The organism is Natronosalvus amylolyticus (assembly GCF_024298845.1).
In the GTDB taxonomy this organism is placed as follows: Archaea; Halobacteriota; Halobacteria; order Halobacteriales; family Natrialbaceae; genus Natronosalvus; species Natronosalvus amylolyticus.
The window spans coordinates 2,165,648-2,223,318 of record NZ_CP101156.1 but is presented as its reverse complement, the minus strand read 5'-3'; the positions used below and the strand labels follow the sequence as shown (position 1 = coordinate 2,223,318).

Annotated in this window: 49 protein-coding genes and 1 tRNA gene (1 of these 50 cut by a window edge); 24 read left to right on the top strand and 26 right to left on the bottom strand. The window is 61.5% G+C overall.

Going from position 1 to position 57,671, the window contains the following annotated elements; translation table 11 throughout:
• Positions 1-160: the beginning of a CBS domain-containing protein gene (locus NLK60_RS10545; protein ID WP_254807753.1), read on the bottom strand. Its footprint begins 692 nt before the window's first position; 160 of the gene's 852 nt are visible here — the first part of the coding sequence; it begins with the start codon at positions 158-160; the stop codon falls past the left edge of the window.
• 185 nt (positions 161-345) lie between these two features.
• On the opposite strand from NLK60_RS10545, the gene NLK60_RS10540 reads away from it, so the two are divergent.
• The 5 genes from NLK60_RS10540 (at position 346) to NLK60_RS10520 (ending at position 7,769) form a co-directional block, all read left to right on the top strand.
• The gene (locus tag NLK60_RS10540; protein WP_254807752.1) at positions 346-513 is read left to right on the top strand and encodes a DUF7556 family protein; all 168 of its coding nucleotides are present in this window, start codon (positions 346-348) and stop codon (positions 511-513) included.
• Between the two features lie 90 nt (positions 514-603).
• Positions 604-1,023 (top strand): PPC domain-containing DNA-binding protein, encoded by a 420-nt coding sequence (locus tag NLK60_RS10535; RefSeq protein ID WP_254807751.1) that lies wholly within the window; start codon positions 604-606, stop codon positions 1,021-1,023.
• Between the two features lies 1 nt (position 1,024).
• Positions 1,025-6,121, top strand: coding sequence for a DNA polymerase II large subunit (locus NLK60_RS10530; RefSeq protein ID WP_254807750.1), 5,097 nt, complete (start codon positions 1,025-1,027; stop codon positions 6,119-6,121).
• A 278-nt stretch (positions 6,122-6,399) separates the two neighbouring features.
• Positions 6,400-6,729: a DUF7130 family rubredoxin-like protein gene (locus NLK60_RS10525; RefSeq protein WP_254807749.1), complete on the top strand. Its 330-nt coding sequence runs from the start codon at positions 6,400-6,402 to the stop codon at positions 6,727-6,729.
• A 140-nt stretch (positions 6,730-6,869) separates the two neighbouring features.
• Complete coding sequence (locus NLK60_RS10520; RefSeq protein WP_254807748.1) at positions 6,870-7,769, top strand: ketopantoate reductase family protein; 900 nt, start codon at positions 6,870-6,872, stop codon at positions 7,767-7,769.
• A gap of 37 nt (positions 7,770-7,806) precedes the next feature.
• Here NLK60_RS10520 and NLK60_RS10515 read toward each other — a convergent pair whose 3' ends face one another.
• Together NLK60_RS10515 and NLK60_RS10510 are read right to left on the bottom strand one after the other, a co-directional pair.
• Positions 7,807-8,157, bottom strand: a complete 351-nt coding sequence (locus NLK60_RS10515; protein ID WP_254807747.1) for a NifU family protein — start codon at positions 8,155-8,157, stop codon at positions 7,807-7,809.
• 77 nt (positions 8,158-8,234) lie between these two features.
• Positions 8,235-8,546 carry a DUF5783 family protein gene (locus tag NLK60_RS10510; RefSeq protein ID WP_254807746.1) on the bottom strand — a complete coding sequence of 104 codons (312 nt, stop codon included), beginning with the start codon at positions 8,544-8,546 and terminating at the stop codon, positions 8,235-8,237.
• A 134-nt stretch (positions 8,547-8,680) separates the two neighbouring features.
• Between NLK60_RS10510 and NLK60_RS10505 the strand changes: the two genes are divergently transcribed.
• Positions 8,681-9,064, top strand: a complete 384-nt coding sequence (locus tag NLK60_RS10505; RefSeq protein WP_254807745.1) for a hypothetical protein — start codon at positions 8,681-8,683, stop codon at positions 9,062-9,064.
• A 1,330-nt stretch (positions 9,065-10,394) separates the two neighbouring features.
• Here the strand turns inward: NLK60_RS10505 and NLK60_RS10500 are convergent.
• The 3 genes from NLK60_RS10500 to recJ all read right to left on the bottom strand — a co-directional run bounded on the left by NLK60_RS10500 (position 10,395) and on the right by recJ (position 13,180).
• On the bottom strand, positions 10,395-11,009 hold the full coding sequence (locus NLK60_RS10500) for a hypothetical protein (RefSeq protein WP_484555219.1): 615 nt from the start codon (positions 11,007-11,009) through the stop codon (positions 10,395-10,397).
• Entirely contained in the window at positions 10,999-11,325 is a 327-nt protein-coding gene (locus tag NLK60_RS10495) for a DUF8065 family protein (RefSeq protein ID WP_254807743.1), read from the bottom strand. Before NLK60_RS10495 ends, NLK60_RS10500 begins: the two co-directional genes overlap by 11 nt.
• A gap of 358 nt (positions 11,326-11,683) precedes the next feature.
• The gene (gene recJ / locus NLK60_RS10490) at positions 11,684-13,180 is read right to left on the bottom strand and encodes a RecJ family nuclease (RefSeq protein WP_254807742.1); all 1,497 of its coding nucleotides are present in this window, start codon (positions 13,178-13,180) and stop codon (positions 11,684-11,686) included.
• A gap of 470 nt (positions 13,181-13,650) precedes the next feature.
• Between recJ and NLK60_RS10485 the strand changes: the two genes are divergently transcribed.
• Positions 13,651-14,100: a DUF7979 domain-containing protein gene (locus NLK60_RS10485; RefSeq protein WP_254807741.1), complete on the top strand. Its 450-nt coding sequence runs from the start codon at positions 13,651-13,653 to the stop codon at positions 14,098-14,100.
• Positions 14,101-14,307: 207 nt separating this feature from the next.
• Here NLK60_RS10485 and NLK60_RS10480 read toward each other — a convergent pair whose 3' ends face one another.
• From NLK60_RS10480 to NLK60_RS10460, 5 genes are all read right to left on the bottom strand, one after another.
• Positions 14,308-15,084, bottom strand: coding sequence for a uroporphyrinogen-III synthase (locus NLK60_RS10480; RefSeq protein ID WP_254807740.1), 777 nt, complete (start codon positions 15,082-15,084; stop codon positions 14,308-14,310).
• A gap of 3 nt (positions 15,085-15,087) precedes the next feature.
• Positions 15,088-15,912: a uroporphyrinogen-III C-methyltransferase gene (gene cobA, locus NLK60_RS10475; protein WP_254807739.1), complete on the bottom strand. Its 825-nt coding sequence runs from the start codon at positions 15,910-15,912 to the stop codon at positions 15,088-15,090.
• A complete protein-coding gene (gene hemC, locus NLK60_RS10470) occupies positions 15,909-17,027 on the bottom strand; it encodes a hydroxymethylbilane synthase (RefSeq protein ID WP_254807738.1) in 1,119 nt (372 codons plus the stop codon). Before hemC ends, cobA begins: the two co-directional genes overlap by 4 nt.
• Positions 17,028-17,237: 210 nt before the next feature.
• Positions 17,238-18,179, bottom strand: a complete 942-nt coding sequence (locus NLK60_RS10465) for a metallophosphoesterase family protein (RefSeq protein ID WP_254807737.1) — start codon at positions 18,177-18,179, stop codon at positions 17,238-17,240.
• Positions 18,180-18,303: 124 nt separating this feature from the next.
• Positions 18,304-19,089 (bottom strand): ABC transporter permease, encoded by a 786-nt coding sequence (locus NLK60_RS10460; RefSeq protein WP_254807736.1) that lies wholly within the window; start codon positions 19,087-19,089, stop codon positions 18,304-18,306.
• A gap of 181 nt (positions 19,090-19,270) precedes the next feature.
• Between NLK60_RS10460 and larE the strand changes: the two genes are divergently transcribed.
• Positions 19,271-20,161 carry an ATP-dependent sacrificial sulfur transferase LarE gene (gene larE, locus NLK60_RS10455; RefSeq protein ID WP_254807735.1) on the top strand — a complete coding sequence of 297 codons (891 nt, stop codon included), beginning with the start codon at positions 19,271-19,273 and terminating at the stop codon, positions 20,159-20,161.
• A 45-nt stretch (positions 20,162-20,206) separates the two neighbouring features.
• Here larE and NLK60_RS10450 read toward each other — a convergent pair whose 3' ends face one another.
• On the bottom strand, positions 20,207-21,553 hold the full coding sequence (locus NLK60_RS10450) for a carboxylate--amine ligase (RefSeq protein ID WP_254807734.1): 1,347 nt from the start codon (positions 21,551-21,553) through the stop codon (positions 20,207-20,209).
• 197 nt (positions 21,554-21,750) lie between these two features.
• Here NLK60_RS10450 and NLK60_RS10445 point away from each other — a divergent pair, with 197 nt between their 5' ends.
• From NLK60_RS10445 to NLK60_RS10425, 5 genes are all read left to right on the top strand, one after another.
• Entirely contained in the window at positions 21,751-22,215 is a 465-nt protein-coding gene (locus NLK60_RS10445; RefSeq protein ID WP_254807733.1) for a nuclear transport factor 2 family protein, read from the top strand.
• A gap of 96 nt (positions 22,216-22,311) precedes the next feature.
• Positions 22,312-22,977, top strand: a complete 666-nt coding sequence (locus tag NLK60_RS10440) for a hypothetical protein (RefSeq protein WP_254807732.1) — start codon at positions 22,312-22,314, stop codon at positions 22,975-22,977.
• A 128-nt stretch (positions 22,978-23,105) separates the two neighbouring features.
• Entirely contained in the window at positions 23,106-25,163 is a 2,058-nt protein-coding gene (gene uvrB / locus NLK60_RS10435) for an excinuclease ABC subunit UvrB (RefSeq protein WP_254807731.1), read from the top strand.
• Between the two features lie 176 nt (positions 25,164-25,339).
• Positions 25,340-26,086, top strand: coding sequence for a class I SAM-dependent methyltransferase (locus NLK60_RS10430; protein WP_254807730.1), 747 nt, complete (start codon positions 25,340-25,342; stop codon positions 26,084-26,086).
• 143 nt (positions 26,087-26,229) lie between these two features.
• Entirely contained in the window at positions 26,230-27,750 is a 1,521-nt protein-coding gene (locus tag NLK60_RS10425) for an ABC transporter permease subunit (RefSeq protein WP_254807729.1), read from the top strand.
• 75 nt (positions 27,751-27,825) lie between these two features.
• Here the strand turns inward: NLK60_RS10425 and pspAB are convergent, their stop codons facing one another.
• Together pspAB and htpX are read right to left on the bottom strand one after the other, a co-directional pair.
• Positions 27,826-28,431, bottom strand: coding sequence for a PspA-associated protein PspAB (gene pspAB / locus NLK60_RS10420; protein ID WP_254807728.1), 606 nt, complete (start codon positions 28,429-28,431; stop codon positions 27,826-27,828).
• A gap of 91 nt (positions 28,432-28,522) precedes the next feature.
• Complete coding sequence (htpX, locus tag NLK60_RS10415) at positions 28,523-29,401, bottom strand: zinc metalloprotease HtpX (protein ID WP_254807727.1); 879 nt, start codon at positions 29,399-29,401, stop codon at positions 28,523-28,525.
• A gap of 580 nt (positions 29,402-29,981) precedes the next feature.
• Between htpX and NLK60_RS10410 the strand changes: the two genes are divergently transcribed.
• Both NLK60_RS10410 and NLK60_RS10405 read left to right on the top strand, forming a co-directional pair.
• Positions 29,982-31,103 carry a 60S ribosomal export protein NMD3 gene (locus NLK60_RS10410; RefSeq protein WP_254807726.1) on the top strand — a complete coding sequence of 374 codons (1,122 nt, stop codon included), beginning with the start codon at positions 29,982-29,984 and terminating at the stop codon, positions 31,101-31,103.
• The gene (locus NLK60_RS10405; RefSeq protein WP_254807725.1) at positions 31,096-32,352 is read left to right on the top strand and encodes a class I SAM-dependent methyltransferase; all 1,257 of its coding nucleotides are present in this window, start codon (positions 31,096-31,098) and stop codon (positions 32,350-32,352) included. The genes NLK60_RS10410 and NLK60_RS10405 overlap by 8 nt, the downstream gene beginning before the upstream one ends.
• 105 nt (positions 32,353-32,457) lie before the next feature.
• On the opposite strand, the gene NLK60_RS10400 is transcribed toward NLK60_RS10405, so the two are convergent.
• The 4 genes from NLK60_RS10400 to NLK60_RS10385 form a co-directional block, all read right to left on the bottom strand.
• Positions 32,458-33,855, bottom strand: a complete 1,398-nt coding sequence (locus NLK60_RS10400) for an FAD-dependent oxidoreductase (protein ID WP_254807724.1) — start codon at positions 33,853-33,855, stop codon at positions 32,458-32,460.
• Between the two features lie 278 nt (positions 33,856-34,133).
• A complete protein-coding gene (locus NLK60_RS10395) occupies positions 34,134-34,529 on the bottom strand; it encodes a DUF7473 family protein (protein ID WP_254807723.1) in 396 nt (131 codons plus the stop codon).
• A gap of 174 nt (positions 34,530-34,703) precedes the next feature.
• Positions 34,704-35,264, bottom strand: a complete 561-nt coding sequence (locus NLK60_RS10390) for a TATA-box-binding protein (protein WP_254807722.1) — start codon at positions 35,262-35,264, stop codon at positions 34,704-34,706.
• Between the two features lie 300 nt (positions 35,265-35,564).
• Positions 35,565-36,743 carry an MFS transporter gene (locus tag NLK60_RS10385; RefSeq protein ID WP_254807721.1) on the bottom strand — a complete coding sequence of 393 codons (1,179 nt, stop codon included), beginning with the start codon at positions 36,741-36,743 and terminating at the stop codon, positions 35,565-35,567.
• A 135-nt stretch (positions 36,744-36,878) separates the two neighbouring features.
• Here NLK60_RS10385 and NLK60_RS10380 point away from each other — a divergent pair, with 135 nt between their 5' ends.
• The 3 genes from NLK60_RS10380 (at position 36,879) to NLK60_RS10370 (ending at position 38,998) form a co-directional block, all read left to right on the top strand.
• Entirely contained in the window at positions 36,879-37,490 is a 612-nt protein-coding gene (locus NLK60_RS10380; RefSeq protein WP_254807720.1) for a class I SAM-dependent methyltransferase, read from the top strand.
• 110 nt (positions 37,491-37,600) lie between these two features.
• Complete coding sequence (locus NLK60_RS10375) at positions 37,601-38,686, top strand: methyltransferase domain-containing protein (protein WP_254807719.1); 1,086 nt, start codon at positions 37,601-37,603, stop codon at positions 38,684-38,686.
• 90 nt (positions 38,687-38,776) lie between these two features.
• Positions 38,777-38,998 (top strand): hypothetical protein, encoded by a 222-nt coding sequence (locus tag NLK60_RS10370; protein ID WP_254807718.1) that lies wholly within the window; start codon positions 38,777-38,779, stop codon positions 38,996-38,998.
• 102 nt (positions 38,999-39,100) lie between these two features.
• Here NLK60_RS10370 and NLK60_RS10365 read toward each other — a convergent pair whose 3' ends face one another.
• From NLK60_RS10365 to NLK60_RS10340, 6 genes are all read right to left on the bottom strand, one after another.
• Positions 39,101-39,472: a hypothetical protein gene (locus tag NLK60_RS10365; protein WP_254807717.1), complete on the bottom strand. Its 372-nt coding sequence runs from the start codon at positions 39,470-39,472 to the stop codon at positions 39,101-39,103.
• An 88-nt stretch (positions 39,473-39,560) separates the two neighbouring features.
• Positions 39,561-41,321, bottom strand: coding sequence for a histidine kinase N-terminal 7TM domain-containing protein (locus tag NLK60_RS10360; RefSeq protein ID WP_254807716.1), 1,761 nt, complete (start codon positions 41,319-41,321; stop codon positions 39,561-39,563).
• A gap of 254 nt (positions 41,322-41,575) precedes the next feature.
• Positions 41,576-42,016 (bottom strand): acyl-CoA thioesterase, encoded by a 441-nt coding sequence (locus NLK60_RS10355; protein ID WP_254807715.1) that lies wholly within the window; start codon positions 42,014-42,016, stop codon positions 41,576-41,578.
• Positions 42,017-42,167: 151 nt separating this feature from the next.
• On the bottom strand, positions 42,168-43,172 hold the full coding sequence (locus NLK60_RS10350) for an AAA family ATPase (protein ID WP_254807714.1): 1,005 nt from the start codon (positions 43,170-43,172) through the stop codon (positions 42,168-42,170).
• A gap of 342 nt (positions 43,173-43,514) precedes the next feature.
• Complete coding sequence (locus NLK60_RS10345) at positions 43,515-44,621, bottom strand: DUF7282 domain-containing protein (protein WP_254807713.1); 1,107 nt, start codon at positions 44,619-44,621, stop codon at positions 43,515-43,517.
• Positions 44,622-44,827: 206 nt separating this feature from the next.
• Positions 44,828-46,126 (bottom strand): amidohydrolase, encoded by a 1,299-nt coding sequence (locus NLK60_RS10340; RefSeq protein ID WP_254807712.1) that lies wholly within the window; start codon positions 46,124-46,126, stop codon positions 44,828-44,830.
• A gap of 112 nt (positions 46,127-46,238) precedes the next feature.
• Here NLK60_RS10340 and NLK60_RS10335 point away from each other — a divergent pair, with 112 nt between their 5' ends.
• Both NLK60_RS10335 and NLK60_RS10330 read left to right on the top strand, forming a co-directional pair.
• A complete protein-coding gene (locus NLK60_RS10335) occupies positions 46,239-47,696 on the top strand; it encodes a threonine synthase (protein WP_254807711.1) in 1,458 nt (485 codons plus the stop codon).
• Positions 47,697-47,768: 72 nt separating this feature from the next.
• The gene (locus NLK60_RS10330; protein ID WP_254807710.1) at positions 47,769-48,632 is read left to right on the top strand and encodes a stage II sporulation protein M; all 864 of its coding nucleotides are present in this window, start codon (positions 47,769-47,771) and stop codon (positions 48,630-48,632) included.
• 160 nt (positions 48,633-48,792) lie between these two features.
• Here NLK60_RS10330 and NLK60_RS10325 read toward each other — a convergent pair whose 3' ends face one another.
• The gene (locus tag NLK60_RS10325) at positions 48,793-51,429 is read right to left on the bottom strand and encodes a heavy metal translocating P-type ATPase (protein ID WP_254807709.1); all 2,637 of its coding nucleotides are present in this window, start codon (positions 51,427-51,429) and stop codon (positions 48,793-48,795) included.
• 388 nt (positions 51,430-51,817) lie between these two features.
• On the opposite strand from NLK60_RS10325, the gene hisG reads away from it, so the two are divergent.
• Positions 51,818-52,672: an ATP phosphoribosyltransferase gene (hisG, locus tag NLK60_RS10320; RefSeq protein WP_254807708.1), complete on the top strand. Its 855-nt coding sequence runs from the start codon at positions 51,818-51,820 to the stop codon at positions 52,670-52,672.
• 193 nt (positions 52,673-52,865) lie between these two features.
• Positions 52,866-53,696: an alpha/beta fold hydrolase gene (locus tag NLK60_RS10315; protein WP_254807707.1), complete on the top strand. Its 831-nt coding sequence runs from the start codon at positions 52,866-52,868 to the stop codon at positions 53,694-53,696.
• A 420-nt stretch (positions 53,697-54,116) separates the two neighbouring features.
• On the opposite strand, the gene NLK60_RS10310 is transcribed toward NLK60_RS10315, so the two are convergent.
• The gene (locus NLK60_RS10310) at positions 54,117-55,961 is read right to left on the bottom strand and encodes a helicase C-terminal domain-containing protein (protein ID WP_254807706.1); all 1,845 of its coding nucleotides are present in this window, start codon (positions 55,959-55,961) and stop codon (positions 54,117-54,119) included.
• A 140-nt stretch (positions 55,962-56,101) separates the two neighbouring features.
• Here NLK60_RS10310 and NLK60_RS10305 point away from each other — a divergent pair.
• Positions 56,102-56,191: transfer RNA gene (locus NLK60_RS10305), tRNA-OTHER, on the top strand.
• A gap of 482 nt (positions 56,192-56,673) precedes the next feature.
• Positions 56,674-57,447, top strand: a complete 774-nt coding sequence (locus NLK60_RS10300) for a hypothetical protein (protein WP_254807705.1) — start codon at positions 56,674-56,676, stop codon at positions 57,445-57,447.
• The last annotated feature ends 224 nt before the right edge of the window (positions 57,448-57,671 follow it).

The following is a 57,671-nucleotide window of genomic DNA, read 5'->3' as shown; positions in this document are numbered from 1 at the left end:
TGACCAGCCCCCGGTATTCGGCTTTGCCGTCCTCGTGTTGGACGACTGGCACCGAGGAAAACGATTTTTCCTGGAGGTACTCGAGCACGTCAGTCCGCGTTCCCGGCAACGACACGCTCACCACGTCGTCGCGCGGGGTCATCGCATCGGCTACGTTCATGTCACGTCGATACGGCGAAAATCGGTATAAAGGCAGTGCTTCTCCTGTGGGCGGCCCTCGAGTACTCGCTTGCCACACTCAGTTGCCACCTCCCGTTTTTTGGCCAACTCGACCCGGTCGCCCGCGTGCTTTTCCGGTCGAATCGGTTCGACGGGTTTATACGTCTCTGCGCGTGACTCATTGGCATGGTGACGGATCACACCCGCCAATCGACTGTCTCTCCGGAGACGGTCCTCAGTTCGATCGACTCGGATGGTCGCCGTGACGAGTACGTCATCGCGGACATCTCCGCGGACGGTGCCTGGCTCTCGATGGGAGCCGACGACGCACCGACACTTACCGCCTGGCGATAATCGCTGATCCGTTTTCTCCGTTTTCAGGGGCCTCGAGCAACCGCAATCGGAGCGACACGATTTTGCCCCTGGCGCGTTCAGTACTCCGATATGAACTATCGTGCCGTCGAATCGACGGGGGAGTACGTCGCTCGGCTCGAGACGGGAGCCGACTGGCGCGAGGAACTCGAGGCGCTCGCGACCGCTGTCGAGGCCGACGCGGCCTGGTTTAGCGCCCTCGGTGCCGTTCAGGACGCCGAAGTCTGGTTTTACGACCAGGAGACCCTCGAGTACGAACCGGTCACGTTCGACGAACCGCTCGAGGTGGCGAGCTGTGTGGGCAACGTTTCGCTGCTGGACGGTGAGCGCTTTGCTCACACCCACGCCGTCCTCTCGCGACGGGACGGGACGTCCCTCGCGGGCCATCTGAACGCCGCGACGGTCTTCGCGGGCGAGGTTTACATGCGAACGTTCGAGGAATCGCTCGAGCGGGCACACGACGAGACGACCGACCTCGACCTCTGGCTCTAAGATGCGTCGGGTAGACGAACAATACTTCGAACGACTCGAAACCGGCCTCGAGGACGCACTCGAGGTCGCCGAAACGGCCAAATCTCGCGGCAGCGACCCGAAACCGGAAGTCGAGATTCCAGTCGCCAAGGACATGGCCGACCGTGTCGAGAACATTCTGGGTATCGAAGGGGTCGCCGAACGGGTCCGTGAACTCGAACAGGAGATGTCTCGAGAAGAAGCCGCTCTCGCGCTCGCAGAGGACTTCGCGGAGGGGCGCGTCGGGGATTACGAGACGAAAGCTGGCAAGGTCGAAGGGGCCGTCCGGACGGCCGTCGCGCTGCTGACTGAGGGGGTCGTCGCGGCTCCCATCGAGGGCATCGACAAGGTTGAAATCCTCTCGAACGACGACGGCACCGAGTTCGTCAACGTCTACTACGCCGGACCGATTCGCTCGGCGGGTGGGACGGCACAGGCACTTTCGGTACTGGTCGCCGACTACACCCGTGCGCTCGTGGGCCTCGAGACCTACGACGCCCGGAGCGAGGAGATCGAACGTTACGCCGAAGAGATCGCCCTCTACGACAAAGAGACCGGGTTACAGTACTCCCCGAAGGACAAGGAGACCAAATTCATCGCCAAACATCTCCCCATCATGCTCGACGGGGAAGCAACCGGCGATGAGGAAGTATCGGGCTTTCGTGACCTCGAGCGCGTCGACACCAACTCCGCCCGTGGCGGGATGTGTCTGGTGATGGCTGAGGGGATCGCGCTCAAAGCGCCCAAGATTCAGCGATACACCTCACAGCTCGACGAAATCGACTGGCCCTGGCTGCAGGACCTCATCGACGGGACGTACTACGACGCCGCCGACAGCGATGGCTCGGAATCGAGCGACGACCCCGGAGGTGACGACGCAGCCGAAGACGCTGAAACCGAAGACGACCACGAAGGAAGTGACGACGATGATTCGAGCGATATCGATTCCGACTCGAGCGACCCCGACCACGAGATGGGCGATGAAGTATCGGGGCCACCCCGGGTCGAACCGGCGACGAAGTTCCTCCGGGACCTGATCGCTGGTCGTCCGGTGTTCTCACATCCCTCCGCCAAAGGCGGTCTTCGACTCCGATACGGCCGCGCCCGTAATCACGGATTCGCGACGGGTGGCATCCACCCCGCGACGATGCACATCGTCGACGACTTCCTCGCGACGGGCACCCAGATCAAAACCGAACGTCCTGGCAAGGCCCACGGAATAATCCCCGTCGACAGCATCGAAGGCCCCACCGTTCGGCTTGCCAACGGCGACGTTCGCCGTATCGACGACGTCGAAGAGGCCCTCGAGGTCCGAAACGGGGTCGAAAAGATCCTCGACGCCGGCGAGTATCTCGTTAACTACGGCGAGTTCGTCGAGAACAATCACCCACTCGCCCCGGCGTCGTACGTCTTCGAGTGGTGGATTCAGGACCTCGATGACGCCGGTGCGGACGTCCAGGCCCTCGAGGACGACCCACGAATTGACCTCGAAGACCCGAGCGCTGAGGAGGCCCTCGAGTGGGCAACGGACTACGACGCGCCGTTACACCCGAAATACACCTACCAGTGGCACGACCTCTCCGTCGAGGCGTTTTCGACTCTCGCAACCGCGGTCACCGAGGGCACCGTCGAAGACGACGGCGACACGCTCGTCCTCGAGCACACCCCTGCCACCCGACGGGCGCTCGAGGCGATCGTCATCCAACACCGACAGCGCGAGGACCGACTCGAGGTCGACGACTGGCTCCCCTTCGCTCGCACGTTAGGGGTGACGAGCGACCTCGAGCGACTCTGGGCGACCGACGACCTCAGTCAGCGAGCGCGGACCTGGGGCGTCGAGGAAGCTGGCGACAACGCTGTCGAGGCCGCAAACGAAGTTGCTCCGTTCTCGATTCGCGAACGCGCCCCAACCAGAGTCGGCTGTCGAATGGGTCGTCCCGAAAAGTCCGAACGCCGGGACCTGAGCCCACCCGTCCACACGCTATTTCCCATCAGTGAAGCCGGCGGTGCCCAACGCAACGTCGCCGACGCGGGCAAATACGCCGAGACGATGTCGGATACGCCCGGTGTTGTCGAGGTCCAGGTCGGTCGCCAACGCTGTGAATCCTGTGGCGAGGAAACCTACAAGAACCGCTGTCCGGAGTGCAACGAACGGACCGTACCGGACTATCGGTGTCCCGACTGTGAGACCCAGATCGAACCGGACGAAGCCGGTCGCGTCGAGTGTGGCCACTGTGAGGTCGAAGCAACCTGCGTCGAGTACACCGAAATCGACATCAACGAGGCCTATCGCGACGCCCTCGAGGCCGTTGGCGAGCGGGAGAACGCCTTCGAAATCCTCAAAGGCGTCAAGGGGCTGACTTCGACGAACAAGATTCCTGAACCGATGGAGAAAGGGGTCCTCCGGGCGAAACACGACGTCTCGAGTTTCAAAGACGGAACCGTTCGCTACGACATGACGGACCTTCCGGTGACGTCAGTTCGGGCCAGCGAACTCGACGTCACGGTCGGCCAACTCGAAGCGCTCGGCTACGAGGAAGATATCCACGGCGAACCGCTCACCCACGAGGACCAGCTGGTCGAACTCAAAGTCCAGGACATCGTTCTCTCCGATGGTGCAGCCCAGCACATGATGCAAACCGCCGCGTTCATCGACGACCTGCTCGAGCAGTACTACGGTCTCGAGCGATACTACGAACTCGAGGATAGACAGGACCTCGTCGGCGAACTGGTGTTCGGGATGGCACCGCACACCTCGGCAGCAACTGTCGGAAGAGTGATTGGTTTCACGAGCGCTGCGGTTGGATATGCGCATCCGTTCTTTCACGCCGCGAAACGAAGGAATTGCTTTCATCCGGAGACTAAAATCTGGCTTCACGACGAGAACGAGGGGTGGTGCCATGAGTCGCTCGAAACGATCGTCGAAGAGCAGCTGACGGATCCTGAAACGGACGATGTCGGGACGCTCGTTCAATCCGTCGAGGGACTCTCAGTTCCTTCTGTGACCGTCGACGGAACGACCAGCGACTGTCGTGTTGAAGCAGTTTCGAAACATTCGGCGCCCGATCACCTTGTCCGGGTGGAAACGCGAAGCGGTCGAACGCTGACGGTGACTCCTGGACATACCTTCCGTCGGTGGACACCGTCCGGTATGGAAGCGATCGAAGCTAGCTCACTCTCTGCGGGTGACGAACTCCCTGCGCCGAAATCTATCGATTTCGAGGGAACTACGAGATCGATCGATCTGCTGGAAGCGATTCTCGATGCGGACGGACTTCCGAACGAGTCTCTCGTTATCCGTAATCTCGGCTCCAATCGGATCAAAGAGTTACTCGACGACGCGACATCGGCGGACGCGTATCTCAAACCCGTCGCGGAACGACTGGACTGCTCTCAATCGACTGTCTACAATTGGGTAACTCGGGACAGTGTCCCAGTCGATTCACTTTTATCGCTGTTCGACAGATCGGAGCTACTCAAGCGCATCCCGGACGCCGTGAAAATCGGTGTGAAACGGGACACAGCGACTGTATCACGCCACTTTGAAATTGATGAGGCTGTCGGCACTCTTCTCGGCTACTACGCAGCAGAAGGGTTCACCCGACGAGAAGAGGGGTCATTCTATCAAACGACGATCTGTATCCCCGACCAGGTGGCCCGAAGCGAAATTATCGATGTGTTCGATGATGCGTTGTCGGTCGATGCGTTCGAAGAGAATGAATGGAAGGTCACGGTATCGAGTCGGCTCGTTTCGACGCTCTTCACCGACGTACTGAGGGTGGGTTCCTCAGCAGAAGAGAAACGGATTCCTCGCTGCATCATGGAGAGTCCGAGCCCAGTACTTCGCGCGTTCCTCGCCGCGTATTTCAGTGGTGATGGGAGCGCGTCGAGTGATCGTATCGAGATTCGTGCGCACACGGTAAGCGACGAACTCGCGTCAGATCTCGTGGCGGCCCTCAAACGATTCGGTATCGCAGCGAAACGGTACAGCGAAACACGTCGGCCTTCGAGTGGAGCGGTCGCCGATTTCTATCGCGAGAAAGGCGAGATGCCGGAATTCGACTCGGAAATCCTCAAGATCACCTCCGAGAACGCGGCTCGATTCGCTAAAAAAATCGGGTTCCACTTGAACCGAAAACAAAATTCGATTGACGCCGCGCTCGAGGCCATCGACTTGCGTACCCAGCGATTGTTCGCAGACGGCGGTGAGATCTGGCTCGACGAGGTAGTCGACGTTGAATTCGTAGAGAGCGACATCGACCACACGTACTGTCTTACCGTTGATGAGACGAATACGCTCGTCGCAAACGACCTGTTCGTGGGTCAATGCGACGGTGACGAAGACTGTGTGATGCTTCTCATGGACGGGTTATTGAACTTTAGTATAACATTCTTGCCAGACCAGCGAGGCGGTCGTATGGACGCCCCTCTCGTGATGTCCTCGAGGATCGACCCCTCCGAAATCGACGACGAGGCACACAATATGGACGTTTCGTCGCGATACCCGCGCGAGTTTTTCGAGGCGACCCTCGAGCAAGCCGACCCGGGTGCGGTCGAGGATATCGTCGAAATCGCCGAAGACACCCTCGGCACTGACGAGGAGTACACCGGCTTCGAACACACCCACGACACCACGGACATCGCGATGGGCCCGGATCTCTCGGCGTACAAGACGCTTGGCTCGATGATGGACAAGATGGACGCCCAGCTCGAGCTCGCGCGCAAACTCGAGGCCGTCGACGAGACTGACGTCGCCGAACGGGTGATCGAGTACCACTTCTTGCCCGACCTTATCGGCAACCTGCGGGCGTTTTCGCGCCAGGAGACCCGGTGTCTCGACTGTGGGGAGAAGTTCCGGCGGATGCCACTAACTGAATCTTGTCGGGAGTGTGGCGGCCGGGTCAACCTGACGGTCCACCAGGGGTCGGTGAACAAGTACATGCAGACGGCGATCAACGTCGCCGAAGAGTACGGTTGTCGGGACTACACGAAACAGCGACTCGAGGTGCTCGAGAAGTCCCTCGAGAGCATTTTCGAGAACGACAAGAACAAACAGAGCGGGATCGCGGATTTCATGTAGGACCTTTTGCTGCGTTCGCGGCTGACGCCGCTCACTGGCAAAATCTCCACCAAAAGCCGTCCTCACCACCGTCGGTGGTTCGTCGGCCCGCTCGCGTCGCCGACGCTCGCGGTCGGATCGGTCCGCAACTTCGGGTTCCCTGGGTGACCGCCTGCCCTCCCCCGGTGAGCGGTCGTTCGCTAAAGGCGAACGTCCGCTCACGGCCGTACGTTCTGGCTCTCTCACCTGTCGCTTTCTCGCGTCGTAGTTTTATCTCCCTGCTCGTGGGAGTCGCGCGTATGGGTGAAACACCGCTACGAAACGGCGAGGAGTCCGCTGTGGAGGCCGTTCACGAGGTCCAGTTCGGAGAGACCGTTTACGACGAGGAGGGCACGAAACTCGGCACAATCCGCGGGATCGACCGTGGTGGCTTCTTCGTCACCACGCGCGAGGGCGTCGAGTCAATGAGCATCGAACACGCTCGAGCGGGCCACGAGTTCGGCGAAGCGGAGCTGATGTGGCGCTGTATCGACTGTGGCGAGATGGGCGCGATCGCGGACGGGCTTCCCGAGACGTGTCCCAACTGTGGAACGGCCAAAGAAAACCTGACGTACTGGACCGAAGACTGACGCAGCACGCGCTATTCTGTATCGCATTATTTGATTTATTGGTGGCTCCCGATGTTCCTTCTTTCCGGGCGCTATCTGTGGGTCTCGGCTTCCCTGCCCGGGAGGAAAACGGTTTTATCGATACGACTGAACCACTGCTCATGGAAATCGTCGTCTTCGGTGCCGGCAGTCTCGGCAGTCTGATCGGCGGGGTGTTAGCGACCGAACACGACGTCACGCTCGTGGCTCGAGAGTCCCACGCTCGAGCCATCGAACGCACCGGCCTCAAACTCGAGGGTGCCCTCGAGACGACAGTACACCCTGAGGCTGTCACCGACGGCCACGGGCTCGCGGCCGACCTGGCGATTGTCACGGTCAAGGCATTCGATACCGAACACGCGGCCAAAACGCTCACGACCGGGTCGTTTGAGGCAGTGCTCTCGCTCCAGAACGGAATGGGCAACGAGGAAGCGCTCGCTCAACACCTCGAGGCACCCGTGCTGGCGGGGACGGCAACGTACGGTGCCTTGCTGACCGAACCCGGGACCGTCCGCTGTACGGGTCTCGGCGAGATCCTCCTTGGCCCTCGAAACGGGGGCTCATCGCCGGTCGCTGAGCGGGTTGGAGTCGCATTCGACGCTGCTGGCCTCGAGACGACGGTCTCGGCGTCGATGCCACGCCGTCTCTGGGAGAAACTCGCGGTTAACGCGGGTGTCAACCCGATTACGGCGCTTGCGGACGTCCCGAACGGGGCGGTCCTCGAGGCACCCGCTCGTGAACTCGCCCGCGCCTGTGCCCGAGAAACCGCGCGTACGGCCAGGGCACACGACGTATCGCTCTCGAATCGGGTGGCACTCGAGTCACTCGAGTCAGTTGCGCGGGCGACGGCGAAAAACACGTCCTCGATGCGCCAGGACGTCCACGCCGGTCGACGGACCGAAATCGGCGCGATAAACGGCTACGTTTGTGTGAAAGCCGAAACGACAGGGCTCGAGGTGCCGACGAACCGGTTGCTTGTGGCGTTGCTCGAGACGTGGGAACGAGAAAACACGTCCGAGTGAATCGGGCCGAGTGACCCGTGGAACTCTCGATGTTTTTTTAGAAGGGAGCCTGTGGACCTTCGTCGTCGCCACCGTCGTCGACGGTTTCGCCGGGGAACGATGGGCTCATACCGCCGCCCGCGCCGCCGTCCATGCCGGTGCCGGCGTGGACTTTGGTGATCTCGGGAATCTCTTTGACCATGCGGCTTTTGATCGCTTGAATCGTCATCGGGGAGATGCCACAGCCGCTGCAGGCACCGCCAAGCTGGATGTGGACTTCGCCGGTTTCGCGGTCGATGTCCTGGATGGCCGCACTGCCGCCGTGCATCTGGATCTGTGGAAAGTTCCGTCGCAGGAAGTTCGCCACGCGCTCTTCGAGGTCGTCTCCCTCTTGGGTCTCCGTGCTCATACAAGCGTGTTGGGCGTCGTGCTCCCTAAAGCTTCCGTCGTCGATGTTCGTCACATTGGACTCTCTCGATGGTCCGACTAGATGTTGAACACGCGCTCGAGTTCGGTCTCGATTGCCTCGATGTGGGCCTCGAGGACGGTTTCGAATTGCTCTTCCTCGACGACGACGCCCGTGATCCGGTCGTAGGGATCGTCTGGAAGCTCGATTCGAAACTCGCCGTCCTCGTAGAAGGGCTCGCTCTCGTTCAACACCTGCTGGTCGATGGCGTGGACCAGCGTCGAATCGTACTGTTCGTTGATTCGGTTGAACGCGTTCTTGTAGGCTTGTTGTAACTCGGGGAAGTAATGGACGTACTTGTCCTCGAACTTTTCGGGGTCGAAGGTAGCCATATGGGGACGATGGCGTCTCGAGGCTAAAAATCGGGCGATAGGCTCTCGGCGGTCGATACTCGAGTAGGAACTCCATACAGGGTTGCGTACGCAAGCCGAACCCCTTCATCCAGGGGTGGCGACTCCATCAGTGCATGACCCTCGATCACCACCCAATCCCCCAGGAAGCGCTTCCGCCGGGATGGGGGCCGGTTGACGTGAGAGACGAGCGACTCGTCTACCGGCAGCGTCAACCGCCACTCGAGCTGATCGCCGAACGCGACATTCCCGACCGCGCCCACCCATCGCTGGGCATCGGCCGCTGCTGGGAACTACGGTGTCGCCACCGCATCGGCGAACTCTCGATCACCGAACAGATCGGTCACGTTCCGACCAAACGCGGCGCCATCGACGGTTTACTCGATTGTATGCACACGCTTACAGACCGTCTCGAGGCGAGCTACGGCCCGATCGAACTCCAAAGCGTCCTCGACGATGTCTCACTCCGGGATGCGGTTCCCGATTATCCGCGAGAGTGAATCGACCGGTTTGGTATATCAGAATCTGGTTTATCTCTTATTCGATTCGTTCCACTGAATGAACGCTCTATAGGCTTTCAGAGACTTCTCGAGCCCGAATCGGGTTTCGATTGGCCATCAACGCTTGTGAATTCACCAGAGTCTGTGTGTCACAGAATAGTTTACAGCGATCAGTTGGTCTGTGAACTCGTCCTCAAAAATTATCTCCATATGAGGAGGCGACAGTTCGTTGCAGCTGGCTGCTGTTCTGTTTGTGGACGTAGTGCTGGCTGCCTCACTGAAGACGATTCTGGGCCTGTCTCTGAGGTTGGTCTCCTAGAAATTCGCAACGATCAATGGGATAGGGGTCACGAGTTTTTGGTTCAAATTGAGCGTGAAGCGGAAACCGTGTTCGAAGAGACACACCAACTCGAAGCAGCCGACTCAGGCGAATCTGGCGTTGTCCTCGAAGACCCCGTCGAACCGGGGGCACTTACCGTCCGGGTTGCGGTTGCTGACCACTCTGTGACTGTGAATACACACGACCTCGTTACGGACGATCGAACCTGTATTCGGTTACAATTCTGTCTGGGGTCTGAAACACTGCATAGCGAATATCAGCTGTACAATCGATGTGAGTGACACGCCACGGAGGTCCGAACTCGAGACCTTCACGGGCATTAGTGTTCATCCAAACGGTAGTTGCACTCTCTGTACTGTTCGTTTCCAGCGCCTGAGGGAAACGTTCCCGTTCGCGATCGCGTAAGTGGTTTCTGGCAACTCGAGTGTATTTCTCGAGCGTACTCCGGTTTCCCGGCTGTAAGCGGTGCTTACGCGCCTGGGCAACAAATAACGGCTCTCGACAGTCGTCACGCATAAACTCCATATTGCAATATAAAATACGACGTCCCTGGTGATCACTATAGTAGCTAGTGAAAGTCATTGCACCCTCTCACAAGCGGGCGTCGCGGTCGGTGTGTCAATCGTTTCACTGGCTACTATAGTTTCACAAGAAATTAGATTGGAGAACACCTCTACCAGATTAATACGACACTATACCGCTGAATACATCCGGCGGAGTTCGATTAGAACATCAGTGAGTAGCGAAAATACGGAGGAACGGCGAAAATCAGTCGTTGTTGAAAGTGTTTCCACTCACCAGAAGCGGTCCCAGAAGGAAAAAAATAGTCGGGAGGATCCAACCCGACGTACTCCTTCGCAATCGTCAAGAACAGGTCGGCAGTCACCAGCGGCTTGTACTTGAATTTGGATTCCGACTGCAACTCCAGCTTTACAATTCGTTGCGCTACATCCTTCACCTGTACTGATTTGATGGACACGATTTGTCGGATCAGCTTGGTGGAAGAACATCATCATATTCGCCGTCAAGGATTTTGGAACAATCAACGGGGATACTAGTCCACGCGTTCTTCACAACCTCGTACCCGGTCCATCCTTCTGTCCGAATCATCTCCACGGTTGCCTCGCAGAATTCAGGCTTTGAGATGAGGTCGTTGTCAAGCAGGATGTAGAGGAGATACGGTGGTCCGACAACATCAATGTCGTACGCGTTATCGTCAATGAGACGCCGAATTGACCGTCTCGCAGCCGAGTCAAGAATCGTTACGATCTGATATGAAGAAGCATGCTCAGAAAGTTCTTGCTTGAGCGATTGCTCGCCTGCGTCTGGTCCATGCGGGCGGGGAACGACAGTTACGCACGACCACGGCGACGAATCCTCGTCTATATGTTCAAGAACACGTTGGCTTCCTTGCTTCAAGTAGTGCTCACGGCTGCCCTCAGGCGGATATTTGTTGGACCTGACGTGGTTTTCAAGTTCGTGTTTGCAGATGTTTGTCGTTGTAAGATGGATCGCTTCTTTCATTCGTTCCCACTGAGTGGTGTTCGAAACCGCGATCAAGGAACTCGTATCGGCCAGTATCGCGTGGCGAGTGTCACTCGCCATCTCTGCCCGTCAGGAATTCAGACGTGTCTCGCTCCATAGCTGCCTCGAACGACTCTTTCTCTTCATCCATCTTATCGAGTTTCTCACCGAGGAGGACTCGGGCCACGTCCTCACCGATATCACCGCGGCTGTATCGTTCGTACACTGCGATCTTGTCCTGTTCATCTAATGACTGTCGAAGCATTTCGACCAGGCCGACGCGGGCGAGTTCGCTCACGTTGACGCCACCGATGTGGATCTCATCGAGGAGTTCCGCGGCCTCTTTCTCGGCTCCGACACGGAACTGAATCGTCTTGTCGTAGCTTGATCCGCTCATACATTGACGTTCGACGGGGAGGTGCATATATGTTATGACGTGTACCTACTTGTCAATACATATCGTCAGGGATGTAGTACTACCGTTCAGGCCTCTCTCACAAGGGGTGCGATATGAGTTAGGAACTGTGGAGATTATGATCTAATGAAATGAGCGAAAACTATAGTAGCCAGTGAAACGATCGACACACCGACCGCGACGCCGTCTTGCGAGAGGGTGTGCAATGACTTTCACTGGCTACTATTGTGAACTCGTCCGGCGTCTGTCGTACTTGGCTCGAGTGAAGATGACGCTCGTGGCTGTGAAAACTCACCACTCCCAGTGACGACGAATGGATCCGACAGACCGGAAAAACTGCCTACGACAGTTGCTCGCCGACGATTTCGTCGGCTCGCTCGAGAAACGCTTCCTCTTTTCCCCTGGGAACGGTGGCGCCGGCAGCCACGTCGTGACCGCCGCCGTCACCGCCGACGGCTCGAGAGGCCTCGCCGACGACGACCGAGAGATCCAGTCCCTGCCTGACCAGCGAGTGGGTGCCTCGAGCGGAGACTTTGACCTCCTCGTCGTTTTTGTTGGCAAAGGCGAGGATCGGGAGGCGAGCGCTGATGCCGGCGTTGCCGACGGCCATGCCGGCGACGATGCCGACGATGGTTTCGCGGATACGGTCGCCCGCGTGGAACCACTGGAGGTTGTCTTCTTTCGTCACGCCTTCCTCTGTGACGAGGTCGATCCCGTTCGAGAGGTTACGTCGGTGCTCGCGAAGCAACTGTCGGGCGCGCTCGAGCGCACCATCCCGGTCGCCGAGACAGACGCCGAGGCCGACGTCGGCGCGTTCGTAGCGCGCGGTGGCGTTGAGCAGCGTCGAAAACTCGCTCGCGTCCCGGAGTTCGGTCCCGAGGGGTTCGGTGGCGAGAGCGTAGCTGGTTCCCACGAGGTCGTCGATTTTGTGGGCGGGCACACCGCTGGTGACGGCTTTCTGGACCAGCGCGCTCGCGACCGTCTGTTTCTCCTCGCTCGTGAGGTCGACCCAGCAGCGCCACTCGCCGTCCTCGCGTAATTCGAGGTCCAGTCCGTCGAGGAATCGAAGCGCGCCGTTCTGGTCGTTCGAAATCCCCGGAATCCGAACGTCGCTGGCGTACTCGAGCAGTTTTGGCAGGGGACGGGTCTGCTTGCCGTACAGTGCCAGATCGGTCGCCGTCTCGAGGACCCCTGCCTCGAGACCCTCCTCGACGATGTTGGCGTTCGCGCCGTGGAGTTCACCGCCCGAAGCCTGCATGTCCCCGACGGCACCCACGACGGCGAGGCCGGCCAGGTCGCGGTTGTCGGCACGCGGTGGGTTTCCGGTAGGGGTGAGTGTCGTTCCGCCGTCCGTGGTTGCCGCGGGCGATTCTGACGCTGTCTCGTCGTCTGCGGCGACGGCCGCGAGGGCTCGAGCGAGGACGTAACTCGCGCCTGCCCCGGAGAGCTCCGACGCGCCGTTGATGCCGAACAGCAGGGGGTTCAGGTGGTAGGTCGTCTCGGCGTCTGCGGGCTGGTGGTGGTCAGCGATGACGGGGGTGAACGCGCCCTCGGCCTCGTGTTCGGCGATGATATCGAGCTGGCCGCTGCCGAAGTCCGTGAAGAGGACGGTGTCGTAGTCGGTGTCGGCGATGGCGGCGATCGCGTCGGCGTCGAGCTGTTTCTCGAAGACGGTTTCGAAGGGCAGGCCCGCGCGCTCGAGGGCGCTGGCGGCGATGGCGGCGCTCGTCAGCCCGTCGGCATCGATGTGAGAGGCCAGGAGGACGCGCTCGCTGTCGTAGAGGTACTCCGCACAAGCGGTCGCGCATTCCTCGAGTGCCGGGATCGGGCCTGCCATGGATACCTGTCGCTTGGGTCGGCTTCGCGTATAAACCTGCGGCTAATCGATTGGCGTTCCGTCGCGAGCACACCGGATGCTCGAGTAGTGATCATGTCCTGGAGCACTCACTCGAGCAACGCGTTCCGCGAATACGCCGAAAGCCCCTTCCGGCCTCGAGTCGGGGGGCTCGCTGCGGTCCTCGAGCACCCTCGCTTCGCTCGGTTCCTCTGCGGTCCTTTCCTCGCCCGCCTTCCCCGAGGCCGGAAGCCCCTTTCATTCCCGCCCGGATGGCTTGAGGCGGCCGCTATCGCCCGTGGTTGGACTAGAAGCCATTGGGAGTGGTCGTGGGCGATGCTGTCATCACTTACTACTGAGAGGATGTCATATAATTATTCTCTCTTTTTGTATATTGCTATCAGAAATCCTCAGTGCAGACCACCTAAGTATCATTCCGGAAAAGATTATATGCAATATTCACAATTATCAACATGATGAAACTGAGTTGGGTTCACTTCGCAATATTCTTTCTTGGGTTGATATTCATTATTGCAAGTATCATCAGCGGGCTTGCTGCAGTCGAATACATGATTTTCCACGAAGAGAGTGCTGAAGACGTGGGAGATGTCTCCGAAGAGATTGACAGATACGGATTGGTGCAGTACGCAGAGCTATCAGAAACACAGAAACAAATCGTCGATGGGGCGATCGAGGGCGAACAATATTGGTTCGATGATGATGACAACGAAGCCATTGCATGGGGCAATGGACGCGTTATATCTCAAGACGGCCAGTACCATGTGATTCCCCGAGACACAATAGTCAACTGGACTAGTACAACAGGACTTCTGGCGCTTGCACTGGGAATTGGAGGAGTCCTCCTCATAATCGAAGTAATTCGTCGGCATCATTTCCCCCACTATCACCCTTTCACTGATTGAGAGACATCAATCACCGTTACGTAAGCATCCGCATGTAGCGGCTTATTCCCCGTGAATGCAGTTGAAATCAATCTTGTGGGGAGTATTCTATGACACCATTAGTGAATTACCACGGGTCGGGTGACCCGTGGAATTCTGCTTGTTACCGTTTAAAATAATTTCAAATGATACTCAATACATAGTAATTTACTACAAGAACGATACCATTCACTCGTGGTACGTCGGCGCGGCCGCTTCCACCGTCTCACACGCCAGCGTCTCGAAGGTGGCCTCGCTCGAGACGAGGTCGACCTCGAGGCCGTGCGCTCGAGCAGTCTCTGCCGTCGGCTCGCCGATGACGCCGACCGTCGCGTCCTCGAGGCCGGCCAGGGCGTCCTCCCGAACGCCTCGGACCTCGGCGGCCTCGAGCCAGTGTTCGACGGTGAGCGAGGAGGTAAAGCAGGCGGCATCCAGTTTCCCTGCGGCGGCGAGTGCGACCGACTCGCCGCTTTCAGGTGGGCGCACGAGGCGGTACAGGATTGTCTCGTGCAGGTACGCCCCCGCTGCTTCGAGGCCCTCGAGCAAGACGGGACTGCCGTGGTCGCTTCGGGCGACTTCGACGCGAGCGCCGTCGACCGCTTCCTCGAGTTCGGCCACCAGGCCACTCGAGGTGTACTCCTCGGGAACGATATCGACGTCGTAACCGGCGGCCTCGAGCGAGTCGGCGGTTTTCGGGCCGATAGCACAGACGGTCGCGTCCCCGGGCTCCCATCGCTTTCTCTCGCCGTCTGTCGGGGCGTTCGCTCCCTCGGCGGCCACGAGTTCGACGCCGGTCTTGCTCGTCAGAATGACGTAATCGGCATCGGTTCTCGGGACCGCATCGGTCGGCTCGACGGCCAGCATGGGGTCTGGAACGGCTGTCGCTCCCAGTGAGTCGATGAGTTCGACGGCGTCCTCGAGGCGTTCGTCGTCGGGTCGGAAGACGGCGACGGTGAGATCACGCATGGGTCACACCTCGAACTCGGTCGGCTCGCCGTCGTACTCGTTTCCGAGGAACTCGAGCACGCGTTCTCTCGTCGCGGCGACGTCCCCGATGACGGTCACCGCGGGTGGCGAGATGTCGGCTTCGTCGCGGGCGTCGACGATGGTCTCGAGGGTGCCCGTCGCGACACGCTGGCCGGGCCAGGTGCCGCGTTCGATCAGGGCCACGGGCGTTTCGGGGTTCATACCGGCCTCGAGCAACGCAGCCGTGTAATCGGGGAGACGGCCGACGCCCATCAGGACGACGATGGTGCCGCCCGTGGCCGCCAGCGCGCCCCAGTCGACGGCGGATTCTTCCTTGGTTGGGTCCTCGTGCCCGGTGACGAACGAGACCGAGGAAGCGTGGTCGCGGTGAGTGACGGGAATCCCGGCGACTGCAGGCGCGGCAATCGCGGAGGTGACGGCTGGCACGACCTCGAAGGGCACGCCGTGTTCGGCCAGATACTCGGCTTCCTCGCCCCCGCGTCCGAAGACGAACGGGTCGCCGCCTTTCAGCCGGGCAACGTCTTTCCCCTCGCGGGCGAGGTCGACCAGCCGTTGGTTGATCTCGGTCTGAGAGGTTCGCTCACCGCCGGCGCGTTTGCCGACGTCTTCGGCGTCTTCGGGCAGCGAGTCGATGATCTTCGGCCCCGGAAGCTTGTCGTGTAACACGACGTCACACGTCTCGAGCAGTCGTGTGGCTTTCACGGTCATGAGTTCGGGGTCGCCGGGGCCGCTCCCGATGAGGTAGACGGTGCCGACTGCTGGCTCCTCCGCATCGCCTGCGGCTGGTGGTGTCGTTTCCTCGCTCATTCGTCGGCCTCTCGAGCGGCGTCGATCAACTCGGCGGCACCACGTTCGGCCAGCTCCTGTGCGAACTCGCGGGCGGCTTTGGCGTGTCGGCCGACGGGGAGGTCCTTGCTCCCGATGACCGACTTCTCGCCGGCCCCGTCGAACACCTGGACGGACGCGTGGACGTGCTCGCCCTGAACGATGGCGTAGATGCCTATTGGGGCGATACAGCCGCCGCCGAGTTCGGCCAGAATCGTCCGTTCGACGGTCGTCTCGACCCGCGTCCGGGGATGGTCGAGCACCTCGTTGAGTTCGCGAGCGGTATCGCCGTCGAGTGCGGTCACCGCGAGCGCACCCTGGCCGGGGGCCGGCACGAACTGCTTTGTGGGCAGGCGCTCGTACTCGACGTACTCGTCCAGGCCGCTGCGCGCGAGTCCAGCCTCGGCCAGCACGAGGGCATCGTACTCAGTGTCGATATCTCGATCGAGCGCGCGTCGCTCGAGGTCACTGAGGCTCGCGTGCCAGTCGTCGACGGTGATGGGGTTCTCGTCGTCCTTTTCGTCTTCGTCGTCGTAATCGGGTTTGTAGCTCCCTGTGTCGCCCTTTCGTTTCTTATCGGCTTCCCGACGCTCCTCGAGTTCGGCCTGCAACGCCGGGGCCAGCACCTTCTCGAGTCGGGTGTCGACGTTCCCTCGAATTGGCTCGACCGTGAGGTCTGAACGCTGGGCGAGTAACTGCGCGCGTCGGCGGAGGCTCGAGGTGCCGACGACAGCTCCCTCGGGGAGGTCCTCGAAACTCGTTCCGTCGGGGGTGACGAGCACGTCACCGGGCGGGCCGCGCTCTGGAACCCCGGCGGTCACGAGGTCGGTCGGCTGTTCGGTCGGCATGTCCTTCATCGAGTGGACGGCGGCGTCGACCTCGCCATCCAGGACGCGCTCGTCGAGTTCGCGGACGAACGCGCCTGTCTTGCCAAGTTGATGAATCAACTCGTCTCGTATCTGGTCACCCGTCGTCTCGACGGTCTCGAGTTCGACCTCGTAGCGGCGATTCTCGAGGGCCTCGCCCACGAGCGCCGCCTGTCGTTGGGCGAGTGTCGACCCTCGCGTCGCCAGCGTGACCGTCCCCTTGGTTCTCATATCCAGTACTGCGAGCCTCGAGTATGAAAAGCGCACGTTCTCGACTGGCCGGCCGCTCGAGTGAGGCGGTGTCAGTTCACCTTGATGATCGGGTTCAAAATCAGTCTTCCCCGATACTATTGAAGTAATTGTCTTTACTATCGCATCGATACAAACACCGATTCCGGACTCTCGAGGCACTCGTGTTGGTTTTTGGCGCCCCTCGAGCACCTACCGCTGTTCCTCGAACTCGTCTACCAGCGGATACGTCGCGCCCTGGGCCGCAGACAGCAACACGCGGTCTTTCTCGTAGCCGTGGGCGATGGACTCGACCATTCCGTCGCCGTCAGTGAGGGGTAACTGACGGATGACGGTACCCTCGGGGCCGACCTCGAGCACGAGCAGCGCGTGGGGAAACGAGGAGACGGCCGGGACGGTCAACTCCCTGACGCCGTCGCCGTCTTCGATAGCCGGAAAGTGCAAGTGGCCGGTGATGACGAGGGCGACGTCGTGATCGCGCAGTATCTCGAGCAACGGTTCGGGGTTGGTGAATCCTGGCACTTCGTCCATGACCGGAAGGACCTCACCCCATCGTTCGTACAGCGCGCCGGTCGCTGGCAGGTTGTGGTGGATGGTGACGACGGTTTCGTCCGCATCCGTCTGCTCGAGCGTTTCGTCCAGCCACACGATCGTTTCGGCGTCGACGCGCCCGGCCCAGCTTTCGGCTGGCGACCCCGGCCGGGCGGCGTGGCTATCGAGGCCGATGAGTTCGAGTCCGCCCACTCGAACCCGAAACGGGAGGCCACCGGGCGTGTATCGCGCCTCGAAATCCGAAACGGGGAGCGACTCCGTCTGGTCGAAAGTGGTCGGCTGGTCGTGATTGCCAGGGACGGCGACGGTCGGCGGGCCGAACCGTGCCAGTTCGTCGAAACGGTCGAACTCGACCGGCCTGCCGTTTCGCGTCAGGTCGCCCGCGATCACGACGCCATCGATATCGCGCTCGTTGACGCAGTCGACGGCGGCCTGGAGGTGGCGTTCGGTCCGGTGAAACACTTTCCAGGTCCCGGTTGCGTCGGTCGCGAGGTGAATATCGGAACACACCGCGAGACGTGTCCGTTCTGGGCTTGTCGGTCGCTCGAGGCGAGCCAGTACCTGCCCGGCGTGGAGCGTCATCGGTACTGGATGCCGACGGCGAGCAGCGACATAACGTTCGTCCCGGTATCGCCTCCGTTCATCCCGGTATCGTCTCCGTTCGTCTCAGTTTCGTGTCCGACGAAAATGCGATCGTCGCGGCTGGTCAGACGACTCCCGTGATGAAGGCCAATCCCATGAGTACCAGGACAGTGGCGGTGAGGGCTGGCAAATACGGCGTGTAACGCTCGACGGTTTCTCGATGGCGCTCGTAGCCGGCGATCAACAGCAAGGTCGGGGCGATGATAGCGCCGATGACTGCCAGCGAATAAATTAGCATCAACTCGAGGCAGCGGTCGGTGCCGATGCAGATGGCGAGAATCTGGATGGGTTCTTCGTGGGCGAACCCGAGCACGAGTGCGGTGGTTCCGAGGGTGAAGAGGCCGCGCTCGGCGTGTGACTCGTCGAGGTGCGTGTGTCCGTGATCGTCGTGGTGGCTGTGGTCGTCGTTGCCGTGTTCGTTGCTATGTTGGTTGGCGTGGCTGTGGTCGTCGTGCGTGTGTCCGTGGTCGTCATGCTGGTGGCTGTGGCCGTCGTGGCCGTGATTGCCTCCGTCTTCATCGACGTGTTCATCGTCGTGCTCGTGAACGTGTCCGTGTCCACCGTACCGATACTCGTAGACGCCGAGTCCGATCAACAGCGTCCCAGCGACGTATTTCAGCCAGGGCCCCTCGGCGAACGATGCGAATCCGCTCACCCAGAAGTACGCGAGCACCAGCACGACGCTGCTCACGAGGTGGCCGATACCCAGAATCGACGCGGCCAGAAAGCCGTGGAAAAATCGCCGGGGGCGCTCGAGTGCGTAGGTCGCAGCGATCGGCCAGCCGTGGTCGGGCAACACGCCGTGAATCAGCCCGATGAGAACCACGCCGGCGACCACACTCCACTCCATACGCGATAGTGCGGATACGGGACATAAACTCCTTGGGAAGTCGTTCTCGTCTCGAGGACGGAAACAGCGTACTGATCTGCCCGTGACAAGATACAGCATACTGGCTCGCCCGTGATAAGATACAGGGTACTGGCCCGCCCGTGACAACGTGCTTTTGCCCGTCGACCCCAAACCGGGGTGTATGACGACGCTCGAGGCCAAACGAGAAGGTGCACTCACGGATCTCGCCGAACACGACGGCGTGCTGGTCGCCTTCTCCGGCGGCGTCGATTCCAGTACGGTTGCTGCCCTCGCCGCGGAGGCACTTGGCGAGGACGCAGTGGCCTGTACCGCAAAGAGCGAGACGCTGCCCGAGGCCGAACTCGAGGATGCAAAGCGGGTCGCCGAGGAAATCGGTATTCGTCACGAAATCGTCGAATTCTCCGAACTCGACAGCGACGCGTTCATCGCCAACGACGAGGACCGGTGTTATCACTGCCGGACGATGCGCCTGGGGAAGATGCTCGAGAAAGCGCGCGAACTCGGGATCGAAACCGTCTGTGACGGGACGAACGCTGACGACCCCGGCGCTGGGCATCGGCCGGGGCTCCAGGCGGTCGAAGAACTCGAGATCCACTCCCCGCTGCTCGCCCACGATTTCTCGAAAGCGGAGGTTCGGGGACTCGCCGACGAATACGGCCTCTCCGTCGCGGACAAGCCCTCGATGGCGTGTCTCTCCTCTCGCATTCCGACGGGGTTGGCGGTGACAGAAGAACGCCTGACCCGCGTCGAGCAGGCCGAAGCCCTCGTTCGACAGTGGGGCTTCGAGGGCTTTCGGGTACGCGACCACGACGGCCTCGCTCGTATCGAGGTGGCTCCCGAGGACCTCGAGGACGCCCTGGATCCGGCGTTCGTCGAGTCGATTCGTGACCCGCTCGCCGACCTCGGTTTCGACCACGTAACCCTCGATTTACACGGCTACCGAACCGGCAGCGTCAGCCCCGGCGGCGGACTCGAGGAAGACTCGAGTGACGACGACCCACTGGTTGCCGACGTGTTCAGTGCGGAGTATCCGCGAGCTGATGGCTCGTGAATCGGAGACTCCGACTGCAAAAACCGTCCTGTCCTGTTCACTCCCTCAACTCGTCTTCGTCCGACCGGTCGCCTCCTCGAGCGGGCCCGCCGTCGACTCGATGCCGTCGGTACTGCCCTCGAGCGAATGGTCGGTTTCAGGTTCGTCCTCGTCGAGGATCGATTGTGCCTGCTCGGCCAGCGCCGATTTCACGAAGGTGACGCCGTCTCTGAGGAACGGCCAATAGTCGTCGGCGACGGCGTAATCGAATCGCGGCTCACTGACTATCGAGGTCGCGACATCGGCGAGTGCCGTCGTGAATGCCGGTCGCTCGACGAGCGGGAAGTCGTCGGCGAGAACGCTGTGCAGGTGACAGGCTTCCCCTCGCAGGAGGTGGCCGCCGATATCGACTTTGTAACTCGAGTTGGCGGTCACCGGCTCCCCGGTCGCTAGCTGCCAGTAATACAGCGGGAAGTCGACGCCGGCACGGACGGTAAACGGCAGGGACGACCAGAATCGAGGATTTATCTCCATCAGTTTGAACTCGCCTGTCTCGGGGTCGCGCAGGAACTCGACCATCGCCAGCCCGTGCCACTCGAGTTCGTCGAGCAGGGCGAGGCCGGCGGCCTCGAGTTCGGGGATGTCGACCGATTCGCGATAGGAACTGGGGCCGCCGCTGTACTTGTAGCCGCGTTTCTGGCAGTGCTGGAAGGTCGCGACCGGCTCGCCGTGGTCATACAGGGCGAAAAAGCCGTACTCTCGCGAGTCGGGGACGTACGCCTGTGCGAGCGGGACGTGGCCCCAGTCGTTGAGCATGGACTCGACGGCTGGCGGGGTGCCGGGTTCGTGATAGACCGTCGACCCGATGTCGCTCAGGTCGGCGTCAGCGCCGAGATACTCGGGTGCGGCGACGGTGTATCGTGGCTTGATGATCATCTCGCGATCCCAGTCGTCCCACTCGTCGAGCAGGCGGGTATCGGGTGCGCCAACGCCGGCAGCTTCGGCTGCGGCGAACAGTTCGACCCGGTCTTGAACGCGACGTAGCGTGTCGAAGTCGGGGAAGGGAGTGCCGATCTCCTCGGCGAAATCGGCTTTGTTGACAGACAGGGCGTACACGTCCTCCTCGCGAACGGGGATGATCGTCTCGACGTTCGGTCGCGCCGCGAGTGCGAGCAGTGTCTCGCCGTAGGTTTCGAGGTCGCGCCGAGGATCGGGGAGGGTGATGAATCGGTCGCAGTAACTCGAGACGGAGGCGGGGGTCGTCCGATTCTCCGAGCCGACGACGGTTTCGACCCCTCGTGGATTGAGTGACCGGATACAGGCGACCGTGCTGGGGGCGGTGATCCCCGGCACGATGACGCTCGCCCGTTCGGCGCGGGCGTCCCTGGTGCGTTCGTGAGCAGACGGCTGCATGGCCGGACAATTCGACCATCAGGGTATTGTTATAGATTCGCTACCCGCACCAATCCACCGTTTTCGGGCCCGCGGCAAGACGTAGTAGGGCGCTACGGTCACCGAAACGCCGGTAACTGACTACTACCGTTTCGAGATAGTCTCGCGTTCTGATAACCGAACGGGCGATTAAGTGCCTCGCCGGTATGCACTCGCCAATGTCATCCCAATCGTCATCGGACGCAGCCCCACTCGAGGTGGCGTTCGCGTTCTACGCCGCGTGCAACAAGTCCGCAACCGATACGATCACCCGGTTGCTCACCGTCGACGCAACCTGGGTCGACCGGGAGGCTAACGGCTCGAAAACCTATCAGGGACGGTCGGCCGTGCTCGAGCGCACGATGCGTTCGTCCGACGGAGGCGAATCGAATCCACAGATCGTTCCGACGAGTATCGACCGCGTGACCGATGCCGAAATCGTCGTCAGGGGCCGGATTCTCGAGAGCCCGCGGGAAACACCGTTTACCGACCGAATCGACGTCGATGGTGGCCACATCCGGGGGGTCGTTCGTGAGCGTGGAAGCCAACGGTCCGGGCCAGAAACCCACGAAAAGTCGGGGCCGGATACCCACCAACAGTCCAGGTCCCCCACTCGAGGCGAGCGCGGCCACGGCGTCAAATAACGTCGGCCGCCGAAATAGCCGTGTCACCGGGGAACCGGTTCGACCTGCACCAACAGGTGATTATTTACTGCTCGAGCAACGGCGATACGATACTAAATGCAGCGACGAGACTATCTTCGCGCCATCGCGACGCTCTCTGTGCTTACCGCGCTCGCCGGCTGTACCACCGACGATTCGATCGAGGAGAACGACCCGCTCGAGGCGAACGCGGGCGACTTGCTCCTGTCGGAAGCGACACTCGGTGACGATTGGTCACGGACGTTTGCTGACGAGGAATCGGGGGCAGGCGAAACGATCGAAATCGAGCCGGAGGCGGGCCTCGAGCCAATCGTTACGATCGAGGAAACAGTGAGCCGGGAGCGCGCCACCGCCACCTTCGAACACGACGATGGGGTCCAACAGCTCATCTCGACCGCGCTCGTGTACGATTCGATCGAGGATGCCAGAGACGAGTGGGACGACAGCGTGCAGGCGCTCGCCGCCTCGTTCGAGTCCTCGGAACTCGAGGTGGGGACCGAAGCCTACGGACTGAACTCGCTCGAGCCGTTCGTCCTCTTTCGAGACGCAGATGCCATTGGTTTCGTTCGCCACTTCGATGCGGACGCGGCCGAAGACGGTGATGAAGCCGCGGAAAACGAAGATGAGGAGCGAACGGCTGACGATGGTGGGCAGGAATCAACAGACGGAGAGACGTCCGAGTACGTCGCCACGCTCGACACGGCAATCGAGTTCACGGAACTGAAACACGACACCTGGCGGTGACGGCGTTCGAGGGTGGATTTTGGCTCGAAAATCGAAACGGCCCCTGCCCTCGATAGCCGGTCGGTACCCCGCTTCGACGGCCGGAGACGAGCGGCTTACAGTGCTCGAGTCCCTTCCTCGAGACAGCTATGAGTAACGCTCGCGGCCCACTCCAGCCGGACCGACCCGATGCAGCCACCCGGTTTACGGTCGATGCGCCGTTCGAACCGGCGGGTGACCAGCCGGCCGCTATCGAGGCGCTGGCCGACGGCTTCGATGCGGGGATGGACCGCCAGACGCTGCTCGGCGTGACTGGGTCGGGCAAGACCAACACCGTCTCGTGGGTGATCGAGGAGACCCAGCAGCCGACGCTGGTCATCGCTCACAACAAGACGCTGGCGGCCCAGCTCTACGAGGAGTTTCGGAACCTCTTCCCGGACAACGCCGTCGAGTACTTCGTCTCGTATTACGACTACTACCAGCCCGAAGCCTACGTCGAACAGACCGACACCTACATCGACAAGGACGCCTCGATCAACGACGAGATCGACCGCCTTCGCCACTCGGCAACCCGCTCGCTGCTCACCCGTGACGATGTCATCGTCGTCGCCAGCGTCTCTGCTATCTATGGATTGGGTGACCCAAGCAACTACGTCGACATGGCGATGCGACTCGAGGTCGGCGAGGAAGTGGGCCGTGACGAACTGCTGAAACGCCTGGTCGATCTGAACTACGAGCGCAACGATATCGACTTCACGAACGGCACGTTTCGGGTGCGCGGGGACACAATCGAAATCTTCCCCATGTACGGCCGCTACGCCGTCCGCGTCGAGTTCTGGGGCGACGAAATCGACCGGATGCGCAAGGTCGACCCGCTCGAGGGCGACCTCAAATCCGACGAACCCGCCGTCCTGGTCCACCCGGCAGAACACTACTCGCTGCCCGAAGAACGCCTCGAGCAGGCCGTCGAGGAGATTCGCGACGACCTGGACTCTCGTATCTCGTACTTCGAGCGCAAGGGCGACCTGATCGCCGCCCAGCGCATCGAGGAGCGGACGACGTTCGACCTCGAGATGATGCAGGAGACGGGCTACTGTTCGGGCATCGAGAACTACTCGGTGTACCTCGACGACCGCGAATCCGGCGACACGCCGTACACGTTGCTGGATTACTTCCCCGACGACTTTCTGACCGTGGTGGACGAATCTCACGTCACCCTCCCCCAGATCAAGGGCCAACACGCCGGCGACAAGTCCCGGAAGGACTCGCTGGTCGAGAACGGTTTCCGACTGCCGACGGCCTACGACAATCGCCCGCTGACGTTCGAGGAGTTCGAGGAACGTACGGATAACACGCTGTACGTCTCCGCGACGCCGAGTGACTACGAGCAAGATCAAAGTGATCAGATCGTCGAACAGATCGTTCGACCCACCTACCTCGTCGACCCCGAAGTCGAGGTCGCACCGGCGACGGGCCAGGTCGACGACCTCATGGATCGTATCGACGAGCGAATCGAGCGCGACGAACGTACCCTCGTGACGACGCTCACCAAACGGATGGCCGAAGACCTCACGGAGTACCTCGAGGAATCCGGGGTCGACGTCGCCTACATGCACGACGAGACGGACACGCTCGAGCGTCACGAAATCGTTCGCTCCCTTCGACTGGGCGAGATCGACGTGCTGGTCGGGATCAACCTCCTCCGGGAAGGCCTCGACATTCCCGAGGTGAGCCTCGTGGCGATTCTCGACGCCGACCAGGAGGGATTCCTCCGGAGCGAGACGACGCTGGTTCAGACGATGGGACGGGCCGCTCGAAACGTCAACGGCGAGGTCGTCCTCTACGCCGACGAGCCCTCGAACGCGATGGAATCCGCCATCGAGGAGACCCGTCGACGCCGTGAAATCCAGCGCGAGTTCAACGCAGAGCACGGCCACGAACCCATGACCATCGAGAAAGAAGTGGGTGAGACCAATCTTCCGGGCAGCAAGACCGACACCTCGAGTGTCGCCGGCACCGAACTCGAGGACGAAGACGACGCCGCCCGGTACGTCGAGGAACTCGAAGAGCGGATGCAGGAGGCGGCGAGCAACCTCGAGTTCGAACTCGCAGCGGATATCCGTGACCGCTTGCGAGAAGTCCGCGAGGAGTTCGACCTCGCCGGCGAGGCAGACGAGGGCGTTGCGCCACCAGCAGAAGACTTTTGACACGGCGAACCACCCTCCGGTCCGAACGAGAAGCGCGGATATCACTTTCGGCGTCTCGAGAGCTCCGATGACTGGCTTCCCTCGAGTGCCCGTGGAAAGGTGTGGGTCGATTCTCGTGTGTTAACACTCCCCATCCTACCCCAAGCTATTCTATCACTGTGTCGTGACAGTATGCCATGGAAGACGACGCTCGAGTGTGGTGGAACGCGTGGGCCGAACAGTTCCAGGAGGCATACGGCGGCGGTGAGATCGAGGTCGGTATCGACTGGGGTCCGGGTGCGCCGAAGGACGACGATATGGGGCTGCTTGGCGACCTCGAGGGCAAGAAAGCGATCGAATTGGGGTGTGGCGGGGCCCAGTTCGGTATCGCCGTTTCCGAGCGCGGTGCTGACGTGACCGGTGTCGACATCTCGGCGGCACAACTGTCTTACGCACGAAAGCACGCCGATGAACGGGACCAGGACATCAGGTTCGTCGAGAGCAGCGTCACCGACATGCCGATGATTCCCGATGAGACGTACGACCTCGCGTTTTCGGCGTTCGCGTTCCAGTGGGTCGAGGACCTGCAAGCGTGTTTCGAGGAAGCCTACCGGGTACTCAAGCCGGACGGGAAACTCGTCTTCAGCGTCGACCATCCGTTTTACAAGATCGTCGATCCCGAAACCCAGACGTTCAAACAGAGTTACTTCGATATGTCGCCACGGAGACAGTACAGCGAGGCCTTTGACGCCGAGATGGTCATCCACCGGCGAAACATCGGCGAGACCGTACGGCTCCTCTTGGAGACTGGGTTCCACCTCGAGGGCGTGCACGAACCGGGGTACGATACCCCCGACGACTACGTCTCCGAGTTTGGGAGCTTCGACCCCGACCTCATGGCCACGGTTCCTCCGACGGTCATCTACTCGGGCCGAAAGCGTTAATGGGTTTCATATGCCGGCGCTCCGGTTTGGGGATAACACTTATCAGAATTCCATGAGATGCCTCGATAACGAATGTGCAGCCCAGGATGGGACGACGGTGAGTTTACTGTCGTGATTGGACCGCAGCCCAGGGGGGACACACGATGACAGGGGACGACCACTCTCGAGGAGACGAGGCGAATGGCAAGACAAACGAGGAGCCATCCCAACGCAGGTGGGTTCGGGAAGCGTCCGAGGAACAGGCCACTGTCGACCAGGAGTCTGGCGACCAGTCATCGACCGCCGACGGGTCGTCTCGCCAACAGGCAGTCGACGCGAAGCAGGACCGCTCGAGTGAGGCCACTCAGCCACCGCAACAGCCACGTGACCACGCCACTCAGCCACCGCAACAGCCACGTGACCACGCCACTCAGCCACCGCAACAGCCACGTGACCACGCCACTCAGCCACCGCAACAGCCACGTGACCACGCCACTCAGCCACCACAGGACCCAGCCCCGCACCAGGAAGCCGGTGACCCGACGCAGGCAACGCACGCCACCAGTTCGGGTGCGGTCGGTTCAGGCCACGCAACCGGGGGCACGGTCACGGAACCGGCTCGAGAGAGCGTCGACGGGCCGGCTGCCGAAGACGTCGGTCTCGAGGTTCGCCTCCGGCGCTGGTATGCCATCGGCGAAAGCGAGTTCGCTCACGCTCGAGGCGGCCGGGCAGTCAAAGTCTTTGCCGGCCTCGCCGCGGTCGTCGGCGCGGTTGGCGCGTTCGTGCTCGCGACCGTGCTCGAGGGCGCGTTCGAATCTGCTGCGGAGACGCTGACCGAAGACCCCGCGGCGCTGACCGACAATGCCATCATCGGCGGGATATACGGTCGACAGTTAACCGCCGAGGATATCGAAGGACTCCACGGCGTTCTCACGTCACCAACGGCGGTCGCCGATTTCACCGGCGTGGCCCTGTTGTTCGTGCTGGCGATCACGCTGGTCCCGATTGCCGGGTTGACGATGGGGCTGACGTCGGCGTTCACCAACCGGGAATCGGACCGGTACGCGTCCCTCGAGGCCAGGGGATACGGCCAGGTTGACGTACTCGTCGGCACGTTCCTGGGGCGGTGTCTCTGTCTCGGTGTCGTCGTCGGTGTGGGTGGGCTCGCCATCGCGCTCGGGGCGCTCGTCCAGACGTCGTTCCCGTCGCTGACCCTCGTCGTGACGGCCGCGGTCGTGTTCGCGTTGTCCTGTATCTTCGTCGCCTTCGGGACGTTCGCTGGGACCCTCGGCGAGACGAAAGCGAAAGCCTGGGCCATCGGCCTCGGACTGCTGGTACTCCCGTACTATCAACTCGTGACGTGGCTGCCGAGCAGTCAGGAGCAGCTCGCGACCTTCCACCCGTGGTCGGTGTCGCCGCTCATCCAGCGCTTTCACTTCGGGACGGTCGTCACCGACTCGCTGGTCATACTCCCGCTGTCTCGGCTGAGCGAACTGGTGCCACGCGTCTCGCTGGTCACCGAGGTCTACATCGAGGGCCGATCGACAGCCGAAACGGGGAGTGCCGAACTCGCGTCCGTGCCCCTGTACCTCGAGCACTGGTTCGTGTTCGTCGTTATCGCGTTCTGGATCACGCTCCCGCTCGTGGGTGCGTATCTCGCGCTCGACCGGGACGTTTCACTGTAGCGAACTCGGCTGGGACGGCTCCCTGTAGACGGCTCGAGTGTGGTTTTCTACCTTTTCGTCTCGTCCAACAGACGCCTACTCCCAGGGGTGGCGTCCGCTCGCCGACGGCCACAGCGGATACCAGTACTCCTTGTCGCCTTCGACCTCGAGTTCGCCGTCCAACACGGACTCGAGTTTGAATTCGACGTTCGTGTCACGCTCTCGACCGCCTCGGGGGGCAAACGGATAGAACGCGCCGCGTCGAAACGAGTAAATCCAGTAGGCCGGCCCCTTCTCGTTCTCGTACCCGAAGACGGCAGCGAGCAGTCGAGAGCCATAGCCGCGTTCGACGAACGTGTCCGCGGCGAAGTGGAGGCTCGTGATGAGGTCTTCAGGGTTGTCGTCCTCGAGGACGACCCACCGATAGCCGTGGTCGTCTTCGGTGACGTGAAAGTCAGTGCCCGTATCCTCACGGCCTGCCTCGAGAATGGCTTCGACGTCCTCGACGGTGTCGCGAAAGCTGCTCGAGTCGACGCCGGAAAAACAGAGCGCGCCCGCTCCGACGTGGCGGTAGCCGAGGTCGGCTTCCATCGTCAGATAGGCGGTACTCATCCCGAAGAGGTCTTCGGGGTCGGCCTCGCGTTTGGCGTCCGACTCGGCTCGAATCCCGAGGACGGCCCGAAGTCCGTCCAGTAGTCCCATACCTATCCGTTGGGTGGCGAGGATTTGAAAGCTCGCCTCTCGAAGTCACTCGAGAAACTGGCGTCTGTCGACGGCCTGCTACCTCGGGGTGTTAAACGGTTTCCATCTCGCGCTCGAGTTGCCGAAGCGCTTCGACGCGTCGCTCGGTGTCCGGATGGGTCGAAAAGAGGCGGCCGACGATGCCCGATTTCAGCGGGATGATGAAGAAGGCGTTCATTTCGGCTTCCTCGCGGAGGTCCCTGTCGGGGATTTTCTCGACGTCGCCCGAGATGGTCATGAGCGCCGAAGCCAGCGCGGCGGGGTTGCCGGTGATCGCGGCGGCACCCCGGTCGGCGGCGAACTCGCGATAGCGCGAGAGCGCCCGGATCAGCAGGTAGCTGATGATCCAGACGACGAGCGAGACGAGGATAGCGACGACGACGCCGCCACCGCCGCGCCCCCGGCGACCGCCGCCGAAGAACGCCCCCCAACGGACGATCATGAAGGCGATGGTCGAGAGAAACGAGGCGATGGTCATCACCATCATGTCCCGGTTTTTGACGTGGGCGAGTTCGTGGGCGATGACGCCGTCGAGTTCCTCCTGGTTCAGGCGACGCATGAGGCCGGTTGTGACGGCGACGGCAGCGTTTTTCTGATTGCGGCCGGTTGCGAACGCGTTCGGCACTTTCGAGTCGATGACGGCAACTTTCGGTTTCGGGAGGTCGGCCTGCTGTGAGAGTCGTTCGACGGCTGCGTGTAACTGTGGGTACTCGTCGTCGTCGACCACCTTCGCCCCCATCGTCTTGAGCGTGAGCGTATCGCTGTAGTAGTACTGGACGAACGACATCCCGCCGAAGAGGATGGCGAAGACGAACAGGCCACCGCCGACGTAGGTAGTGATCACGGCAGCGAACACGATGTACAGCGCGAAGAGGAGAAACATCGTGAGGAACATTCGAAATCGCAGTCCCCAGTCCGGTTGCCAGTCCATACTTCATATAAGCGCTCGGTTCGGATAAATCCGCCGTGGAACCGTGTGGCAGGGCGGGGATGGGCAACGCTCGAGGCGTCGACTCGGACACACAGCGTGGTGTGGTTACTCGAGTGGTGTTCGATTGTTTGAGTGAGGGCGGTTGGTCAGGTGATGCCGTTTCCCGAGTCACCGTTCATGCTCACTCTCTCGTGACTCCAAAATCCGACGTGAACCCCTTGACTTCCCCTCGAGAAAGCCATGACCGGAGAGCGTCTGACGGCGACTATTTCGCTGGCGAAGCGGAGGATGGCTGCGTTCCAGTCGAATTGTCAGACGCTAACATGGCTCGAGCAGTTTTCGCACTCGAGGGTGAAACGAAACCGCAGGCAAGAGAGCTGGTTCAGACCTCGAAAACAACACATTCGTGGTTGGTTTCCGACACGTAGCGCCACAGACTGGCTCCGGGAACCCCCTGGTTTCGAGTGGACTTCACAGGATTTGAGAATTGACTCCTTCGAGAGCGTTCTTCGCTCGCGCTCTCGAGACCCTCGAGAGTGCGAACGCGGTGCTTAACTCGCTCAGTCACAAACTGGGTGTCATGAATGAGTCACGTGCGTTCTGTCCTCGCTGTGGTGATCCCGTCCCAGACAGACGGGAGGAGGACGGGGCGAATGACCCGCTTCGACCGGGTGCGGAGGTCGATATCTGTGATAGTTGCTACTTCGACGATTTCGAGTTTATCGATGCGCCGGACCGCATCGACGTTCGGGTGTGTTCCCAGTGTGGGGCCGTCCACCGGGGTCGGCGATGGGTCGACGTTGGTGCACAGGATTACACCGACGTCGCCATCGAGGAGGTAAGCGAAGCCCTGGCGGTCCACGTCGACGTCGACGACGTCGCCTGGCAGGTCGAACCCGAGGAAGTCGGCCCGAACACAGTTCGGATGCACTGTTATTTTACGGGGACGGTCCGGGACACGCCTGTCGAAGAACAGGTGATGGTCCCCGTCAAAATCGCTCGCCAGACCTGCACTCGCTGTGGTCGAATTGCCGGCGATTACTACGCCAGTATCGTCCAGATTCGTGCCGAGGACCGGACGCCGACGACCGAGGAACTCGAGCGAGCGAAGGTTATCGCCGAGGAGATCGTCGCCGACATGGAGGCGACGGGCGACCGAAACGCGTTCATCACGGAGACGACCGAGAACGACGACGGCCTCAACATGCGCGTCTCGACGAACAAAATCGGCAAGAAGATCTCGAACAAGATGGTCGAGGAGTTCGGCGGAACGGTCAACGACGCGGAAACCCTCGTCACGGAAGATGAAGACGGCAACGGCGTCTACCGGGTCACCTTCGCCGTCCGACTGCCGCCGTACATTCCCGGCGACATCATCGACCTCGCGGACGACGACGAGGGGCCAGTTCTCGTGAGTAGCGCCCACGGCAACCTCAAGGGCATCCGGTTGCGAACGGGTGAGCGCTACGAGGCGAGCTACGAGGAGGGAAACGCTCCCGATGCCCGCAAACTCGGCGAGCGAGAGGATGCCGTCGAAACGACGGTCGTCACGGTGGAAGACGAACGCTCGATACAGGTGCTCGACCCCGAGACCTACCAGGCGAAGACCATCTCGCGGCCCGACTACGTCGACGACGACCCCGACACGGTCCCCGTCCTGAAAAGTCGTGCTGGCCTCCACGTTCTGCCCGACGATGTCTGAGGACGGCGGCGGCGGTGACTCTCGTGAGGAGCCGACTCCTGATTCGAGTGGGAACCACGCCGACTCGAGCGAGTCAGGCGACCCCTCGAACGCCGAAACAAACAATACAGAAACAATAGTAAGGACTTCGACCGACTCCCTCGAGGCGCTCGAGACCGGTCCCCTAGCAGCCGTCGTCGACGCGCCCCGCTCGGAAGCGGCGATCGAAGCGTTGCGCACGGAGGGCGTCTACGACGACGACCGACGGGTTCGACCCTACGGCGAGAATGGCGTCGCCGTGCCCGTGACCGCTCCGCCGGAATCGACGGCCGTTCGTGAGGTGATCCGACAGGTCGACCCCGAGTATCGGACGCGCACGCTCGAGGACCACCTGCGAGAACGCGGCTGGAGCGACGCCGACCTCGAGTCGGCTCCCGGCTCCTGGGCCGTCATCGGCTCGGTCGTTCTCGTTCGACTCCCCGAGGGCTGTCCGGACGAAACCGCTGTCGCGGAGGCGCTGCTCGAACTTCACGGGGAGGCCGAAACCGTGCTCGCTGACGAGGGAATCGCGAACGACACCGCCGACGACAGCGCGGCGGGCACCTATCGTGAGCCCCGGACGCGGGTACTCGCCGGCTCGAGCGACACCGAGACGGTCCACGTCGAAGACGGGACGAGCTACGGGCTCGACCCCCAGCGGGTGATGTTCTCGCCGGGGAATCAGGCCGAGCGCCGGCGGATGGCCGACGTCGTCGAGGCGGACGAGTGCGTCTTCGACATGTTCGCGGGTATCGGCTACTTTTCACTGCCGATGGCTCGAGCGGGCGCGTCCGTGACCGCGACGGAACTGAACCCGACGGCGTTTCGCTACCTGCTCGAGAATGCCGTCGCCAACGACGTGAGCCATCGACTCGACGCCTACCACAGCGATTGCCGGGACCTGGCACCGACGCTCGAGGCCGACCGCGTGGTGATGGGCTACTACGGCGTCGCCGATGGTACCGACGACGACGGACACGGGACGCGAACGAACGAGGCCGAGACGTTTCTCCCCGCGGCGCTCGAGGCGCTGGTCTCCGGTGGAATCGTCCACTATCACGAGGCGACGCCCGAGGCCGAACTGTGGGACCGCCCGCTCGAGCGCCTCGAACGGGCGGCTGACGCGGCCGGGCGAGCGCTCACGGTGCTGGAAACGCGACGGGTCAAATCCCACAGCGCCGGAGTCGAACACGTCGTGGTCGACGCACAGTTCGACGTGCTCGAGGAATAGTATCGTCGGGCTCCGTTGGAATCCCTGAGGAGTGGTACTTTCTGAGCGGTCTGTTCCAGACAGAGAATGAGTTCAACACGGCGGTACTAGCGATCCTTACGCCCGTCACGTTGTCTCGTGTGTGGGCTTTCGTGGCTGTAGTTGCTCCGTTCTGCGGCCTGGTTTGAGCACGCGCCACATAATGCTGGGGCGCAGCAGTGATGTCGGGTGTTGTTGCATCGAGAGGACACGGGTGAAGGCGTCGGTCAAGACACCGTCAGCGTGGGCTTTCCGGAACAGTCGGGACAGATACCAGTTGAAGAAGGCGGCCCCGTTGGGCTTTTCACCACGCGTCTGGGAGAAACTGAAGTCCGCCCCGGTGGCCAGCATCCATGCGGGATCGATGATCTCTGTGGCGCGGTTGAAAAAGCTGGTCGCAAGTGGCTCATGATTGTCTCTCGTGAGCACGTGGTGAAGCGTTAGTGCTTCAAGTGCAGCTACTGACATGCCTTGCCCGTAGATCGGATTGAAACTGGCGATCGCATCGCCGATAACGAGTAACCCTTCGGGGAACTGGTCAAGGTTCTCGTATCGGTAGCGGCGGTTCGATGGGAACGGGTAGAAGGCGGCCTCTTCGGACACCATAGGGTACTCGTTGAGGAGGTCATTCACGATTGGAATGGGCAGACTCGCTGCGAAGTCTTTGGCATCTTCAATGTTCTTTGGGGGATGATCACCGTGAATACCGTGTAGGTTCACCAGCCAACAATCGTCTTCGACGGGTAACACTGCTCCACCACGGCTACGTGGTGCCGCGGCTAGCACACCGATCATTCGGTAGTCGTTGGCAGGGCGTTCGATACAGGTGGTGGTGTAGGCCAGATCGATGTGTACTTCCTCCGCAGAGGGCGGCGTGTAGCCGTGGTTCGATAGCCAATCTGGCGTCCGGCTCATTCGGCCAGTGGCATCGATGACCAGATCGGCGGCGATTTCCTCTTGCCCACCGTCTTGATCCCGGATTACTACGCCGTTCACGTTCTTCGTTGCGTCGTCAGCGAGGTAGTCAACAAATGGACAGCTCCCCCGCACATAGACGTCGTCTCGGTCGGAAACACGTTGTCGGAGTAACTGCTCGTACAGCGGTCGCGTGGCCGCGTAGAGGGGGAAGGGTTTCGATCCGGTGGCGAGGTAGTTTCCTTGGCTGTACATGTAGAAATCACGCTGCCCGTCGATCGACACCCCGCCAGCGGCAACCAACTCCTCGCTGTAGCCCGGGAATAGGTCCTCCAGCGTTGCTCGGCCAGCCTCCCACAGAATATGGATTTGTCGGGCCTGGGGGACGCCATCGCGTGCAACGGGCTCATCTGGCAGTGGGTCACGATCGATCACGGTGACCTCGTCGAACGCATCCGCAAGGACACGCGTAGCACAGAGGCCAGCTATGCCTGCGCCAACCACAATCGCGTGCTCACCTCGGTCAGGGATCTGTTCACTATCGTAGTGTGGAACAGTTGTTAAGGTCATATCAGCCAGTACTGGCACAGATCGAGTAGCTCGGAAGATCGTGTTTGTTCACATATTTGTCCTCTTTGGTCACGAACCGGTTGGCATCTGGCGTGATCTCTGTCATGGATCGACTCCCGATCACATATGATGTGTAATCACATAGTTTCACTCCGTGACGGATCTGCAAGGGTCGAAAGGGAACCGGCCGTTGCAATACACGCGCTGTGGACTCGGCAAAACCTGGTCAACCTATCGAATTACTTTCGAGAGTGAACTGGTCAGTTGTTGATACCCGCTCACCCCGGTGCCGTCCCCAGCAGGAACCAGATGTTGAAGATGGTGAAGCCGACGATGACGGCGACGGTGTAGTAAATGAGCGCGACGAGCGCGGCAAGCTTGTAACTCAGGTCGTAGACGACCAGAATCAGGGCGTACGCCAGGGTAACGGTGAAGGGGACGACGATCAGCGGCCCCCACTGCTGAAGGAGCAACAGAACGGCTGCGAGCACGGGTGCGACGGTGAACGCTCGCTTGATCGAGACGTACTCGAGGACGTATCTCGCGGCGATGTGCAGGGTGATGCCGTAAAACAGCGTCGTCACCAGAAAGGTGCCGAGGTACGCGAGCACGCCCCCGGTAGCGGGTTCGATATCGCCGCCGGTCACCTGCGCGAGGGCCGCGAACGGATCCATACCGATAGTAGGGAGCCAGACCCTTTGGTTGTGACGAAATCGGTGCTGTGAGGGTAGCAGTGTCCGCCAGGCGTTCGACCGTCCAGTGTTGGGTCTCTGCCTCGAGAACCGTATCCGTTCGTCGAGGACGTACAGCTATCTCCGCAAGTAGTGGTCGAAAAAACGCGCCGTGGCTTACTCGAGCAAGCCGAGATCTTCGAGTCGAGAGACGATCTTGTCGACGGCGTGTTCGGCGTCGGCCGGTTTCTTGCCGCCGGTGATGACGAGTTTGCCGGACCCGAAGAGCAGGGCGACGACTTCGGGGTCGTCGAGGCGGTAGACCAGGCCGGGGAACTGTTCTGGCTCGTACTCGATGTTCTCGAGGCCCAGCCCGATGGCGATGGCGTTCAGGTTGAGGTTGCGGCCCAGATCTGCCGAGGTGACGATGTTCTGGACGACGATTTCCGGATCCTCGTTCACCTGGATCTGGAGTTCGCGCAGCTTATCGAAGACGATGCGCAGACTCTCGTGGACGTCGTCGGTGCTTTTCGCGCCGGTGCAGACGATCTTCCCCGAACGGAAAATCAGGGCGGCGGATTTGGGATTCTGGGTGCGGTAGACGAGACCGGGGAACTGCTCGGGGTCGTAGTCGGCCCCCTCGAGGTCCATTGCGACGCTCTGGAGGTCGAGTTCTTGCCCGATGCCGGTCGACGCCACCACGTTTTCGATGTTGATGGTGTCCTTCGGATCCGTCATAAGTCGTTTAAAAGGACGTATTTAAGGTTTATAAAGCTTGGTACTACACACTGATCTGTCCGCTATCTTGAGTGTGTCTGACGGGTGACTGACGCCCGCTCGCGTCAGTGCGATGGCGGTCTGGGTGGCTGCTATGGCCGACTCGAGCGAGTGCGATTGCGGTTCGATCGGCTTTAAATGGGTCATCACTTGTACGGTCACTGTCCTGAACTCATGGTGCATATACCGCATTTACTGGAGACCAGACAGCGAGTGAGGCAGTCGGTCAACTCGAGCCAGCACTACACCAGTCGCAGCTGATCACCTCATCTCGAACTCGCGACGGAGGAGCCAGAGCGCACCGAGACCAATGACGACACCGCCGAAGAGAATAGCGAACGCAGCTGTGAACCCTGCTCGGTCAAGCGCCACGCCAAATACGACCGGCGAGACGATTCCCGGGAGAAAGCCGACTAACGATTGGCCTGCAAGCGCCATTCCGATGTTGTCATCGTCAGCTACCTCGGTTATCGCCGTCGAGAGGGGAGCGCTATCTGCAGCCAGGGCGACTCCATAGACCACGATGACGGTTCCCAGAACGGTAATGGCAGTCCAGTTCCCAATCCCGAGTGCCAGCGTGATGCAGCCGCTTGCTCCCAGGGCTATCGCACTCGTGGCGACACGTCCAAGCCTGTCACTGAGCCATCCGCCGAGTGGATTGCCCACAACTCCGAGTGCGGTCAACAGGCCAGCGAGCAGGCCCGCCGTGATTGCTGGATTCCCTGTCCCAGCGACAGCCGGTGTTGCCACGAGAAACACGACGATCCAGTTCTGGACACCGAACAACTCCCAGTTGTGACCTGCGTAGGTGGTCGTCAGGTACAAGAATTTCCGGTCAGTGAATCCTGACAGGTCGAAGACGATCTCTTGATCGAGCGTCCCCGGGGGATCGGCTGCCAGCCAGAGAACTGCTATTCCTGCGGGCAGCGCAACACCACTGGTCACTGCGATGGCAACCCGCCAGTCGCTCGCCGAGGCGAGCCACGTCGAAAGCGGATACGCAAGCCCGCTTCCGAGTCCGAGCGCACCGACGTAGAGACCGATTGCTCGCCCCCTTCGCCCTGCGTCGAACCAGTCCGACAACAGCCGAATACCGGGAACGTACACACCGGCAAAACAAGCACCAGCTAGCAGACGAAACAGGCTCCCCGTAACGACACCAACGGTCAGGAGCGCAAACGCAACCCCGAACAGCCCTGAGCCTGTTGCTGTCAGTCCGACCAGCACTCGTGTTGAATACCGGTCAGCAATATAGCCGGCCGGCAAGATTGCCATCACGTAGCCGAGGAAGTATGCCGAATAGATGACGCCTGCCTCGGTTCCGGACAGGTCGAGGTCAGCTATAATGGCCGGGAGGACTGCGGAGTAGTTAGCCCAACTGAACGACACAAGGGCGACAGCGACGCTCATCACGAGTAACACTCGACTGGCCGCCTTCATCTGTGAGAACCCACCGATCCTCCGGAAATGTAACTTTTGATTACGTCGTGTCCAGGGGCGACTATCGAATACAGCCGCTATTCACCTCCTCGAGTTCGGGAACACATTCACGGACACTCCCTGTGAACGGCCAGTATGGTCGATTGGGACGAACGATTTCGAACCGGCTCGTATCCACAGGCTCCCGACCCCTCGCCCGTGCTCGCTGGCTACCTCGAGGATATTCCATCGGGTCGGGCACTCGATATCGCGACGGGAACCGGTCGCAACGCGGTCTTTCTGGCCGACGAGGGGTATGCCGTCGACGCCATCGACCAGTCACGGGAGGGCCTGGCGATCACGCGCGAGCGGGCAACCGAGCGCGGGGTGAGCGGCCGACTGAATCTCGTGCAGGCCGACGTCTCGAGCTACGAATTTCCTCGCGAGCAGTACGACCTGATCACGATCAGTTTCTTTCGGGCGCTCGACCGGTTCACCGACATCAAGGAGGCACTGGTCCCCGGTGGCTACCTGTTCGTCGAGCACCACCTTCGGTCGACGGAACCGACGCCGTCCGGGCCGAGCAGCGACCGGTATCGGTTCGGGGCGAACGAACTCCTGCGTGCCGGCTTGGACCTGACCGTGCTCTACTACGACGAGTCGACCGAGGAACGACCCGAGGACAAACGGCGGGCAAGCGTGCGCTTGCTCGCCCGAAAGACGACGGGACCGGAACAATCGTATCCGGGTCGCTGGGACGGACGATAAACGCGGACTCGAGCAACACTCGCTCGAACCCGAGATGAAGTGCTCGAGGGAAAGCACTCCTCGGAAAACGGTAGGCTCATTGGCCCGGGAGCGCCTCTCTCGAGTAACGCGTGTACTTCCTGGAACTGGGCGGTGAGGACGATGCCTTCGCCCGCTGTGAGAGCCGGCAGGCCGCGACGGGTGTGCGCCCGCTGGCGCCCGGCCTCGCACTGGCGAACGCTATCTCGCCCGACCGACTCCGCGGCCTGGCTTACACCCATCGAGCGAGCAGCCTGCTCGGGCACACAGACGCGAGTCTCGAGAGCGCCCGGGCCCTGCTCGAGACAGCCCCACTCGAGCGCGAGGGTAGCATCGCGGTTCGAGCGACCGACGTTCACGGCTCGAGCGGGATCAGCCCAACACGAGTCGAGCGCGAACTGGGGTCGGTGCTTGTCGAGCGCGGGTTCTCGGTCGACCTCGAGGACCCCGACCACGTCCTCAGAGCTACCTTCTCGATGGGCGAACTGGACGGACGGGACGAGCAGGGAGATCTGTTCGAAGCGGCCGATGACGAATCGTCCGGTGGGGAGTCGGTTTCGGTGTGTGCGCTTGGATGGCTGGCCGCCGAGAGCGTCCGGGATTTCGGCTCGAGAGCGCCCACGGACAAGCCATTCTTCCAGCCGGGAAGTATGGACCCGTTGCTCGCGCGGGCGGTCGTCAACATCGCCGGTGCCGGACCCGGTCGGACCGTCCTCGACCCGATGTGTGGCACCGGTGGCGTTCTCGTGGAGGCCGGGTTGGTTGGCGCGGACGTGCTCGGAACCGACGCCCAGGCGAAGATGGTCGCGGGCGCACGGACGAACCTCAGACACTTTTTGGACGATTCGAGTCCGTCTCCGACGGGGGCTTCCCGTGGCGACTGGCACGTCGCCCGCGGTGACGGGACGCGATTGCCGGTTGCCGATTCGAGTGTCGATAGCGTGGTATTCGACGCGCCATACGGTCGCCAGTCGAAGATCGAGACTCACCGACTCGAGGACCTGGTTGCTGGCGCACTCGCCGAGGCCTGCCGGGTCGCTGACCGCGCAGTCGTCGTGGCCGACCGCTCGTGGGCGGGTGCGGCGCGAGACGCCGGCTGGGAGCTCGAGGCGGCGTTCGAACGGCGCGTCCATCGGTCGCTGACGCGGTACGTGCTGGTGTTGTCGGCATTATCGTGACCTTCGAGTCTCTCGGTTGGACGAAACTCCTTGGAGCTGGGAATGACTGCCTGGGGTTAATATGTTGGCGAGCCGAATGTCGGCACGCCCATGGATGCACAATCACTGCAGTCGAAACTAGAAGCGAGCGGCGAACTGATGGTGAACGTCACCGAGTTCGACCAACCACTCGAGTTGCACCTCCACGACACCGACATCTCCGACGACGTCATCACTCTCGAACTCGCGGATGGCGAACTCGAGTTCAGCACCGACGAAGTCGTCGGCGCGTGGAAACACTACCACTCGCTGGCCGATTACGGCCTCGAGTAAGCTCCCACCGGGGTTCGATCGAGTTCCCTGGTTTTTGTATTGTTTGACTCTCTCGAGCGACGTATCGTCTCGAATGTAGCTATCGAAACTCGAAAACTCCTCTCACTTCCGTAGCTTTGGCAGCCACCAGCTAGCCGCCGCGACGACGATCCCGACGACGAATGCGCCACCCCAACTCGCCAGCGCGAGCGTTTCCTGTCCGTCTTCGATACCGAGCCCTTGCCAAAGTAAGACCGCCGTAATCCAGTGGGTGACGCCGAATCGCCAGACGTGCGTGTAGGTGAGCCGCGAGTCAGAGACTGCGACGAAGCCGAGTATCGTCCCCGGCGTGAGCGCCAGCAGGCTTAGCCACCACGAGAGAAAGAACCCGTCCTGATAGATGCCAAACAGCGCCCCCATCGGCAGCGCGACCAGGATCGCACAGCCGACGACGATGCCGGCCGCCTCGAGCGTATCGGCACGCGAACGTGACATACTCGAGGCTCGAGTCTGGGGCAAAAGAGGATGCCGATACGACTCGACCTGGGAGGCTACGGTCGCGGCTTGTAGGTGCTCGAGGATGCTACGGCCGCGGTGGTTCGACACTCGGGCGGGATTCGCTCTCCCGTGGAAGCGTCGAGTCGGCCAGCGGTAGGGCCAGTTCGACGCGCGTGCCACCGAGCTGAGAGTCGTTGTCGATACTTAACTCGCCGCCGGATTTCTGGAGAAGGAGGTCGACCATCCAGAGGCCCACGCCGGAGCCGTGCTCGAGGTCGGTTTCACTCCCCGATTGCAGGGCGTCGACTTCTTGCGGATCGATACCCGTGCCGTTGTCCTCGATACGCAGTCGGCCGAACCGATCGGTACGCTCGACGGTCACCTCGAGGTGCAGGTCATCGGGGTCGCCCGGATAGTGGTCGCTCGTGTTCTCGAGCAACTCCCGGACAGCCTTCCGTATCTCCGGGTGGGCGCGAACGGTAACGCCCTCGGTTCGGTGGCAGTCGACCTCGACGGCCGAGTTTGCCCTGCGATAGGCCTCGAGCTCTTCGTCAACCGCTGCAGTCAGGTCGAGCGTCACGGGTGTCGTCTCGGCGTCGATGGTCTTTCGGAGGTCTCTGGCCTTCTCGCTGTGAGCGAGCAACTGTTCGGTGGTCTCGAGGATGGCCGTGGTGTGTTCGGTCAGACGTTCGTCGTCACTTTCGTCCGCGATCGCTTGCGTATGGCCTTCGACGACGGTGATCTGGTTTCTGATATTGTGTCTGAGCACTCGCGAGAATACCTCTTTCAACAGCGTGAGCTCTTGTTCGCGCTCGCGAAGCCGGGTAATCTCTCGGAGGACGATCACCGATCCGGTTTCCGAGGTTCCCTGGGTGATGGGCCGAACGTGTAAGGAAAAGTGTCTGGTGCCGGTTTCGGTTTCGATGGTTATCTCGCCGGTCTGTTTTCCGTCTCGTTCGTACATCGCGAGGATGTGTGGTTGGCGGGCACAGAACGTCGCTAGCTCGATTCCGATCGGATCAGATTGTGTGCCAAACAGGTCCGCTGCGGCGGGGTTGACGTCGACGACTGTGCCGTCGGCGTCGACGGAGATGACGGGATCGGCCATCATTTCGATGGCGTTGCGCCGGCTGACAGGTACCACACTAAACAGGTGATAGCGAAACACGGCCAGACCCCACAACACCGTCGTGAGCAAGAACGCAATCGGCGTCAGGTCGAGGTACGTCGGGACGCTCGTCATATTCCGAAACAGATGGGTGTTGAGCGCGCCCGGAAACCCGATGGCACACCCGACGAGCAACAGTGCGGTCTGTCGTCGATGGGTGCCGTGGGAGCCACGCGCGTCGTTGAGCAAGACGCCAGCGGGCAAGAGCACGAGTGCGATGGCAAACCCCATGTGGACGATATACCAGGGGCCGAGAACGAACTCGCTGATCCCGCTCGGATTCGACGGCGTCTCGGGCGCGAGCACCAGATAATGCCAGGGGTTCGTCGCCGTGAGCAAGACCGTCAGCATCGGGACCGTGAGCAACACCGCGAGGTGTACGGGGCGAACCTGCACCCGGTCGCGTCGAACGTACTCCCAGACGAGCACCACCCAGCCGACCATCACCATCGCCTGAAACGCGTGTCTGAACGTGGTGTTCACGTACACCGGCGCGAACTGGGCCGGCCACGTAATAAACGCCAACTGTACTGACCAGCCAGCCATCCCCACCAAACACAAGAAAAGCCCCGTTGCACCGGGCTTTTCCCGATTCTGAAACGCGTACGCCCCAACCCCAGCTATCGGCATCGCACAGATGAGCATCACAAACCCCATCGACTGGGCGGCACTGCTCATCGAATAACCATCGAAGACCAAACATGTATATCTACTGGCCAAACCGGGTTCGTTCAACCTCGAGAGGGGTGGAACATTGTAATCTGATGAGCGAAACTGAACGCTCGAGGCTGGCACGGGCCACCGCGGGTACTGTCAGCGGTCGTCTCCAAACGAATCTGGAGGTCCGTACTCGAGCCGATGTCTCCGAACCGACAGCGACGACAGTCGCGTTCGATCCAGTCTCCCGGCAGGAAATCGGGACACCCGTCCCCTCAGTTCGTCTCGGCCTCGAGCGCTCGCTCTTGGAGCTGTTTTCCCTCCTCGCTCTCGACGGTGAGTTCGGGGACGGGTGTCGGTTTGCCGTCCTCGCCGATTGCTACGAAGGTGAAACTCGACTCGGTGGTTTCCTCGCTCTCACCCGTTCGGGGCTCCTCACGCCAGGCTCGAATGCGAACGCGAACGCTCGAGGTGCCCGCTTCGTAGACGTAGGCTTCGACGAGGGCCGTGTCGCCGATGCCGATGGGCCTCGAGAAATCGAGTTCGTTCACGCGGGCGGTGACGCAGGTCTGGCCGGCAAAGCGCATCGCGGACATGGCGCCGACCTCGTCGAGCCACTTCATGAGGTTCCCGCCGTGGAGCGTTTCGTTGTTGTTCGCGTGGTTTGGCTGGACACGAAAGCGGTTCACGATGTGGGTGTCGAGCAGCGTTGGCATGTCCGTATGCACTCACGCCGGTCGTATAATATCGCGGTGCCGTCGTCCCTGGCGATAGCCGTTTTTTGCCCACGATGGGAGCCGATCAATCGGCGTCGACCTCGAAACGGGGCGCTCGAGGGTTCCGAGTCGGCTGGAAAACTGCCGTCGATTAGGCGTCGCGGCCGAGTTCGGCAAGCAGGTGGCTGATGTGGATTCGATCGCTTGCCCCTTCGGTCATCTCGAACTCGATATCGGCGACCTGGCGGTGAATCCGCGCCAGATCCTTTCCCTGATAGCGTTTCCGTGCCACCCGAAGCAGTTCTTCGAGGACCTCGCTCCCGTCGAGGCCTTCGTCGACGAGCAGGTCGTCGAGGGTCGAACGGGCGTCGGTGAACTCGCCGGCTTCGGCGTCGTCGAGCATCGATTCGATCTCCTCGTCGTAGCCGACGGTGCCGATGGTCTCGTAGGCCGTCGACATCGTAATCTCGCCTTCAGTTTCGGCCGTCGTCTGGGCGGCCAGGATTGCCCGGCGCAGGTTGCCGTTGGCGTAGCCCGCGACGAACTCGAGGCCGTTTTCGTCGTAGTCGACGCCTTCGTTCTCGACGATGTGCTCGAGGACGGCGACGGTTTCTTCGCTCGTGGGCGCGCGCATGGAGACGGGGAAACACCGGGAGCGAATCGGCGGAATGAGCTTCGTCGGTTGGCGCGTCGTGATGACGAACTGGGTCGTTCGGTGGTGCTGCTCCATGATTCGGCGCAGTGCCTGCTGGAAGTCCTCGCGGACGTCTTCAGCGTTGTCGAGCAGGACGGTTTTGTACGTTCCGGAGACGGGGGCGTAACTGGCCGATTCCTTGAGGACGTGATTGATCATATCGCGTTTGGACATCGACGAGCGACCGGTCAGAAAGCTCGCAAACCGTGGGTCGTTCTTGATCTCGGTTTTCGTCCGGCCGAAGAAGTCGGCGACGTTGATGATCACCAGATCGTTGTCCGGGTCCTCGTGGGCCGCCGCTGCGAGTGCCTTCGCCGCTGCCGTCTTCCCGCTTCCGGGCGGGCCCTGCAGGATGAGGTTGATCGGCTCGTCGACGGCCCGCTCGAGGTACTCGCGGGCGTCGTCCTGTGGTAACTGCTCGAGTGTTGGCGCGTAGGTCTCGGTCCACAGCGGCGCGTCCATCGGGCGATGGTAGGGATGGCGACCGTAAGAATCGGTCGGTTAGGTTGCCACGGCGAACCACTCCTCTGTACTGGATCGACAGCCCGTCTCATCCCGCCTCGAGCGCGCCGTCCATCTTCGCCTATGGAACTGACCTGCCTGCCTTTCCCCGAGGTCGCCGCGTCCACACGTCGTGTGCGGACACGGCTCCACGGCCACCGGTTCTCTGGCCGACCATCGGTCCATTGCTCTAGACTATCGGTTCACTGCTCCAGACCATCGGTTCACTGCTCCAGACTATCGGCTCACTATACTTTTAATTCAATAGCAATGTCTGCCGACGGTTTTCCCTCCCTCGAGTCCTCAGACGTCCTCGAGCGGATCTTCTTCTGGAACCGATGCCCGAATAGGGTCTCCGTTGACGGTTATCGGGTCGGCGTTCGGGAAGCCGTGGTCGTCTGCGGTGGGGTCGTGGTCGTCCGGAATCCCGGTGTACATCACGACGAACAGCGTCTCGTCTCCGTCGGGGTCGAACTCGAGCGTGACGTTCTCGTGGGTGCCAGCCTCGAGTTCCTCGCCCACGCCGCGGACGTCCTGGCCGTCGGTTTCGACCGTCAGGAAGCCGTCTTCGGGGAGGGTTGCATTGACCGTCACCGCCGAGTCGTTTCGCTCGATGACCTCGAGGTCGGGTTCGATATCGTACTCGATAGCCAGCGTGGCGAGCGCACCGTCGTCTCTGGTGTAGATGCCGATCGTTCGGTCACCGGGCTCGAGGCGGTCGGTGTCGATGTCGAAACTGATGGCTCGGTTTTCGTTGCCGTCGAGTTCGAGCAGTTGGCGCTCGCGTACCTCGCCGTCGATGCGGAGTTCGACGGGTTGGCGGGCGTCCTCGCCGATCGGGTTGCGGATGTCGCCTTCGAAAGTGACCGTTTCGTTGGTCGTCGCCGACGTGGGGCCGTCGATCGAGTCGACCCTGAACGAGTCGGTGGCCGCCTCGGGGTCGCGGTCTGCCAACGTCACGCTCGCGGAATCACTCACAGGATAGCCGGCGTCCATGTACGGTCGGTCCTCAGCGCCGTCGGTCGCGTCGTACACGTACTGCTCGTCGTCGGTCGTATCCTGGTGGACGACAGCCGTGAGTTGTCCAGAGAGGTCAGCCCCGTCGGCCGCTCGTTCGATGGTCAGGTTCTCGTGCGTGCCGGGCTCGAGGTACTCGGAGACCACGAGTGCCGCGCCGGTGTTGTCTCTGAGAACGATAAATCCGCCGTCGGAGAGCGAAACCGACTCGATTTCGACGCTGTTCCCGTCAGTGGTCTGGTCCGGGAACGTGATCGATGCTTCGGGTGGGTCGTCCACGCCGAACAGCGCCGGTGCCTGGCCGACGGTAATGCCTGCGGCGACGACGATAGCGATGACGATCACCAGTACGGCGACCAGTTTGAGCGTGCCAAAGGAAACTCGAGGACTCATCTGGGTGGGTCAGTTTCCAGCAGTAGGTGCTCGAGGGGGTAAAGTATCAGGTCCGTTCGGGACGAACGAGGGGGTGTAGTCTCACATTACCGCCAGCCCGTTCGTCGTTTCGAGCGGTCCGTCTGCTCGAGTCCGAACCGTGTCCAACCGTTCTTCGAACCGTTCACTCGAGGTGGCCCGTTCGACACCCGTTCACCGGTGGCCCATCACCCGTCTGCTCGTTCGAGCAACGCCGTCGCCTGTTCGCTCGCCCGGTCACAGATAGCCGTCTCGTCGAGCGTCAGGACCTCCCGGTCACGCATCAACACCTGGCCGTCACAGACCGTGTGACGGACGTCGCTCGCCGTGGCGGCGTACGCGAGGTGGCTAACCGGGTCGTGGACCGGCGTCAGGTGCGGTGCGTCGAGGTCCACGACGGCGAAGTCGGCTGGCGCGCCGACCTCGAGTCGGCCACTGTCGAGGCCGAGCGCGTCGGCGCTGCCGGCGGTCAGGGCGTGTACGACTGCCTCGGCGGAGACGGCGCTTGCATCGTCGGCGGCGAGTTTGCCGACCATGGCGGCGTCGCGGGCTTCATCCAGCATCGAGAGGTCGTTGTTCGAGGCCGCACCGTCGGTTCCGAGCCCGACGGTGACGCCGGCATCGAGCAGGTCCTGGACGGGGGCCATGCCACTGGCGAGTTTCATGTTCGAGGCGGGACAGTGAACTACGCTCGCGCCCGTCTCCGCGAGGAGCTCGATCTCTCGGTCGTCCAGATGGACGCCGTGAGCCAGGAAGTCGCCCGCCTCGAGCAGGCCACGTTCGGCTGCGTACTCGAGCGGGCGAACCCCGTGTTCGTCGACGATGGGGTCGACCTCTTCGCGATTCTCGTTCGCGTGGTAATGCAACGGGATACCGGCTTCACGGGCTTTCGGGACGAACGTCTCGAGAACGTCCTCGGAAACGGTCGTCAGCGAGTGTGGCATGAACGCACTCGAGATGCGTCCCTCAGCGGCGCCGTCGAGTTCGATTGCGACCTCCAGGCCCTCCTCGGCGTCGGCATACGCCGCGTCGTCATCTTTGCCTACGGTCACGATACCGTGTCCCAGTCGGGCGCGGACGCCAGCCTGTTCGACCACGGTGGCGACTTCATCCATCTCGAAGTACATATCCGCGAACGCGGTGACACCAGCTTTGATGAACTCGAGGATGCCCAGCTCGGCTCCCACACGGATGTCCTCGGGCGTGAGCGCCGCTTCGACGGGCCAGATATCCTCCTGGAGCCAGGCCTGGAGGGGTTTGTCGTCGGCGTAGCCACGAAGCAGACTCATCGAGACGTGGGTGTGGCCGTTGACGAACCCGGGAGCGACCAGACAGCCGTCGGCCTCGAGGACCGTGCTGGCGGCCGAGCGATAGTCGTCGCCGATATCGAGAATCGTTCCATCGTCCTGATCGACGAGCACGTCCGCGTACTCGACGGTTCCGTCGGGGCGAAGTACCTGCCCGTCTACGATCGCCAGTGTCGTCATTGGGCGAGGGTTTCCGCCGGAGCGGCCTTTATCTATCGTCTCGAATCCGTCGGTGTGGTCACCTGACTCGAGGTATTCACAGATAAGTGGCGGCCGGCCGTTGGTCGACTCGATGGCCCCTGAGGACTCCTTGGCGACCCGTCACCGCTCGCTCGCCGATCCGTCGATCACCTACCCGCTCGAGCCGGCACCGACAGCCGGCTGTTCGGAGACGAGTACCGATGAGATCCAGTACCCCGTGGGCGTCGACTACGATTACGACGCCGTCGACACTGAACTGTTCGACCCAACCGGTTCGACGTGGGAAACGCCAGGTCTCGAGCGCTGGCAACCCCTCCTCCCGCCGCTCGCAGCCGACACGCTCGGCGAGGGGAACACGCCGTTACTTCCGGTGGACGACCTCGCGGAGTGGCTTGGATTCGAGGCGTGGCTCGAGTCGGCAGGAGAATCGACCGATGATGGCGGCCCCGACAGAGCCGTGTTCCTCAAAGACGAGTCCCAGAACCCCACCTGGAGTCACAAGGATCGGCTCAACCGCTGTACGGTCAGTGCGGCCGTTCGCGAGAGCGCGGCGGGCGTCGTCGCTTCGTCGACGGGCAACCACGGGGCCGCGGCGGCCGCTTACGCCGCTCGAGCCGGACTCCCCTGTGTCGTGTTCACGGCACCACAGACCCCGGCGGCAGTGCAGGCGTTCATCAGGAGCTACGGCGCGGTCGTCCTCGCCGTCGACGACATCGACGTTCGTCAGGAGGCGGTCGATCGGCTGACCGAGACGTATGGCTTCCACCCCGTCAGCAGCCGCACGGCCGTTCACACGGGTCACGCCTGGGGACCGGAGGGCTACAAGACGATCGCCTACGAACTCTACTGCCAGTTTGGCGGGTCGGTTCCGGGGACGGTCGTCATCCCGACGTGCTACGCGGAACTGCTCTACGGGGTCTGGAAAGGTTTTCGCGAACTCGAGGGACTCGGCGTCGTCGATCGAACCCCGCGGCTGGTCGCCAGCGAACCCGGTGTTCGGGCACCGCTGTGTCACGCTCTCGAGTCGGGTGCCGAGGTCGCCCACGTCGAGGCCGAACCGACCGAAGCCTACTCGATCAAGGCGACGACCAGCAGCGTCCGTGGTCTGCGGGCGATCCACGAGAGCGATGGCCTCGCCGTCGGCTTCTCTGAACTTCATCTCGAGGCCGCCCAGCACGGACTCGCCCGGACTGGCTTCTGGCAGGAGTCCTCCGGCGCCGCCGGAATCGCGGGACTTCGTGCATTGGTCGACGTTCTCGAGGGCGAGTGCGCTGAAGACGACTCCGTTCGCGCCGTCACGGCCGATGGCAACGCACTCGAGGCGGGGACACTCGAACTCGAGGCTCCGGTCGCCGTCGTTGCGACCTCGAGCGGGTTCAAAGACGGCGCTGCGCTCCCTGGTGATCGGATGTGGGAAGCCGATGACAGACGCGAGGACAGTGAGGGGCGACACCGTAGCGTCGGTGGCTGGTTTCAGGCACCAGCCGTCGACCCCACGTGGGAGGCGATTCGGGAGGCGCTCGAGTCCCACGACGGGGTACCGGTCTGAGACCGTATGTGATGGTCGATCCCGACAGCTTCAGTCGGCGGATTTATCGCTTCCCTGACCGAAAGCGAGAGTATGGAGGTACGCACGGAGACGGTTACGAACTCTGGGGCCGGTCGGTTGACGATTGCCCTCGTGGGTATCACGCTGGTGACGGCGCTCGTTCTCGCGTTCACCGAGCCGAGTCCGCTCCCGGCGCTCGGTGCGAGCCTGCTCGCTGTCGGGTTCGCCGCGTTCGTCGGCCTCGAGGCCATCGATGTGGGTCGACCGCTGACGGCATTGACCGACGCGTGGGCCGAACACCGGCGTTACGTGGGCTTTGCCGCAGGTCTGTTCGGTTTCGGGAGCTTGCTTGGCATCCTGCTGTATCTCGTCGGCGTCGACCTGATCGACGTCTTCCTCGAGTTGCTGAGCGAGGAGTTCGGCGAGGAGGTCTTCGAGGATGAAACCGGGGAGCCAGCCGAATTCGAACTCACCGCCGGCTTTTTCATCGGGCAGAACACGCCACCGTATCTGATTTCGATTGCCGGAGCCGCTTCGCTCGGACTGCTGACGGCCGCGGTGATGGTCTTCAACGGCATCCTCGTCGGCAACATCGCTTACAGCGTCGGACAGTTGGCCGGATTCGCCGAAATAGTTCTCCTGTTGGCCCCACACGGAATCTTCGAACTCACCGCACTGTTCATCGCCGCGGGTGTCGGTTTCCGAATCGTCTACCGACTGGGGCAGCGAGTCGGCGGCTCTCGAGACGCGTTCGTCACCAGACGATATCTGTACCGAACCGGTCTGCTGGTCATCTTCGGCTGGTTCCTGCTCGTGCTGGCGGCGTTCGTCGAGGCGTATCTGACGATTCCGATAGCGGAGGCGCTCGTCGGTGACATCGGTGAGGTCGAGGACGCGCCGCTCTCGAGCGCACTGTTCGGCTATAGTAGCCAGTGAAACGATTTACACACCTATCGCGACGCCGTCTTGCGATAGGGTGTGCAATGGCTTTCAATGGCTACTATAATTGGCTACCAACGGTCCCCTGTGCAAGTTGGCTTTCCAAACGTCCCTCCCGTAGCCAGCAAAGTGACCGGTTCGCTGTAGCCAGCCACTCTTATCGCCGCAGCCAGTACAGCGGTTTCAACACCGCTGGTCGGTAGTCCTCGTGCGGGTCGTAGGTGGCGAACGAGAGGCTGTTGGCCATCACGCTCACGCTCGAGCCAGCCATCGCGAGTCCAGCGAGTGCCGGGTTGAGCAAGCCGAGGGAGGCGATCGGGAGCAACGTCGTATTGTAGATAAACGCCCAGAAGAGGTTCTGGCGAACCTTTGCGATCGTCGCCTCCGAGATACGGACCGCCTTCAGCACGTCCGCCGGATCGTCACGCATCAGCGTCACGTCGGCGGATTCGATGGCGACGTCGGTTCCCGAACCGATGGCGACGCCGACCTGTGCCGTCGTCAGCGCCGGGGCGTCGTTGACGCCGTCGCCGACCATCATCACTCGCGACCCGTCCGCTTGCAGGTCGTCGACGTGGTCGGCTTTGTCCTCGGGTAACACGCCCGCCCGAACGTTTTCGGCGTCGATACCGACTTCCGTGGCGACCGCTCGAGCCGTCCGCTCGTTGTCCCCGGTCAGCATCACGACCTCGAGGCCGCGAGCTTTGAGGGCGGCGACGGTTTCTCGAGCGCTCTGACGTACCTCGTCGGCGACGGCGACGACGCCGAGCAACTGGCCGTCGACGGCGACCGGAATCGCCGTTTTGCCCTCCCGCTCGAGTCGCGTGAGCGTCTCTTCGGCAGCCCTCGGATCGATACCCTCGTCTTCGAGGAGTTTTCGCCGGCCGATCACGACTCGTCCGCGCGTCGTTTCGGCCCGGATCCCGTGGCCGGGAACGTTCTCGAAGGTCTCGAGGTCGCCGACCTCGATATCCCTGTCCGTAGCCCCGTCGACGATGGCGCGAGCGATCGGATGCTCGGAGCCGGATTCGGCGGTCGCCGCCGCGCCAAGGACCAGCGACTCGAGCGACTCGGTCCGTTCGGCAACGGCCCCGCCGTCGGGTCGCGTTCCGTCGCCGCCGTCGGGCCGTGCGTCGTCGAAGACGACCACGTCGGTCAACGTCATTTTGCCGTGGGTCAGCGTGCCGGTTTTGTCGAAGACGACGGTGTCGATACCCCGAACCTGCTCGAGCACGTCGCCGCCTTTGAAGAGAACGCCGTTGGTCGCACTCAGCGTGGAACCGACCATCGTCGCAGCGGGTGTTGCCAGCCCTAACGCACAGGGGCAGGCGATCAACAGCGCCGAGGCGAGAACGACGACGGAGAACTCGAGGACGGGGACGCCGCCCACGACCGGGCCGCCGCCGACCGGTGCGAGAATCGGCAGCCAGGAGCCGACCCACGAGGAGACGCCGTAGAGGGCGTCGGGGAACAGTGCCCAGAGGGTCGCCCAGATGATCGCGTTGACGATCACGGCGGGGACGAAGTACGCGCTCACCGTGTCGACCAGCCGCTGAATCTCGGGCTGGCGCGACTGGGCTTCCTTGACGCGTTCGACGATCTGTTTGAGCGCGGTCTCGGAGCCGACTTTCGTCGCCTCGACGTACAGGACGCCGTTTTCGTTGATGGTACTCCCGACGACGTCGTCACCGTCGCTCTTCTCGACCGGGACGGACTCGCCGGTCAGCATCGACTCGTCGACGGCGCTTTGACCCTCGAGGACGACGCCGTCGGTCGGGATCCGCTCGCCCGGTCGGACTTTCAGCACGTCGCCGACCTGGACGTCCTCGAGCGGAACGGCGACTTCTTCGCCGCCGTCCTCGCCGTAGTCTCGAACGACCGTCGCGTCCTCGGCTTCCATCTCGAGCAGTTCCCGCAGGGCGTTCCCGGCACGGGCTTTCGAGCGTACCTCGAGCCAGTTGCCCAGCGTGATAAACCAGAGGATGAACGCGACGGCCTCGAAGTAGAGGCTGCCGGTAAGCCCGATGGTGAGGACGGCCGTCGAGTAGACGTAACCCGCAGACGTCCCCATGGCGACCAGGGTGTCCATGTTTGCCCGTCGGTTATGTGAAAAAGCGCGGTAAGCGCCGACGAGGAACTCCCGGCCAAGCGTCGCCATCAGCACCGTCGCGAGAACGAATTCGGTCCAACGGAGGACGCCCTCGTTGATTCCTAGCAGTTCGTGCAGCGGTGGAACCAGGCCCAACATCGCGAGCATGATCGGGACGAACGGGAGCGTGAGGAGACCACCACCGATCACGAGTTTGCGCTGTCGAGACAGTTCTCGCTCGACGGCCCGCTCGCGCTGGCTTCCTGCAGCCTCGTCTGCCTCGTCGTCCGCAACGGGTTCGTACCCCGCCTCCTCGATAGCCCGACGCATCTCGGGGAGCGAGATATCCATCGGATTGTAGCGAACTCGCGCCTCGTCGGAGGCGAAGTTCACGTCCGCGGAAACGACGCCGGGGAGCGCCTCGAGCGCCTCGCCGACCGTCCCCGAACAGGTGGCACAGGACATCCCCATGACGGTGATCGACGCCGTCTCCGTGTTGGCTTCGAAGCCGGCCTCGGCGATGGCGTCGACGATTTGCTCGAGCGTTACCACTTCGGGGTCGTACGCGACCGTCCCCTCGTCCGTCGCGAAGTTCGCACTTGCCGTTTCGACACCCTCGAGTGCGCCGACGGCATCCTCGATGCTCCCGGAACAGGTCGCACAGGACATCCCGGTAATCTCGAGGTGTGCGTGTCTGGTCGTCATACCTAGGTGTACGGGATGTAGATTGAAGCGATTTGTGCCTTTGAAACCAAGAAAATGTGGGCGGTAATTCTTCGATTACAAATCAGTCTGCTTCCTGAACCTGCTTACGGCGGTAGCCTCTGTTGAGGCCGATATCCGTCCACTTCCCGTCCATCCGAGGATTTGTACTCTCGTTTCGTCAGCGGTTTTCTCTCGCCTTTGGCGTGGGCTTCGGTCGTTCAAACGGGTTCTGTCGGGTTGCTATCGCCACTGACTTTAAAATCGAAAACGATGGCTGGAATACAAACACCGTCTGCGCTTCGGCGAACACTCGAGTCACCGGTCACCGAGCCCTCGAACACGCCTCGACATGGAAAGACAGTTCCTTCCCCGCCACCAAGAGTCGCCAATGCGAATCGCCGTCCCCAACAAGGGCCGTCTGCACGATCCGACGATCGACCTCCTCGAGCGGGCGGGGCTCCATCTCGAGAACGGGGCTGCTCGCAAACTGTACGCCGACACCGTCGACCCCGACGTGAGCATCCTGTTCGCTCGAGCGGCCGACATCCCGGAGTACATCGCCGACGGCGCAGCGGACGTTGGTATCACCGGTCTGGACCAGGTTCGTGAAGCGGATGTCGGCGCCATCGAAGAGCTACTGGACCTCGAGTTCGGCCGCTGTCGTCTCGTGTTGGCGGCTCCCGAAGACGGGGACATCACCGCGGTCGATGACCTCGCGGGGAAGACGGTCGCGACCGAGTTCCCGACGATTACCCGACGGTTTTTCGAAGAACGCGGTCTCGACCCCTCCATCGTCGAGGTGACCGGGGCCACGGAACTCACCCCGCACGTCGAGATGGCCGACGCCATCGTCGACATCACGAGTACGGGCACGACGCTCAAGATGAACCGTCTCGCCATCGTCGAGGAGGTGCTCTCGAGTTCCGTTCGCCTGTTCGCCCACGAAGACGTCGCTGATGACCCCAAGGTACAGGAGATTCGGACGGCGCTCTCGTCGGTGCTCGCCGCGGATGGGAAACGCTATCTGATGATGAACGTTCCGCGCGACCGCCTCGAGGCCGTCCGTGACGTGATTCCGGGGATGGGCGGGCCGACGATCATGGACATCGCGAACGGCGACGGCGAAAAGGTCGCGGTCCACGTCGTCGTCGATGAACGGTCGGTGTTCGAGACGATAACCGAACTCAAGAACGCGGGTGCGAGCGATATTCTGGTCACCGAAATCGAGCGAATGGTTCGGTAACACGCCTAGCTTAACTACTCTCATTTCGGTTCGGGGAACTTCTGATAAATTGACATAAATACTCCGTAAATAGAACGCACGTATCGGCTACGCCTGATTCGTCACCTGTTGCGTCTCTTTCACCGTCTGCAAATCTCGCAGCAGTTGCTATCATGTGACTGGTACGAATAGGGAGATAGCGGGGGATGCAGACATGAATGAGTCAACAGCACCAGACGAAACGACTGAAAAGAAAATCGTCACCTCCGCAGATGGGACTGAAATCGCGTTTACACGGACGGGAAGCGGGCCACCGCTCGTACTCGTCCACTGTGCCAGCGCTGATCACAGAATATGGGAACTCTTCGACGTCCGTTCCATACTCGCGGAGGACACCACGGTCTACGCAATTGACCGTCGAGGGCGTGGCGAGAGCGGTGATGCCGAGGCGTACGAACCGGACCGGGAGTTCGAGGACGTGGCTGCTGTCGTCGAGTCGATTGACGAACCAGTGACCCTCCTCGGTCATTCCGCAGGGGGCTTCTACAGCTTGGAAGCGGCCCTGCGAACCGACAATCTCAGCGGGCTCGTTTTGTACGAACCCGCCTTTTTCGTTGATAGGTCGGACGTCTCCGATGCGGATCGAATCGAAATGATGTCACTGCTGGAAGCCGGAGAACTCGAGGAGGGGTACGTATTCTTCATCGAAGAAATCGCGGGATGGACGTCGGAAGAACTGGACGTCGTTCGATCAGCGCCCACGTGGGAAGAGTATGTAGAGAGGTTCCCAACACTGCTTCCGAAGTACGCGAGGATCCCGGAGTACGAATTCGATCCCGCCCGCTTCGCGGACGTGACCACGCCGACATTACTCTTGACCGGTAGCGAGAGCCCTGAGTGGTATCGGTCGACGACCGAAGCGGTCAATGACGCGCTTTCGAACACCCACGTCGTCACCTTCGACGGCCACGGACACGCTGGACCGCTCACCGCGCCAGATCGCTTCACCGACGAGGTACTCTCCTTCGTTAATGAACCGGCTTAACGGGTTAGCACTCGGCTTCTGATTTTTCGGAGGTATTCGATACGAAGTTGGGTTGGCCGGTTGGCTCACCAGCTCGACCGCGGAACATTCGGTCTTCACCTGCTGCATCGATCCTCTGTGTGCGGCAGATCGCCCAAAAACATCAATCCAACAACACACCAACAGGGATATTATTTCCAAAAGAACGGGACAGCGTCCTCTCCCTATCGTATCGAGGGTCGTAGAACAGTGCCTCGAGCCGCCTGAAACAGCGACCCGAGCCATCTTTGAAGCTACACGACCGATTTCGGCAGTGCTGGTCGTCAAATTCATAGGTTCCGAGCGTGAATCTCTGGCTATGAGCATGAACCAGATCATCGCAGTGTTGTTTTCGCTGCTGATGGTCACGTCGATGATCGCCTGGGGCGCGACGTTTATTTTCTAGCCGTCTGTGTCCCAGACGTCGGCCAGCGGACTCCGTTTCGAGGAGCGTCCGCTTCGTGAGCGTGTTCCCGAACGATTGCGGCTTCGTTCGTACGTCCCCGTCTCGTTGCTCGAGGAACTCGTCTTCGAGCGAGTCGACCCGCCGCCGATACTCCCGCCGGCCGAATCCAGCGCTGTTCGCGGCTCGAACGAGGGCAGGTCGGGCGTCTCGAGGCGGTCGACCTGTGCTGCGAACCAGTCGGGCATATCCGTCCGTGCGCGTTCGAACAGGTCGAGCAGGCTCGAGTCCGCGACGTAGGTCGAGCCGTAGTCGTCGGGGGCGCGAATCACGCGGCCACAGGCCTGAATCACCGTTCGTAAGGCGGCCCGGTAGTACCACGCCCACTGCCCCGACTCGAGGCGGTGGGCCACCCTGGAGTCGCTCGTGTTCAAAAACGGCGCTTTACACAGCACCTGCCAGCGACAGAGGTCGCCTTTCAGGTCCAGTGCCTCCTCCATTTTCACCGAAAGGAATACGTCCGGATCGTCGCTCGCTTTCCAGGCCTCGAGGTCGGCGTTCCGGTCGTCACGCGTGTGGGAGCGTACACGGTTCCCGACGCCGAAATCGGTGAGCAACGACTCGAGTTCGTCCTGAATCGCATACGAGTGGGCGTGGATCAGCCCCTTCTCGTCGGGATGTTTCTGCATGATCCGGACGATGCTTCGGGCGATCTTCGGGAGAGTTTCCTCGCGCTCCTCGTAGGTCATTTTCCCCTGTGTGACGTCGTACAGCGGCCGGTTTTCGACGGGGAAGGTGTGGCCGACGTCCACCAGCGCGACGCGGGAGGGCTCGAGTCCGACGTGGCGACAGAAGGCGTCTTTGTTGAGGATGGTCGCCGAGAGCAGCGCGAACTTGTTGCCCCGGTCCCAGACGGTGTACCGGAGATAGCGCTCGGGGTCCATCGGCTTGATCGTGAGCGCTCCGCCAGCGGGGTCGTCATCCTCGCTCGAGTCAGTACTGCCCGTCTCGGGTTCGCTCTGATCGACCAGCCACGTCGTGGGGCTCTGTGGGTCTCGGTAGTCTTTGACGAAAAATTCGAGTTCGCCGATGAGTTCCTGCAGTCGGTCGCGTTCGCGAACTTCGCCCGGCGACAACGACTGCTGGCCTAGGAGTTCGTCTTTGCGACGGGTACACTGCTGGGCGAGGGCGTCGGCGTACTGGACGGCGCGTTCGACGGAGTCGACGGCGGGGACGCGTAGATCGTCCCAGAACGGGACGGTACGGGGTCCAAGCTGGATTGTGGCGTACATTTCGGCCCACTCGGCGAGGCCGTGAGCTTCGTCGATGACGACCACGTCGCGTTTTCGGAAGACCTCGCTGCCGGCGGTTTGCATGAAATACGCCAGCGTCATCGCCGCGATTTCGCGGTTCGAGGCGATGGCGCGGTCAGAAAAGTACGGACAGCGGTGTTGGACCGAACAGTCGTAGCCGCGTTCGCGAACGCAGGGTGCCTGATTGACTGGCGTGTCGAGTTCGCCGGGGAGGATACAGGTGTAGTTCGATTTCCCGCGGATGATGTTGAGGTCCTGCAAGAGGTCGTCGCCCGCGACGTCGTCGAGCTGTGACACCTGCGGGGTCGTGTAGTACGCTCCCGTGGCGTCGACGGGGTCGCCTTCGGCTGCCGTTCGCGCACAGCCGGCGACCGCTCGAGCGAGGAGGCTCTTGCCACTGCCCGTTGGCGCGCGGACGAGGACCACGTCGTTGCCCGCTTCGAAAGCGTCACGAATGTCGCCGAGTGCCGCTTGCTGATTGCCGCGATAGCTCGGCGCGGGGAACGCGTCGAAGATCCGGTCGGGATTCACCACTCGAGGAACCGACGGCCGTCGTCCTAAAGGCTCCGGACTCGGGTCGGTGAGACGCGATAACCTCACTCGAGAAGGTGGCGCGTACTCGAGGGTAGGCGGAGTGTTACAATTGGCCAGCGCGAATTCCGAGTGGGCACGGAAGGGTCGCTCAGCGGTAGAGTACCGTCGTGTCCGTGTGACACGCGGTGGCTTTCCGGCCTCGTGGCGTTCGAATCCCACCCCTTCCGCTTTTCGGATGTTGCCCTCGTGAACTATAGGGGTTAGCGTCGATTCTCATACTTTTCGGTGTGGCAGATCACAGATACGTTGTATCCGGTGTGATGAATATAGAGTGTGAACTCAGCACTCGGCCACCGTTGATTTCACATCGATACTAGTAAATCATTACACTGTAGCTGCGTGAACACACCGGTGGACAGTCTATCAGTTACAATACTGTTCGCGCTGCCGTCCAAGATACAGGGTGCAAATGTGGTATAGGCTGAGACTTGATGCGCAAAAAACTACAACCAATGACCGGTTTTTCCAAGAACAACTCGATACCGCATCAAATCGGCTTCTGAGGCTACATTCAAGTCGACATCGTCGCTAACGTTGCTCGTTCTTTGAGACAGGAATAGTTCACCGTACTTGGAAAAATCTGCGTGCATCCAGTAATAAACAAAAAAGAATTATTTATATATGTACATATGTTTAGCATAGATACCGCATGCGTTCGAAACTTCGCCGACGGCAGTGGCTTGCACTCTGTACCAGCGCGTCTCTAGCAAGTATTGCAGGTTGTACGGGAGGTGACGACGGAGACACCGACGACGATGAGAACAGTGGCCGTTCAGGGGACGAACAGTCTGACGGAGACAGCGACGACGATGAGAACAGTAGCCATACTGGGGACGACCAGGCTGTCGGAGACAACGACGTAGATCCAATCGAACTGGACATCGATCCGTCCGAAGGATGGGCAACGAAACACGCGGACGTAGCCGTCCCTGACAATCGAGGGGAAGCCATCCTCAGCATCGGCGGTGAGACGTACGAACTGTCTGTGTCTGGATTCGGCGGCGAAATTCAACCACCCGGCGACCCGGCCGCACCACCGACGTTCTTCGAACTCAGCATTGCAATGATTGGCGACGAGTTGTCCATACAACCGCTCCGTCGGCGACTCGGGATACAACGGGAAAGACAGACCTACCGGGTGTTCGAGCAGATGGCACTCGTCGATCCGAACGCGACCCCCCTCGGCGAGGTACGGTACGGCCTACTTGCAGACGGTAGCCACAGTGAGAGTAGTGGACTCGGTCTGACGACGCACATGGACGAATCGTTCGTCCGCGTCGACCGGTCGGGAGTAGTTACAGCACGAGGTGAATTCGTCACAGACGACCGCGGCAAAGACGCAGGGTATTCACTCGATGGCCCTTTTGAGTTGGGAGCCCGATTGCAGGACGGATGGAACGCCGATCTCGACGGCGGCGAGTGACCGTTCGGATCGAGTAGTTGTATGTTCGAAATTGTCGCCGCAAACGTATGCTACTTTCCGGATTTTAATTGAAGCGACATTTGACATAGTTCGATTAGATCGATACCCATTCGGTAACTGCCTATCTTCCACTAACCGATCACAGCAGTCTTAAATTGACCGGGCAATCGTGCAACACTCGCGCCCTGTATTCATCACCACATTTCTGTAAAACTCTAGGCACG

What these genes read in the sequence shown, in the direction of transcription:
- NLK60_RS10540 (WP_254807752.1), top strand. Translation starts at nt 346, where the DNA reads ATGGTGACGGATCACACCCGCCAATCGACTGTCTCTCCGGAGACGGTC.
- NLK60_RS10535 (WP_254807751.1), top strand. Translation starts at nt 604, where the DNA reads ATGAACTATCGTGCCGTCGAATCGACGGGGGAGTACGTCGCTCGGCTC.
- NLK60_RS10530 (WP_254807750.1), top strand. Translation starts at nt 1,025, where the DNA reads ATGCGTCGGGTAGACGAACAATACTTCGAACGACTCGAAACCGGCCTC.
- NLK60_RS10525 (WP_254807749.1), top strand. Translation starts at nt 6,400, where the DNA reads ATGGGTGAAACACCGCTACGAAACGGCGAGGAGTCCGCTGTGGAGGCC.
- NLK60_RS10520 (WP_254807748.1), top strand. Translation starts at nt 6,870, where the DNA reads ATGGAAATCGTCGTCTTCGGTGCCGGCAGTCTCGGCAGTCTGATCGGC.
- NLK60_RS10515 (WP_254807747.1), bottom strand. Translation starts at nt 8,157, where the DNA reads ATGAGCACGGAGACCCAAGAGGGAGACGACCTCGAAGAGCGCGTGGCG.
- NLK60_RS10510 (WP_254807746.1), bottom strand. Translation starts at nt 8,546, where the DNA reads ATGGCTACCTTCGACCCCGAAAAGTTCGAGGACAAGTACGTCCATTAC.
- NLK60_RS10505 (WP_254807745.1), top strand. Translation starts at nt 8,681, where the DNA reads ATGACCCTCGATCACCACCCAATCCCCCAGGAAGCGCTTCCGCCGGGA.
- NLK60_RS10500 (WP_484555219.1), bottom strand. Translation starts at nt 11,009, where the DNA reads ATGGCGAGTGACACTCGCCACGCGATACTGGCCGATACGAGTTCCTTG.
- NLK60_RS10495 (WP_254807743.1), bottom strand. Translation starts at nt 11,325, where the DNA reads ATGAGCGGATCAAGCTACGACAAGACGATTCAGTTCCGTGTCGGAGCC.
- recJ (WP_254807742.1), bottom strand. Translation starts at nt 13,180, where the DNA reads ATGGCAGGCCCGATCCCGGCACTCGAGGAATGCGCGACCGCTTGTGCG.
- NLK60_RS10485 (WP_254807741.1), top strand. Translation starts at nt 13,651, where the DNA reads ATGATGAAACTGAGTTGGGTTCACTTCGCAATATTCTTTCTTGGGTTG.
- NLK60_RS10480 (WP_254807740.1), bottom strand. Translation starts at nt 15,084, where the DNA reads ATGCGTGATCTCACCGTCGCCGTCTTCCGACCCGACGACGAACGCCTC.
- cobA (WP_254807739.1), bottom strand. Translation starts at nt 15,912, where the DNA reads ATGAGCGAGGAAACGACACCACCAGCCGCAGGCGATGCGGAGGAGCCA.
- hemC (WP_254807738.1), bottom strand. Translation starts at nt 17,027, where the DNA reads ATGAGAACCAAGGGGACGGTCACGCTGGCGACGCGAGGGTCGACACTC.
- NLK60_RS10465 (WP_254807737.1), bottom strand. Translation starts at nt 18,179, where the DNA reads ATGACGCTCCACGCCGGGCAGGTACTGGCTCGCCTCGAGCGACCGACA.
- NLK60_RS10460 (WP_254807736.1), bottom strand. Translation starts at nt 19,089, where the DNA reads ATGGAGTGGAGTGTGGTCGCCGGCGTGGTTCTCATCGGGCTGATTCAC.
- larE (WP_254807735.1), top strand. Translation starts at nt 19,271, where the DNA reads ATGACGACGCTCGAGGCCAAACGAGAAGGTGCACTCACGGATCTCGCC.
- NLK60_RS10450 (WP_254807734.1), bottom strand. Translation starts at nt 21,553, where the DNA reads ATGCAGCCGTCTGCTCACGAACGCACCAGGGACGCCCGCGCCGAACGG.
- NLK60_RS10445 (WP_254807733.1), top strand. Translation starts at nt 21,751, where the DNA reads ATGTCATCCCAATCGTCATCGGACGCAGCCCCACTCGAGGTGGCGTTC.
- NLK60_RS10440 (WP_254807732.1), top strand. Translation starts at nt 22,312, where the DNA reads ATGCAGCGACGAGACTATCTTCGCGCCATCGCGACGCTCTCTGTGCTT.
- uvrB (WP_254807731.1), top strand. Translation starts at nt 23,106, where the DNA reads ATGAGTAACGCTCGCGGCCCACTCCAGCCGGACCGACCCGATGCAGCC.
- NLK60_RS10430 (WP_254807730.1), top strand. Translation starts at nt 25,340, where the DNA reads ATGGAAGACGACGCTCGAGTGTGGTGGAACGCGTGGGCCGAACAGTTC.
- NLK60_RS10425 (WP_254807729.1), top strand. Translation starts at nt 26,230, where the DNA reads ATGACAGGGGACGACCACTCTCGAGGAGACGAGGCGAATGGCAAGACA.
- pspAB (WP_254807728.1), bottom strand. Translation starts at nt 28,431, where the DNA reads ATGGGACTACTGGACGGACTTCGGGCCGTCCTCGGGATTCGAGCCGAG.
- htpX (WP_254807727.1), bottom strand. Translation starts at nt 29,401, where the DNA reads ATGGACTGGCAACCGGACTGGGGACTGCGATTTCGAATGTTCCTCACG.
- NLK60_RS10410 (WP_254807726.1), top strand. Translation starts at nt 29,982, where the DNA reads ATGAATGAGTCACGTGCGTTCTGTCCTCGCTGTGGTGATCCCGTCCCA.
- NLK60_RS10405 (WP_254807725.1), top strand. Translation starts at nt 31,096, where the DNA reads ATGTCTGAGGACGGCGGCGGCGGTGACTCTCGTGAGGAGCCGACTCCT.
- NLK60_RS10400 (WP_254807724.1), bottom strand. Translation starts at nt 33,855, where the DNA reads ATGACCTTAACAACTGTTCCACACTACGATAGTGAACAGATCCCTGAC.
- NLK60_RS10395 (WP_254807723.1), bottom strand. Translation starts at nt 34,529, where the DNA reads ATGGATCCGTTCGCGGCCCTCGCGCAGGTGACCGGCGGCGATATCGAA.
- NLK60_RS10390 (WP_254807722.1), bottom strand. Translation starts at nt 35,264, where the DNA reads ATGACGGATCCGAAGGACACCATCAACATCGAAAACGTGGTGGCGTCG.
- NLK60_RS10385 (WP_254807721.1), bottom strand. Translation starts at nt 36,743, where the DNA reads ATGAAGGCGGCCAGTCGAGTGTTACTCGTGATGAGCGTCGCTGTCGCC.
- NLK60_RS10380 (WP_254807720.1), top strand. Translation starts at nt 36,879, where the DNA reads ATGGTCGATTGGGACGAACGATTTCGAACCGGCTCGTATCCACAGGCT.
- NLK60_RS10370 (WP_254807718.1), top strand. Translation starts at nt 38,777, where the DNA reads ATGGATGCACAATCACTGCAGTCGAAACTAGAAGCGAGCGGCGAACTG.
- NLK60_RS10365 (WP_254807717.1), bottom strand. Translation starts at nt 39,472, where the DNA reads ATGTCACGTTCGCGTGCCGATACGCTCGAGGCGGCCGGCATCGTCGTC.
- NLK60_RS10360 (WP_254807716.1), bottom strand. Translation starts at nt 41,321, where the DNA reads ATGAGCAGTGCCGCCCAGTCGATGGGGTTTGTGATGCTCATCTGTGCG.
- NLK60_RS10355 (WP_254807715.1), bottom strand. Translation starts at nt 42,016, where the DNA reads ATGCCAACGCTGCTCGACACCCACATCGTGAACCGCTTTCGTGTCCAG.
- NLK60_RS10350 (WP_254807714.1), bottom strand. Translation starts at nt 43,172, where the DNA reads ATGGACGCGCCGCTGTGGACCGAGACCTACGCGCCAACACTCGAGCAG.
- NLK60_RS10345 (WP_254807713.1), bottom strand. Translation starts at nt 44,621, where the DNA reads ATGAGTCCTCGAGTTTCCTTTGGCACGCTCAAACTGGTCGCCGTACTG.
- NLK60_RS10340 (WP_254807712.1), bottom strand. Translation starts at nt 46,126, where the DNA reads ATGACGACACTGGCGATCGTAGACGGGCAGGTACTTCGCCCCGACGGA.
- NLK60_RS10335 (WP_254807711.1), top strand. Translation starts at nt 46,239, where the DNA reads ATGGCCCCTGAGGACTCCTTGGCGACCCGTCACCGCTCGCTCGCCGAT.
- NLK60_RS10330 (WP_254807710.1), top strand. Translation starts at nt 47,769, where the DNA reads ATGGAGGTACGCACGGAGACGGTTACGAACTCTGGGGCCGGTCGGTTG.
- NLK60_RS10325 (WP_254807709.1), bottom strand. Translation starts at nt 51,429, where the DNA reads ATGACGACCAGACACGCACACCTCGAGATTACCGGGATGTCCTGTGCG.
- hisG (WP_254807708.1), top strand. Translation starts at nt 51,818, where the DNA reads ATGCGAATCGCCGTCCCCAACAAGGGCCGTCTGCACGATCCGACGATC.
- NLK60_RS10315 (WP_254807707.1), top strand. Translation starts at nt 52,866, where the DNA reads ATGAATGAGTCAACAGCACCAGACGAAACGACTGAAAAGAAAATCGTC.
- NLK60_RS10300 (WP_254807705.1), top strand. Translation starts at nt 56,674, where the DNA reads ATGCGTTCGAAACTTCGCCGACGGCAGTGGCTTGCACTCTGTACCAGC.